Annotated in this window: 56 protein-coding genes, 3 tRNA genes and 2 riboswitches (1 of these 61 running past the window's edge); of the genes, 15 read left to right on the top strand and 44 right to left on the bottom strand. The window is 54.1% G+C overall.

From position 1 onward, the window contains the following. The 6 genes from NWF31_RS11220 to NWF31_RS15025 form a co-directional block, all read right to left on the bottom strand. Positions 1-1,336, bottom strand: partial view of an ASKHA domain-containing protein gene (locus NWF31_RS11220; protein WP_258360593.1) — the 5' portion only. Its footprint begins 572 nt before the window's first position; 1,336 of the gene's 1,908 nt are visible here — the first part of the coding sequence; the start codon lies at positions 1,334-1,336; the stop codon falls past the left edge of the window. Then, on the bottom strand, positions 1,333-2,673 hold the full coding sequence (acsC, locus tag NWF31_RS11215; protein ID WP_258360592.1) for an acetyl-CoA decarbonylase/synthase complex subunit gamma: 1,341 nt from the start codon (positions 2,671-2,673) through the stop codon (positions 1,333-1,335). Before acsC ends, NWF31_RS11220 begins: the two co-directional genes overlap by 4 nt. Before the next feature lie 94 nt (positions 2,674-2,767). Continuing rightward, positions 2,768-4,957, bottom strand: coding sequence for an acetyl-CoA decarbonylase/synthase complex subunit alpha/beta (gene acsB / locus NWF31_RS11210; protein WP_258360591.1), 2,190 nt, complete (start codon positions 4,955-4,957; stop codon positions 2,768-2,770). 14 nt (positions 4,958-4,971) lie between these two features. Continuing rightward, on the bottom strand, positions 4,972-6,996 hold the full coding sequence (gene cooS, locus NWF31_RS11205) for an anaerobic carbon-monoxide dehydrogenase catalytic subunit (RefSeq protein WP_258360590.1): 2,025 nt from the start codon (positions 6,994-6,996) through the stop codon (positions 4,972-4,974). Positions 6,997-7,066: 70 nt separating this feature from the next. Then, positions 7,067-7,822, bottom strand: coding sequence for an ATP-binding protein (locus NWF31_RS11200; RefSeq protein WP_258360589.1), 756 nt, complete (start codon positions 7,820-7,822; stop codon positions 7,067-7,069). Positions 7,823-8,250: 428 nt separating this feature from the next. Then, positions 8,251-8,370 carry an RCKP-type rubredoxin-like domain-containing protein gene (locus tag NWF31_RS15025; protein WP_422880280.1) on the bottom strand — a complete coding sequence of 40 codons (120 nt, stop codon included), beginning with the start codon at positions 8,368-8,370 and terminating at the stop codon, positions 8,251-8,253. Between the two features lie 231 nt (positions 8,371-8,601). Between NWF31_RS15025 and NWF31_RS11195 the strand changes: the two genes are divergently transcribed. Then, a tRNA-Pro gene (locus tag NWF31_RS11195) sits at positions 8,602-8,679 on the top strand. Positions 8,680-8,686: 7 nt separating this feature from the next. Beyond that, positions 8,687-8,762: transfer RNA gene (locus NWF31_RS11190), tRNA-Thr, on the top strand. Positions 8,763-8,828: 66 nt separating this feature from the next. Here NWF31_RS11190 and NWF31_RS11185 read toward each other — a convergent pair. The 5 genes from NWF31_RS11185 to NWF31_RS11165 form a co-directional block, all read right to left on the bottom strand. Further along, positions 8,829-10,352: a DNA methyltransferase gene (locus NWF31_RS11185; protein ID WP_258360588.1), complete on the bottom strand. Its 1,524-nt coding sequence runs from the start codon at positions 10,350-10,352 to the stop codon at positions 8,829-8,831. Between the two features lie 51 nt (positions 10,353-10,403). Next, positions 10,404-11,228, bottom strand: coding sequence for an ABC transporter ATP-binding protein (locus NWF31_RS11180; protein WP_258360587.1), 825 nt, complete (start codon positions 11,226-11,228; stop codon positions 10,404-10,406). 2 nt (positions 11,229-11,230) lie between these two features. Then, positions 11,231-12,019, bottom strand: coding sequence for an ABC transporter permease (locus NWF31_RS11175; protein WP_258360586.1), 789 nt, complete (start codon positions 12,017-12,019; stop codon positions 11,231-11,233). A 22-nt stretch (positions 12,020-12,041) separates the two neighbouring features. Further along, positions 12,042-13,088, bottom strand: coding sequence for an ABC transporter substrate-binding protein (locus NWF31_RS11170; RefSeq protein WP_258360585.1), 1,047 nt, complete (start codon positions 13,086-13,088; stop codon positions 12,042-12,044). A 97-nt stretch (positions 13,089-13,185) separates the two neighbouring features. Further along, positions 13,186-14,274 (bottom strand): iron-containing alcohol dehydrogenase family protein, encoded by a 1,089-nt coding sequence (locus NWF31_RS11165; RefSeq protein ID WP_258360584.1) that lies wholly within the window; start codon positions 14,272-14,274, stop codon positions 13,186-13,188. Between the two features lie 225 nt (positions 14,275-14,499). On the opposite strand from NWF31_RS11165, the gene NWF31_RS11160 reads away from it, so the two are divergent. Continuing rightward, entirely contained in the window at positions 14,500-15,714 is a 1,215-nt protein-coding gene (locus NWF31_RS11160; protein ID WP_258360583.1) for an amidohydrolase family protein, read from the top strand. 66 nt (positions 15,715-15,780) lie between these two features. After that, positions 15,781-16,062, top strand: a complete 282-nt coding sequence (locus tag NWF31_RS11155; RefSeq protein ID WP_258360582.1) for an acylphosphatase — start codon at positions 15,781-15,783, stop codon at positions 16,060-16,062. Between the two features lie 8 nt (positions 16,063-16,070). On the opposite strand, the gene NWF31_RS11150 is transcribed toward NWF31_RS11155, so the two are convergent. After that, positions 16,071-16,637, bottom strand: a complete 567-nt coding sequence (locus NWF31_RS11150; RefSeq protein WP_258360581.1) for a glycerol-3-phosphate acyltransferase — start codon at positions 16,635-16,637, stop codon at positions 16,071-16,073. 86 nt (positions 16,638-16,723) lie between these two features. Here NWF31_RS11150 and NWF31_RS11145 point away from each other — a divergent pair, with 86 nt between their 5' ends. After that, positions 16,724-17,206, top strand: a complete 483-nt coding sequence (locus tag NWF31_RS11145; protein ID WP_258360580.1) for a hypothetical protein — start codon at positions 16,724-16,726, stop codon at positions 17,204-17,206. Here NWF31_RS11145 and NWF31_RS11140 read toward each other — a convergent pair. The 9 genes from NWF31_RS11140 to NWF31_RS11100 all read right to left on the bottom strand — a co-directional run bounded on the left by NWF31_RS11140 (position 17,176) and on the right by NWF31_RS11100 (position 26,370). Next, the gene (locus NWF31_RS11140) at positions 17,176-18,030 is read right to left on the bottom strand and encodes an energy-coupling factor ABC transporter ATP-binding protein (protein ID WP_258360579.1); all 855 of its coding nucleotides are present in this window, start codon (positions 18,028-18,030) and stop codon (positions 17,176-17,178) included. The two genes, NWF31_RS11145 and NWF31_RS11140, sit on opposite strands and share 31 nt — an antisense overlap. Positions 18,031-18,076: 46 nt before the next feature. Beyond that, positions 18,077-18,844, bottom strand: a complete 768-nt coding sequence (gene cbiQ / locus NWF31_RS11135; protein WP_258360578.1) for a cobalt ECF transporter T component CbiQ — start codon at positions 18,842-18,844, stop codon at positions 18,077-18,079. Continuing rightward, the gene (locus NWF31_RS11130) at positions 18,845-19,132 is read right to left on the bottom strand and encodes an energy-coupling factor ABC transporter substrate-binding protein (protein ID WP_258360577.1); all 288 of its coding nucleotides are present in this window, start codon (positions 19,130-19,132) and stop codon (positions 18,845-18,847) included. It lies immediately after the preceding gene. Continuing rightward, entirely contained in the window at positions 19,132-19,866 is a 735-nt protein-coding gene (locus tag NWF31_RS11125; protein ID WP_422880281.1) for an energy-coupling factor ABC transporter permease, read from the bottom strand. Before NWF31_RS11125 ends, NWF31_RS11130 begins: the two co-directional genes overlap by 1 nt. Positions 19,867-19,932: 66 nt before the next feature. Further along, on the bottom strand, positions 19,933-20,706 hold the full coding sequence (cobK, locus tag NWF31_RS11120) for a precorrin-6A reductase (RefSeq protein WP_258360576.1): 774 nt from the start codon (positions 20,704-20,706) through the stop codon (positions 19,933-19,935). A 342-nt stretch (positions 20,707-21,048) separates the two neighbouring features. Beyond that, a riboswitch (cobalamin riboswitch) is annotated at positions 21,049-21,238 on the bottom strand. A gap of 38 nt (positions 21,239-21,276) precedes the next feature. Further along, on the bottom strand, positions 21,277-22,602 hold the full coding sequence (locus NWF31_RS11115) for a 5'-deoxyadenosine deaminase (RefSeq protein WP_258360575.1): 1,326 nt from the start codon (positions 22,600-22,602) through the stop codon (positions 21,277-21,279). Next, positions 22,599-23,603 carry a xanthine dehydrogenase family protein molybdopterin-binding subunit gene (locus tag NWF31_RS11110; protein WP_258360574.1) on the bottom strand — a complete coding sequence of 335 codons (1,005 nt, stop codon included), beginning with the start codon at positions 23,601-23,603 and terminating at the stop codon, positions 22,599-22,601. The genes NWF31_RS11115 and NWF31_RS11110 overlap by 4 nt, the downstream gene beginning before the upstream one ends. Then, positions 23,596-24,879 (bottom strand): xanthine dehydrogenase family protein molybdopterin-binding subunit, encoded by a 1,284-nt coding sequence (locus NWF31_RS11105; RefSeq protein ID WP_258360573.1) that lies wholly within the window; start codon positions 24,877-24,879, stop codon positions 23,596-23,598. The genes NWF31_RS11110 and NWF31_RS11105 overlap by 8 nt, the downstream gene beginning before the upstream one ends. A 50-nt stretch (positions 24,880-24,929) precedes the next feature. Beyond that, positions 24,930-25,031: riboswitch (purine riboswitch) on the bottom strand. Positions 25,032-25,167: 136 nt separating this feature from the next. Then, positions 25,168-26,370: a LysM peptidoglycan-binding domain-containing protein gene (locus tag NWF31_RS11100; protein WP_258360572.1), complete on the bottom strand. Its 1,203-nt coding sequence runs from the start codon at positions 26,368-26,370 to the stop codon at positions 25,168-25,170. 214 nt (positions 26,371-26,584) lie between these two features. Between NWF31_RS11100 and dinB the strand changes: the two genes are divergently transcribed. Then, entirely contained in the window at positions 26,585-27,784 is a 1,200-nt protein-coding gene (dinB, locus tag NWF31_RS11095) for a DNA polymerase IV (protein WP_258360571.1), read from the top strand. Continuing rightward, on the top strand, positions 27,771-28,067 hold the full coding sequence (locus tag NWF31_RS11090) for a hypothetical protein (protein WP_258360570.1): 297 nt from the start codon (positions 27,771-27,773) through the stop codon (positions 28,065-28,067). The genes dinB and NWF31_RS11090 overlap by 14 nt, the downstream gene beginning before the upstream one ends. A gap of 106 nt (positions 28,068-28,173) precedes the next feature. Here the strand turns inward: NWF31_RS11090 and NWF31_RS11085 are convergent, their stop codons facing one another. The 3 genes from NWF31_RS11085 to NWF31_RS11075 form a co-directional block, all read right to left on the bottom strand. After that, positions 28,174-29,430: a M48 family metallopeptidase gene (locus NWF31_RS11085; RefSeq protein ID WP_258360569.1), complete on the bottom strand. Its 1,257-nt coding sequence runs from the start codon at positions 29,428-29,430 to the stop codon at positions 28,174-28,176. A 170-nt stretch (positions 29,431-29,600) separates the two neighbouring features. Next, on the bottom strand, positions 29,601-30,053 hold the full coding sequence (locus NWF31_RS11080) for a QueT transporter family protein (RefSeq protein WP_258360568.1): 453 nt from the start codon (positions 30,051-30,053) through the stop codon (positions 29,601-29,603). Between the two features lie 48 nt (positions 30,054-30,101). Continuing rightward, on the bottom strand, positions 30,102-31,313 hold the full coding sequence (locus NWF31_RS11075) for a 6-phosphofructokinase (protein WP_258360567.1): 1,212 nt from the start codon (positions 31,311-31,313) through the stop codon (positions 30,102-30,104). Positions 31,314-31,452: 139 nt separating this feature from the next. Between NWF31_RS11075 and NWF31_RS11070 the strand changes: the two genes are divergently transcribed. Beyond that, entirely contained in the window at positions 31,453-31,590 is a 138-nt protein-coding gene (locus NWF31_RS11070; protein ID WP_258360566.1) for a hypothetical protein, read from the top strand. Between the two features lie 72 nt (positions 31,591-31,662). On the opposite strand, the gene NWF31_RS11065 is transcribed toward NWF31_RS11070, so the two are convergent. Together NWF31_RS11065 and NWF31_RS11060 are read right to left on the bottom strand one after the other, a co-directional pair. After that, positions 31,663-33,024 carry a DUF512 domain-containing protein gene (locus NWF31_RS11065; protein WP_258360565.1) on the bottom strand — a complete coding sequence of 454 codons (1,362 nt, stop codon included), beginning with the start codon at positions 33,022-33,024 and terminating at the stop codon, positions 31,663-31,665. Between the two features lie 28 nt (positions 33,025-33,052). Then, positions 33,053-33,601, bottom strand: coding sequence for a chromate transporter (locus NWF31_RS11060; protein WP_258360564.1), 549 nt, complete (start codon positions 33,599-33,601; stop codon positions 33,053-33,055). A 339-nt stretch (positions 33,602-33,940) separates the two neighbouring features. Between NWF31_RS11060 and NWF31_RS11055 the strand changes: the two genes are divergently transcribed. Further along, the gene (locus tag NWF31_RS11055; protein ID WP_258360563.1) at positions 33,941-34,642 is read left to right on the top strand and encodes a DNA methyltransferase; all 702 of its coding nucleotides are present in this window, start codon (positions 33,941-33,943) and stop codon (positions 34,640-34,642) included. Positions 34,643-34,710: 68 nt separating this feature from the next. On the opposite strand, the gene NWF31_RS11050 is transcribed toward NWF31_RS11055, so the two are convergent. From NWF31_RS11050 to NWF31_RS11035, 4 genes are all read right to left on the bottom strand, one after another. Next, a tRNA-Leu gene (locus NWF31_RS11050) sits at positions 34,711-34,798 on the bottom strand. A 55-nt stretch (positions 34,799-34,853) separates the two neighbouring features. Further along, positions 34,854-36,800 (bottom strand): cell division FtsA domain-containing protein, encoded by a 1,947-nt coding sequence (locus NWF31_RS11045; protein ID WP_258360562.1) that lies wholly within the window; start codon positions 36,798-36,800, stop codon positions 34,854-34,856. Between the two features lie 145 nt (positions 36,801-36,945). Next, complete coding sequence (locus NWF31_RS11040) at positions 36,946-37,176, bottom strand: hypothetical protein (protein WP_258360561.1); 231 nt, start codon at positions 37,174-37,176, stop codon at positions 36,946-36,948. Between the two features lie 19 nt (positions 37,177-37,195). Next, positions 37,196-37,486 carry a hypothetical protein gene (locus tag NWF31_RS11035; RefSeq protein WP_211292910.1) on the bottom strand — a complete coding sequence of 97 codons (291 nt, stop codon included), beginning with the start codon at positions 37,484-37,486 and terminating at the stop codon, positions 37,196-37,198. Between the two features lie 142 nt (positions 37,487-37,628). On the opposite strand from NWF31_RS11035, the gene NWF31_RS11030 reads away from it, so the two are divergent. The 4 genes from NWF31_RS11030 to NWF31_RS11015 all read left to right on the top strand — a co-directional run bounded on the left by NWF31_RS11030 (position 37,629) and on the right by NWF31_RS11015 (position 40,608). After that, a complete protein-coding gene (locus NWF31_RS11030; RefSeq protein WP_258360560.1) occupies positions 37,629-38,351 on the top strand; it encodes an AzlC family ABC transporter permease in 723 nt (240 codons plus the stop codon). Next, a complete protein-coding gene (locus NWF31_RS11025) occupies positions 38,333-38,644 on the top strand; it encodes an AzlD domain-containing protein (protein WP_258360559.1) in 312 nt (103 codons plus the stop codon). The genes NWF31_RS11030 and NWF31_RS11025 overlap by 19 nt, the downstream gene beginning before the upstream one ends. 131 nt (positions 38,645-38,775) lie before the next feature. Then, a complete protein-coding gene (locus tag NWF31_RS11020) occupies positions 38,776-39,189 on the top strand; it encodes a c-type cytochrome (protein WP_258360558.1) in 414 nt (137 codons plus the stop codon). 3 nt (positions 39,190-39,192) lie between these two features. After that, complete coding sequence (locus NWF31_RS11015; RefSeq protein WP_258360557.1) at positions 39,193-40,608, top strand: cbb3-type cytochrome c oxidase subunit I; 1,416 nt, start codon at positions 39,193-39,195, stop codon at positions 40,606-40,608. 141 nt (positions 40,609-40,749) lie between these two features. On the opposite strand, the gene hemL is transcribed toward NWF31_RS11015, so the two are convergent. The 12 genes from hemL to NWF31_RS10955 form a co-directional block, all read right to left on the bottom strand. Next, on the bottom strand, positions 40,750-42,084 hold the full coding sequence (hemL, locus tag NWF31_RS11010) for a glutamate-1-semialdehyde 2,1-aminomutase (RefSeq protein WP_258360556.1): 1,335 nt from the start codon (positions 42,082-42,084) through the stop codon (positions 40,750-40,752). Between the two features lie 22 nt (positions 42,085-42,106). Beyond that, entirely contained in the window at positions 42,107-42,613 is a 507-nt protein-coding gene (gene ahbB, locus NWF31_RS11005) for a siroheme decarboxylase subunit beta (RefSeq protein ID WP_258360555.1), read from the bottom strand. A 2-nt stretch (positions 42,614-42,615) separates the two neighbouring features. After that, positions 42,616-43,074, bottom strand: coding sequence for a siroheme decarboxylase subunit alpha (gene ahbA / locus NWF31_RS11000; protein WP_258360554.1), 459 nt, complete (start codon positions 43,072-43,074; stop codon positions 42,616-42,618). Continuing rightward, positions 43,067-44,068: a putative heme d1 biosynthesis radical SAM protein NirJ2 gene (gene nirJ2, locus NWF31_RS10995; RefSeq protein ID WP_258360553.1), complete on the bottom strand. Its 1,002-nt coding sequence runs from the start codon at positions 44,066-44,068 to the stop codon at positions 43,067-43,069. Before nirJ2 ends, ahbA begins: the two co-directional genes overlap by 8 nt. Beyond that, positions 44,068-45,042, bottom strand: coding sequence for a porphobilinogen synthase (gene hemB / locus NWF31_RS10990; protein ID WP_258360552.1), 975 nt, complete (start codon positions 45,040-45,042; stop codon positions 44,068-44,070). Before hemB ends, nirJ2 begins: the two co-directional genes overlap by 1 nt. 28 nt (positions 45,043-45,070) lie before the next feature. After that, positions 45,071-46,249, bottom strand: a complete 1,179-nt coding sequence (locus NWF31_RS10985) for a radical SAM/SPASM domain-containing protein (protein ID WP_258360551.1) — start codon at positions 46,247-46,249, stop codon at positions 45,071-45,073. After that, complete coding sequence (gene cobA, locus NWF31_RS14830) at positions 46,246-47,787, bottom strand: uroporphyrinogen-III C-methyltransferase (protein WP_258360550.1); 1,542 nt, start codon at positions 47,785-47,787, stop codon at positions 46,246-46,248. The genes NWF31_RS10985 and cobA overlap by 4 nt, the downstream gene beginning before the upstream one ends. Next, on the bottom strand, positions 47,768-48,709 hold the full coding sequence (hemC, locus tag NWF31_RS10975; protein WP_258360549.1) for a hydroxymethylbilane synthase: 942 nt from the start codon (positions 48,707-48,709) through the stop codon (positions 47,768-47,770). Before hemC ends, cobA begins: the two co-directional genes overlap by 20 nt. 4 nt (positions 48,710-48,713) lie before the next feature. Beyond that, the gene (hemA, locus tag NWF31_RS10970; RefSeq protein ID WP_258360548.1) at positions 48,714-50,036 is read right to left on the bottom strand and encodes a glutamyl-tRNA reductase; all 1,323 of its coding nucleotides are present in this window, start codon (positions 50,034-50,036) and stop codon (positions 48,714-48,716) included. After that, positions 50,012-50,656 carry a precorrin-2 dehydrogenase/sirohydrochlorin ferrochelatase family protein gene (locus NWF31_RS10965; protein WP_258360547.1) on the bottom strand — a complete coding sequence of 215 codons (645 nt, stop codon included), beginning with the start codon at positions 50,654-50,656 and terminating at the stop codon, positions 50,012-50,014. Before NWF31_RS10965 ends, hemA begins: the two co-directional genes overlap by 25 nt. Then, positions 50,656-51,624 carry a polyprenyl synthetase family protein gene (locus NWF31_RS10960; RefSeq protein ID WP_258360546.1) on the bottom strand — a complete coding sequence of 323 codons (969 nt, stop codon included), beginning with the start codon at positions 51,622-51,624 and terminating at the stop codon, positions 50,656-50,658. Before NWF31_RS10960 ends, NWF31_RS10965 begins: the two co-directional genes overlap by 1 nt. Before the next feature lie 81 nt (positions 51,625-51,705). After that, positions 51,706-54,249, bottom strand: coding sequence for a tetratricopeptide repeat protein (locus NWF31_RS10955; RefSeq protein ID WP_258360545.1), 2,544 nt, complete (start codon positions 54,247-54,249; stop codon positions 51,706-51,708). A gap of 227 nt (positions 54,250-54,476) precedes the next feature. On the opposite strand from NWF31_RS10955, the gene NWF31_RS10950 reads away from it, so the two are divergent. Next, positions 54,477-55,430, top strand: coding sequence for a ComEC/Rec2 family competence protein (locus NWF31_RS10950; RefSeq protein WP_258360544.1), 954 nt, complete (start codon positions 54,477-54,479; stop codon positions 55,428-55,430). Between the two features lie 48 nt (positions 55,431-55,478). After that, positions 55,479-55,694, top strand: a complete 216-nt coding sequence (locus NWF31_RS10945; RefSeq protein WP_258360543.1) for a DUF3006 domain-containing protein — start codon at positions 55,479-55,481, stop codon at positions 55,692-55,694. 11 nt (positions 55,695-55,705) lie between these two features. On the opposite strand, the gene NWF31_RS10940 is transcribed toward NWF31_RS10945, so the two are convergent. Both NWF31_RS10940 and NWF31_RS10935 read right to left on the bottom strand, forming a co-directional pair. Then, on the bottom strand, positions 55,706-56,098 hold the full coding sequence (locus NWF31_RS10940; RefSeq protein ID WP_258360542.1) for a DUF302 domain-containing protein: 393 nt from the start codon (positions 56,096-56,098) through the stop codon (positions 55,706-55,708). Positions 56,099-56,177: 79 nt separating this feature from the next. Beyond that, positions 56,178-56,471: M55 family metallopeptidase (locus tag NWF31_RS10935; protein ID WP_258360541.1), on the bottom strand; the 294-nt coding region annotated here is incomplete at its 5' end.

Genomic DNA, 56,471 nt, shown 5'->3' with positions numbered 1-56,471 from the left:
CAATTAAACCGCTGCCACATAGACCGGCCGGGCGGCCGCCGCCTATTACTTCCAGCTCGACTTCACAGGTTTCCGGGTCGATGGTTACTCCTTCAACTGCTCCCTCCATGGCCCGCATACCGCAAGTGATGCCGCTGCCTTCAAAGGCCGGCCCCGCCGAACAGGCACAGGATATGAGCCAGTCCTTATTCCCCAGGACCATTTCCCCGTTGGTGCCAATGTCAATGAAGAGGGTTAGTTCTTCTCCACTGGCAATGCGGGTAAAGAGGGCACCCGAGACAATATCGCCGCCCACATAGCTGGCTACGCTGGGGAAGACCTGGACGGTAGCCAGGGGATTAATGGCCAGCCCGATTTCCCCGGCAGTGAGGGCCGGCCACTCGGTAGCAGCAGGGATATAGGGTTGCAGGCGGATATACTTGGGATTTACGCCCAGCAGCAGGTGGCTCATGGTAGTGTTGCCGGCAATGACTGCTGCCGTCACCTCCGCCGGGTCAATCCCGTGGTTGGCCAGTAAAGAATTACTTATCTCATTAATGGTGGCCAGGGCCGCCTGGCGCAGCTCCTCCAGGCCACCATGGTTACTGGTGGCATGGATGATGCGGGAAATGACATCATCTCCATATGCCGCCTGGCGGTTATAACTACCGCCCTGGCCAATCCTCCGGCCGTTACGCAGGTCCAAGAGGGAGACTACTACCGTCGTGGTACCCAGGTCGATGGCCAGGCCAAAGTTCCTGCCTGACCCGGCAGGGGTAACCCGTAAGAGGCGGTTATCAGCCCTGGCAAGGGTGACATCAACCTGCCAGCCGGCCTGGCGCAAGCTCTCCGGCAAATCCTGGAGAAGGGCTAAGCTCACCTGCCCCTCCACCCCTTTTTCCTTGCGCAGGGCCGTCAGCAGGCGGCTGGTATCACTGGTGTTTTCCGTCAGGGTAGGCTCGGCGAGATGCAAGGTTACTACTTCACAGGCAGCTTCCAGGGGATAGGAACCCAGTAAATCAGTCAGGCCGTCCTGCAGGCGCCCCTTGTCCTGGAGGAGCACCTGGTGTTTGCTGAGGAGGGATTCTGCCGGGATCTCGATGGCCACATCGCCCTGGATGATGGTCTGGCAGGCCAGGGTATAACCCTCTTCCTTCAATTTGGCCGGCAGGTGTCCTCCTTTAACCTGAACCTCTCCCCGGCGAACTTTAATGATACAGCGGCCGCAGGTACCGGCACCACCGCAGGTACTTTTCAGGGGCAGGCCGGCCTTTTGGGCCGCCTCCAGGACGGTGGTACCTGCCGTTACCTGGACCTGGATATTATCAGGCATGAAGGTGACAGTAAAGTGCTTCATGACGCCAGGTTGGCCCGGGCAAAGGCCACGATACCGCTGGCTTCCCGGGGTCCTACCAGTACCTCCCAGCCTGTCAGGTCTTCCAGCTTGCCCTTCAGGACGGCCACTGCTCCGGGGATAATAATCCGGCGGTGCTTGACCTTATTTTCGAGACCCACTTTTTTCATGACGCCGGCAATCTTTTCAGCCTCAAACTTGCCATCGGCATAGGCCGTTAGCACGGACAGGCCATCGGTATCGACGGAAAGCAGGTAGCTGGGGATCTTGGTGCTTTCAATTTCTCCTTCTACCGAGTAATAGGTCAGGGAGAAGTTGGTGGTCACATAAACCGGTGAATTCTCATTAACGGCTCCTATTTCATTGAGTTTCTCTTCTACCCGGATGGGTACCTGCGGGTCGGTATAGAGATTCTGGCGCCAGGACAGCAGGGGTAACAGGTGTTCTTTGGCGGCGGTACGCAAAACTACCAGGCTGGCGTACTTGCTGATATAGTTCGTTGCCTGGAGAATTTCCGCCAGGGGATCGCCGGCCGTCGTCAGGGCAATAATGGGATAGCCGAAGGAACGGAAGCGTTTTTTAATGGCCAGGCGGCGGATCTGGGTAAAGTCGGCAACGGCACGGGAAGTTTCCCGGGCCCCGGGGTCAAGGACCAGCTGCTTGCAGCCCAGGGCGACAATTTTGTCCACCAGGCCGGCCAGTTCTTCCAGGCCGTTACCATATACCGCCAGGGGACAATTAAACTCTTTAGCCAGGGCAGTCATGGCCTCGTAATTGGCAGCAGTGGCCGCATATAACAGGGGCTTGCGGTCGGCTACTCCCGCCACGGCAGTTTTTAACACGGCGGCATCGTCAGCCATGAGGATAAGGTTTAGCCGGGTAGCGGCAGCAACCGCAGCTACAGCTGCCTGGAAGGCATTGGGGTCATCGGCGTCGTGGCGGATGGCAATGGCCTGGATGGTATAATGCTGTCCCACCCGGTCAAATTGCAGTTCGTTGATGGCAGCAACTTTAGCCATTAACTCTTCGTTACTGAGGTTATCGCTTACCTGGATGGCAATGGCTGTTTCGTGGTAGAAGCGCTTGTCGTGGCGGAAGAGTTCGGTCTCATCCCCCATCTCCACTGCTGCCGTACCTGTACCCAGGACCACCTTGGCAATGGGCGGGGCCGCGGCAGCATTAAGGGCCTCCCGGGCGGCATCGGAAACGTAGGGGCAAGAGTCCAGGCTGGCTTTACCGGCCGCCAGGTTCATGGCAAAAGCCAGGCAGGTGGGCGTACCACATTCGCCACAATTCTTTTTGGGCAGCTGTTTATAAATTTCCAGTCCCGTTAAAGCCATAACTTTTAACTCCTTTCCTTTAAGGTCAAATATACCGGGCCGGGTGTATGCGGGAGAGGCATATACCCGGCCTTGCTAGCTGCAGGAGTAGAGCTTACATAATGGGATCCATGGTTAGGGCCGGGTGGCCCACTTCTTCCAGGTAGGGCAAGATTTCATCAACGGTGGTGCCTATGGTTTCATCGGCAATTTTATCGATAAAGTCCTCGCCAAGGCCTTCTTCGATACTGCGCTGGATCAGGTCCTCCCGGAGGAAGTCTTTTAAAGCCTTCGGCATCCAGACAATGCGGGCGATGCCGCCGTCGGCTTTAATGAATTTTTTACTGACAATATAGGTGCGGCCGATGCCCATGAAGCCAGGAGTCTGGACGCCGCCGCCGATCATACCGGCCAGGGTGGAGAAGGTCATCCCGGAAGGTGTCATACCGGGGTGGTCACGCGTAGTGATCATAATACCGTTACATTCCGGGACAATAGCCATAATGGCTTCAAAGCAACCGCAGGAGGTCATGGGGTTCTCCATGAGGGTATACAGGCATACCTGCTCCAGGTTACGATTGGAGGCAGTATAGAGGTAGTCGTTGACGTTCTTCCAGATACCCTTAATGGGATCGATCTCTCCCTGTTTTGGTATCGGCTGGTTAGGGCCGGCGTGGTTAATTTCATAAGATGCCTTGGCGTCCAGCCAGCTGACGGCACCGCACAGGCCTACCCGCTCGGGGGTGACAATACATACATGGTTAGGAGCAAAGGACTGGCACAGGACGCAGGAATAGAAAGTATCCACCGACTCGTCGGTCAGGCCGCGCATGCGGTCGTCACGCTCTTTGTATTTCTCCAGGGCAAGGGACAGGTACTCTTTTACTTTTGCTTCTTCGGTAAAAATGGTTACCTGGACCCGGTCGACGATGGCCGGGAATTCTTCTTTCATCTTAGCTACTAGTATTTCCCCATAGTGTTTGAAACGGAACCCTTTGGCCACGGCATCCTTACTTACACGCAGCCAGTTGATATTCCGCTGGCCGGTGTGCCACAGGCCTTCACCGTAGTTGAGGAAATCATGAATGCGCCGTTCCAGGACCCCTTCAAAATCGGATTGCATTTTGCGGCCGTAAATATCCACCAGGATGCCCAGGGGTAAAACGCTACCCTCCGGTACCTGGTCAATGTCCGGTCCAATAACCTCGATCTTCCCGTCGGTAATTTCCGCCTCAGAAACGGTACGGACCAGTTCAAAGGCCGGACTACGGTTGCCGCCCATTTCGACATACATATCGTTTTTACGGATACTCTCCCCTTCAAATGCCGGGCCGAAGTTGATGGGCAGGTCGAGCTTGATCTTGGTCAGCTTGATACCCCTCGTCTCCATGGCGATCTGGACTATTTTATCATAGTCTTCGACGCTGAAGAACCAGTCGGGGATTTGCTTGTCTTCCGGCAAAGGTTGGTCGGTAATTACCGGGAAACCGGTAAAGATGGCACCGAAGGCTGCGGCTGTCTTGACCATATCATGCTCGCCCAGGTAAAGGACAAAGGCACGGATGCGGCGCCGCTGGTAGTCGCGCTGCTCCTCGCGCAAGCCCGGTGTTACGCCTCCGAACATCATCCCGGCCCGGAGGGCGTAGTTGGCGGCATGGACGACCTGGGTGAAATTACCCAGGGGGTAGGCGATGTAGTCAATGCCCAGTTTGACGTTTTCCTCCAGTAGTTGTTCTACCGCCTCATCGCAGATGAAGAGCATAAAGCCCATACCCATGAGGTCCTTGACTATCTTCGCCAGGGCCTTGGAGTCCCTGGCCCGGCCCATGATAACGGCTTCCCCGGGGATGGTCCAGTCTACCATTTTGATACCAAAACGGCGGACGACCGGGTCGCCGATAAAGCCCGTCCAGGGCTCCGGTAAGAGGGGTTCTTCTGGCTTATATTTCAGGTAACGGAGGGCCTCGATAATTTCGGCCGCATACCAGGTGGCTTCTCCTGCCAGGCGGGCGTTTTCAAAATTAAGCACCGGGCTTATCTGGGCCCGCTTGCGGTTGAGGATGGGCGGTAGGTCGCCGAGTTTCTTTACCTCTTCCCCGCTATAACAACGAATAACAGGCAAAAAATAGGCAGTGTCAGGGTAACCGACGGGATGGTCGGGGCCATAGGTACGGATGGCGCGATTTAATAGGATCTCCGCATAACTGGTGGCCGTGATGGCTCCGTGATAAACTTCGCGGAACAAGGCTACAGGTTCTTTGCCTTCTGAAATGGCTCCTTCAAAGATTTTATCAAAATCAGTCATGGCCTGGCCCTCCTTTAATAACCCTGGCAGAGTTTGGTTTCGTAACGTTCGGCAACATTTTTGTGCACGCCCAGCTTCCAGGTGCGATACTCCAGGGCGTCGAGGATCTTGCGGGCAGCCACAAGGGGATCCATTTCGAACATGAAGTAACCGCCGTAGACATCGCTAGCAATTTGGGTGAGAATACTATAAATCAGGTCGCTGCCTTCCACGGGCGGCATGGTACCGACGTGGGTGGGTACGCCAAGGGATACCCACCAGGTACCGATGGCTACCGCTTTACCGCTCATGGCTTCCGGGGCCGAGGCAACAAAGGGAACTTTCGGGGTATCAACACCCAAGTCATCGGCCATGGCCATTAAGAGATCGGCAGCACGGGTGTTGTCCACACAGGAGCCCATGTGGAAAACTGGCGGCAGGCCGATATCAATATTGGCCCCCTGGCTGAGGCGGTTAAGGAAAGCTTTAAGGCCATCGCCACAGTAGGTTGCTACATTGGCCGGGTCCATGAAACCGGCTTTGGCGGCTCCTTGGGCAGAACAGCCGGTAGCGATGACAAAGACGTTATTTTTCAGCAACTCTTTCATAACAACCAGGTGCGAATTATCCTGGAACCCTTTCAGGTTATTACAACCGCAGATCAACGCCACACCGGCAAGCTCTCCGTTAAGGATGGCTTTATTGAGCACCCCGATAGGATTTTCAGAATCCTGGGTAGCCAAAAGCTGTTGCAGGGCCTCCAGGCTCCAGCCTGCAACCACCCTGTTTTTAACCTGCGGGATAAAGACCGGGCGATTACTTTCTTTACGCTCTTTGAAGGCTTCAATAGCCATGCGGATGGCTGTCCTGGCATTATCCATTGCCGTAGCCGTCTGGTAATCGAGGTGATAGGCGCCCGGAATCTTGGCGTTATCGGCAGTAGTAATGATCCGAGTATGGTAACATTCGGCGACAGCGCTGATGGACGGCATAATGCACTGGACGTCGACGCACATGGCGTCAATGGCTCCGGTGCATATGGCCAGTTCCTGGGATGCAAAGGAGGTTACCAGAGGTATACCCTGGCGCATCAAAACTTCATTGCCGGTACAGCAGATGCCCAGCAGGTTGATTCCTTTGGCCCCGGCGGCCCTGGCTTCTCCTTCCATCTCCCCGGCCGCCTGGACGATGATTTCGCTGAGCAAGGGGTTATGACCGTGGAGGACAAAGTTAACCTGGTCCGGGTCCAGGACGCCCATGTTGGCTTCACTGACCACCGGCTGGGGGGTACCGAAAAGGATGTCGGAAAAATCTGTGGCAATATGTTCACCGGTGTAATCGGCCAGGGCTACGCGGACGGCGCTGAAAATAAGGTTAACGGGATCATTATCCATACCCATGTGAGCCTGGTTGACCAGTTCGGAAATGGTGGCATGGATACCATAGGGCACAACATTGTGGGTGCGGAATTTTTCCCGCCGGCCTTCGGTAATAGTGGTCATCAACCACGCCGCCTCGCCCTCACCCTTCAGGCGGCGGAAGTCTTCCAGAGCTTTTTCCCCTACTTCCTGGGCCAGTTCCAAAACGCTTTTGCCTTCTACTTCGATGCCTACGCGCCGACAGACTTCCTTTAGTTTAGCTTCATCTTTAACACCATAATCCGGCGCCTTCCCTTGTGCCATTTCCACCAAAGCATGGGCTATATGATTGCCGTGCTCGCTGTGGGCCGCAGTCCCTGTAAGGAGCATTAGACCAACGTTACGGGCAACGATAGTCCAGGCAGAGGCGCCGCAAATACCGCGGCTGCCGGGTCCATCGGCGGCCTTGATGCGACAGGGACCGGCCAGGCAAAAACGGCAGCAAATACCTTCATAACCGATTTTACACTGGGGTTGCTGGGCGACAAAGCGATCAAAGGCAGTTATAACCCTGTCGTCCCTGCTCTTGGCGAGCATTTCCAGGACTGCCGGGTCGACCGTACGGTCCCTGCTTTTGGGTTCCATGACCCGCGGGGCCCCTGAGGGCCTGGAAGTGTGAGTGAGATCGCGGAACCTGGGCATATTCTTTACCTCCTTGGCTTTATTCTTTTACATAACGGAGAACTCCGGTTCTCCTGTATATGCCCTCTGGTTAGCTCGGCTGGCCATGCAATTTAGCTGCAAGTTCAACTATTCCTGTAGTGGCCGGAGATTCATCACCGGTAAAACCGGCAGCTTGATCTAAGATTTCCACCTGGAAGGGTATCAGGGCAATAACATCCTCAGGGGGCAGGTGGCTGAGGATAAAATCTTTATCCCTGGGTTGACGCAGCTTGTTGCCCACAAACTTTATTTGCTCAATACCGAGTTCGGCGGCCAGTTTTTGTACAACCTGGGCGGTACGGATACTGACCAGGGTTGGCTCGGTAACAATCAACATTATATCTACCCCGCGGGCCGTGCCCCGGGTCAAATGCTCAATGCCGGCCCCCATATCCAGGATGACCATTTCCTTTTTTTTAAGGAGAAGAGAATTAACCATGGCATTTAAAATAGTGTTTTCCCGGCAGTAACAGGTTGAACCTCCTGGCTTGATGGCCCCCATTTTTAAAAAAAGGATATTACCCCTCTTTATGGTGTAATCTTTGAGCAGGCTGTCAACTTCCGGGTTTATTGAAAAGAAGGCGCCGCTGCCACCGGTGCGCTCGGCAATCAATTCCCGCATCTCTACTATAGGTTTAATAGTTCCAAGCCTTTCCTCGGGGAGCCCCAGGACCATGCCCAGGCTGGTGTCGGGATCGGCATCAACGGCATAGACCTGGTAATCATGACGGGCAAAATAATTAATTAACCCGGCAGCTATAGTAGTTTTGCCGACACCACCTTTACCGGAAATAGCCAGCTTCAATTGAAGCCCCCCTTTATTATTCAAAAAAATGGATATTCATTTTTCCGGTTATATTAGTGAACTTCTACACAAAGTCCGTTTTTCCTGCTATTTTTTTCTCAGGCCAATCGTTAAATTTTGCTTTTATTTCCCCCTCCGGACAACAAATTATTCAACCCTTTTTACCTTTCAACCTTTTGTTTTTTCCGTTTGGCCAATATTATAAACCATTTGGCTTAAAAATGGAATAATTTTTGTTAATTAAGAATGTGCTCACAATAATAATCCCGCTATTACCCTTTAATGAATAATAGCGGGATTCTTTATAAGCTTATTAAAGGCAATAATAATTGTTTACACGCGCGATTATTTATTATGCAATGCTAAATGTACCGGTCCATTTGGCCGGTCAATCTTTAAGAACTCAGTATAAAGCTCCTGTAAGGTTCTTAAGAAGTAGCGGTATCTTTTTTAATAAAGGAATCCTTGGCACCACATTCGGGGCATTTGCGAGGTTTGCAACGGGCGTCCTTTTCATAGCCGCACTGGGTGCATTGCCAAATTGCCATGCTTTCCATCTGCCTTTCTAATAATAATTATTGATATTAGTATAAGTCATGCTTTCTTTATTTGTCAAGAGGCATCGGTTCTGGCGTCCTGGCTACGTGCAAACGCGTTTGTATGTTTCCAGGCTGCCGCCGGCGCCCCGGTTCCCTGGCCAGGGAACGCTATAATTTAACTTCAAAGAAAGGCCGGGGTATTGCCTGGCGGTCGCAAGCATGCTAAAATATGAGTGCTGGCGGGATGTAGCTCAGTTTGGCTAGAGCACCTGCTTTGGGAGCAGGGGGTCGCAGGTTCAAATCCTGTCATCCCGACCACTTTAATGCCAACGTAGCTCAGCCGGTAGAGCAACTGACTTGTAATCAGTAGGTCAGGGGTTCGAGTCCCCTCGTTGGCTCCAGAAAGGTTATAAACGCCGGCTTTCTACTCAGGATAAGCCGGCGTTTTTAGTTTGCAAGATAGTCTACTACAATTTGGATAAATAAACCCTCGTAGCAACGGGATTTCCCTTTTCGCTAATGGTAAAAATTTCATTTCCCATAATATCTACTACCTGGACTGCTATAGCTCTTTTGTTTTTCGCTTTTAGGGTAGCACGGAACATGAGAGGTACAGGTGGCTCATTTTCACCGTAATTCCGCCAAGCCTGCCAGCGACTCTTAAAAACCCGGTAGTCGTAATCCCAGTCAACGGCCCAGTAATCAATAAGATGGGCAAAGTTCTCCCCGGAAGCATTATTTATTGCCTCCTGCCATATTTTGTCTCTATCATGGAAATCCTCTGGTAATAAAGCCGGAAGGGAATATCTTTCTAAAACGATATTTATCTCTTCGTAACCGCCGGCCAGTGGGGTTATTATTGTTCGGGTGATTAAAGGTGTTTCTTTCTTTATATCCTGATAAGACAAGTTGGGGCCGGCTTGGAGGTCCGCAGGATATACATAATCAATTGTAAAGGGATTGCTACCTGCCGCAACCAGCCGCTTGCGGGATACCTGCACACCTGTCCTGCCTGCCTCACACCCCAACCAGCGCCTGTGCATTTCTGCAGCTACTACCAGTGTAGTACCGGACCCACAAAAAAAATCTGCTACCAAATCCCCTGGGTTCGATGATGCTTTAATAATGCGCCGCAGGAGGCTTTTATTTTTTTGGGTCGCAAAGCCGGTCTTTTCCCTGGAGAAACTTTTAATCTGGATGGAATCCAGGCTCTCTTCTCCTTTTAGATCGAATTCCATTGGGTTGGCGTTCCATACATCTTCTAAGGGATACCCTTTTCCCGTAACTTCCTGGCCGCCACGGCGCCGGTAACCCGGGGGGTAGGGCAGGTATTCTTTGTTAAAGGTAAACTTTCCGGGATTTTTGACATAGAAAAGCAGGGTTTCATGATTGCGGACCCAGTTGCGCACAGCGCTCTTATAACCAGATATCCAGCCAATCCGCCAGATAATCTCCCTCTGGAAGGATTCCGGTCCAAAAATCTCGTCCATTATTACCTTAATATAATGACTGATGCTGGCATCCAGGTGCACATAGATACTGCCGTCCGGGGCTAGTAGTTTTTTCATGAGCTGGAGGCGGGGATAGAGCATGTTTAGATAAGCCTCTATACCCCCGTCCCAGGTATCCTGGTATGCCGGACGTTCGATTACCGGTGTTTTTTGGCCATCCGCCACGTTGTTTAGAGAGACCCTGTAATTGTAATTGGCCTGGCTGAAAAAAGGTGGGTCAATATAGATTAAGTTGATTTTACCTTCATAACCTGCAGCCAGGAGGGCGAGCATGGCCTGGAGGTTGTCACCGTAAAGAAGGCGGTTAGAAACTGGATATCCTGCCGTAATTTCCTGTTGAGGTATTCTTTCCCCGTCTGATTGCGGGATAACTATTTCCTCTGTGTCGATCTTAAATTCACCCGCCCGCGGTTCTCCTGCCGGTTTTGTTTTCCACACCAGCCGGACGGGATTTTGCCGGGACAGGCTCCTGCTAGCCATAGCAACCTCCAGTTATATATTTTGTCCTTTCACCGGGTAGCCCTCAAAAATTTAATCACATCCCGCCGGCATCATGGTGGCGGCCTTCAGGCTCTCTTCCCGGATCTGTTCCAGGATGCTGGTCTTTAGTTCCAGGAAAACCCGGGAGTTTTTGATTTCAAAGCTCCTTGGTCTGGAAAGGGGTACGGGGATGCGTGCCTTGAGACGCCCGGGCCGGGCTGTCATGATGTAAACGGTATCCCCTAAAAAGATGGCTTCTTCCACGTCATGGGTGACAAAAAGGATTGTTTTACGGGTTTCTTCCCAGATCTTGAGGAGGAGTTCCTGCATGACCAGTCGGGTCTGGGCATCCAGGGCACCGAAGGGTTCGTCCATCAGGAGGATATCGGGATCGTTGGCCAGGGCCCGGGCAATGGCAACCCGCTGCTTCATACCTCCGGAAAGGCTTTTAGGGAAAGCATCGGCAAAGGCTGTTAAGCCTATTATATCCAGGTAGTGGTTAACAATTTCATGGCGCCGGTCGGCTTCTACTCGTTTCAAATTGAGGCCAAACTCGATATTCTGTCGTACCGTAAGCCAGGGGAAGAGGGTATAGCTCTGGAAAACCATACCCCGGTCCCTTCCCGGCCCCTGGATCAGGCGGCCGTCCTTATATACCTGACCGCTGCTGGCTTCCGTAAGGCCGGCTATGATGCGGAGCAAGGTGGATTTACCGCATCCCGAAGGCCCCAGGATGGTTACGAACTCTCCTTCCTTTACTTCCAGGGAAATGCCCTGGATGGCAGTAATTTTCCGGTGCTTAAAGTTGAATTCCCTGGTCAGGTTGACAACAGCCAGCTTGTTTCCTGATATCCCCGGTTCTGCTGCCAGGGCCATGGCTATACCTCCCTCTCCAACCACGGGAACAACAGGCGATTGAGTGCTTTAAATGCCATATCGCAGATTATCCCCAGAACACCAATGGTTAGAATGCCTACGAACATATCCGGTGTGCTGAGCTGCCGGCCGGCGTTCATAATGAGGAAACCCAGGCCGGAATTGGCGGCCACCAGTTCAGCAACGATGACGTAAGTCCAGGCCCAACCCAGGGTAACCCGCAGGGTATCCATTATCCCGGGCAAAGCTGCCGGCAATAAGACCCTCCGGAAGACTTCCAGGGGGCGCGCCCCCAGGGTATAAGCGGTATCAATAAGATCCTGGGGGACGTTCTGGGTGACGTCCATAATCATCAGTACAAGTTGGAAAAATATACCTATAAAGACAACCCCTATCTTCTGGGCTTCAAAAATGCTCAACCAGATTATGGTTAGGGGAATAAAAGCCGAGGCCGGCATATAACGAAAAAAGGCCAGCAAGGGTTCAAAAAATGCTTCGGCTACCTTCAGGCTACCCATAAGTATCCCCAGGGGCACACCGATAGCCGCTGCCAGGAGAAAGCCCGTGGTAACCCGGAAAAAGCTGATACCGATATCCCCTATTAAACCGTCGGTCGCCAGGGCGACGGCCGCCCGGGCGACAGCACCGGGCGGCGGCAGGTGGGAAGGCGGTAAGTGACCAACAGTTACACCAAGTTGCCACAATAATAACAGGAGGGCAAAGGCAGATACGCTCAGGATGAAATAAAGTTTTCCCGGAATGGGAGCATTAAGTTTAAGATACTTACGCATTTAAGCACACCATATTCCCGGTTTAAATTTTGGCTTTGTTAACGAAGGTTGGATCCAGCATGGCTTTAGCATCAGGTTTAGACTTAATTACCTTGTTGTTAAACCCGAAATCAACGGCCTGTTGCAGTGTGGTATAGAGGGTTCCCGGATTTTCGGGCGTGCCGAACATTTCTTTATTCTGGTCCAGGTTAAAGAGGCGCAGGGTTTCCAGATTGCTTTCAAACTCTTCTTCTTTAATTCCTAACCCCTTGGCCATAATAGCGTTAGCTTCGGCTTTATTATTTTCCCAGTACTGCATAGCTTCAGCCAGGGCATTGACCATACCCTGTAGAGCTTCGGGGTGTTTCTCGGCCCAATCGGTTCGCAGGGCCACTGTATCCATAATTAGCCCAGGTGTCTCCTTAGAAGTTGCCAGAAGGTGGCCTTTGTTTTCCTTAACGGCCTTGCTCAGCCAGGGTTCCCAGGTGACGGCAGCATCAACTTTGCCGGCTACAAAAGTGGACCCGGCATCGCTGGCAGACATCTGGATATGGTTGATGTCTTTTTCCGTCATATCGTTTTTAGCCAGGATGGCCAGGAGCAGGATATGGCTGGCAGTACCAAAGTCATAGGCTACGTTTTTACCTTTAAGATCTTTAATAGTCTTGATCTCTGGTTTGGCCAGGATGCCGTCGCCGCCATAAGAATCATCAAGGGCCCAGATCTGTTTCAGGGGAATGCCGGCGTCTACAATCTGGGTAACGATATCAAGGGTGGTAGCAATGCCGTCAACCTGGTTGCCGGCCAGGGCCTGCTTGCGTTCACCCAGGCCCTGGATGACGATAAGCTGCACGTCCAGGCCATATTTTTTAAAGAAACCTTTATCCCGGGCCAGGAAAAGGGGGCCATATCCTGACCAGGTGGTCATGGTTAGCTTGACGGGTGTAAGCTGTTGTTCCTGCGCGCCGCCTGCATCCTGTTTGCCGGCATCCTGTTGCTTGCTGTCACTGCCGCCGCAACCGCCCAGGGTTAAGGTGAACAGGGCCAGCACCAGAAAAATAATAATGCTTCTACTCAATCTTTTAATCATGATAAAATCCTCTCCTTTTTGCTTACTCCCTTATGGGGTTTATCTTTTCAAGTTCCTTGTTGTCAGTTGGGCTGTTTAGTGCCTGTGCTTTAAAACTTCAAGCCTCATTTCTGCCCAGGCGGTCGGTCGCCAGGAGGGCTTCCCTGATCATAGCTGCCGTTACCCGGAAAGGCATGTTGGCCATATCCGGGCTTTCCGCCGCCGCGCGACTTACCAGTTCCAGGGAAGGGCCATCCTCCGGCAATAATCCCACTTCTTCCAGGGATACCGGCAACCCGACCTGGCGATTAAAGCCAGCCAATTGTTTGATGGCTTCCATTTCCCTCCCTTCAAGGAATAGCTGGACCAGGTTGCCGAAGGCTACCAGCTCCCCGTGACAGCAGTCCCGCGTCGAGGGTGAGGCAGTTAATCCCTCATAAACTCCATGGGCACCGGCCGTACGCCCGTCGTCGCCGCCCAGGCCGCTGACCAAACCACTGATGAGGATTATAGCGTCAATTACCCTTTCTAAGTCTGGAGTGACCACCTGGTTTTCTACCGCCGTCCTGGCACCAGGGCCGGCAGATAGGATACTGTCATAGCAGAGGCGGGCTAAAGCCAGAGCTCCTTCTAAGGCCAGGTGAGGTGACGCTACTGCAGTGGCCCTGAGCTCTATATACTTGGCCAGGGTGTCCCCCATACCGGCGGCCAGGTAGCGCCAGGGGGCGGCGGTAATTATCTCGCTGTCTACCAGGACCAGGGCAGGGTTCGCAGCTTCGTGGGATATGGCCAGGAATTGTCCTTCCCTGTTATAAATAATGGCGATAGATGTAAAGGCGGCACAGGTAGCTGCAATCGTTGGTACCGTTACCAGGGGCACCCCTACCTGCCAGGCAGCCCCCTTGGCGGTATCCAGGGCTTTGCCACCACCAACACCAACCACGAAATCGGCACCCTTTTCTTTAATTGCTGCCGCTACCATGGCGATATTCTCCGGGCAGCATTCTCCCCCGTACCAGACCTGACCCGCGAGATCTACCCGGGCTGAAGCCATGGCATCCCGCAGTGCCGGTGTTGCCGCTGCCAGGGCCCGGTGGCCTCCTACCAGGCAGGCCCTTTTGCCCAGGCTCTTCAGGTCCTGTCCGGCAGGCCTGATCACGCCGGCACCCCGGCGATAGCAACCGGGGGCAATAATCCTTTCGAGCATCCTGTTCCTCCTGCAGATGTTCTTTTTCTCAGGTTAATGTTTTTCTCTAACACTCTATCACTTTACCATAACAAAGTTATATTCGTCGCTAAAGACAAGATTCCTGCCGGCACTTTATGTCGAAATATTTGAGAGGTAATTTATCCATCCGGCACATGTTTTTCAATACGGCCTTGCCTCCTACCCTTTTATGGGTGTAGGATATTTATGTTTAGGGGGAAGGCTATGAAGCTTGTCTACATTACCCCGGAAACAGGCCTTGATCTCCTGGCAGACAGCCTGTGGGACGGCCAGGATGAGGAATGCCGCCATCAGGTAATCATTAGCATTCGCCGGGGACGCATCGCCGCCGTACGGTTCCAGGAAATGGCCTTTACAGAAAAAAATGTCCGGCAGTTCAACCTTTCCGGACTGACGGTTTTACCCGGATTAATCGATGCCCACGTCCACCTGGCCCTGGACGGCATCGATTTTCAGGCCTCCCTGGCCCGTTGGCAGGACCCCCCGGCCCGGGAAGCGGCCATGGCCCGGGCCCTGCGGGCCTCCTTAGAGAGTGGCCTGGTAGCAATCAGGGACGGTGGTGACCGGGAGGGGCTCAACCTCCAGGCGCGGGAATGGGTGCGGGCAGGTCAATATCCCGGTCCACGGGTAGTAGCCACCGGGATGGCCGTTACGAAAAAAGGGAAATACGGCTCTTTCCTTGGTCCCGGCACCACCGGCCCTGCCTCCATCAGGGAGTTGATTGCCGGCCTTGTAAACCTTAATGTCGACCAGGTGAAAATTGTATTGTCCGGGTTAGTTACCTTCCAACGTTACGGTGAGGTAGGCAGCCTGGAATTCGACGCTGCCGAACTGGCTACCGCCGTAGAGGCGGCCCATACTTCCGGGAGGCCGGTAATGGCCCATGTCAACTCGGCCCCCGGTGTGGACCTGGCCCTGGCCGCCGGGGTGGACAGTATTGAACACGGCTATTTTCTTACAACGGCCCAGCTGGAAACCATGGCGGCCAGGGGGACATACTGGGTACCGACTGTCGCCGCAATAGCAAACCGTCTTTCTGACACCGTGAAAAGGTTCTACCTGGAGAGGGAAAAGGAAATCATTGAGCGGACCCGGGAAGCCCAGCAGGAAATGATTGCCCGGGCTTACCGGCTCGGGGTGAAGCTGGTCGTAGGTACCGATGCCGGCGCTCCCGGGGTCTATCACGGCGCATCTTATCTCGACGAACTATTGTACTGGCACCAGGCCGGCGTCCCGGCGGCTGCTATCTTACGAGCGGCTACGGTTATCGCGGCAGCTGCCCTGGGACTGGATGGAGAACTGGGTATGGTAAAACCCGGCTACCGGCCCTGCCTGATTGCCGTCCGGGGTAACCCCCTGGAGGATTTAAAGGTACTGGCCAGGCCGGAAATAGTTTTTATCGATACTCTTCTTCCCTGAGAATCGCTTGTCCTTTTCCAGGTCTTATGCTATCTTTTTCCTAAGATTTTACAAGGGGGGATTACTTTGTCCCTTGTCCGTGCACATTTCCGGGTGACGGGTTTTGTCCAGGGAGTGGGTTTTCGCTATTTTATCCTGCGGCAGGCGTTTGATTTGCAGCTTAACGGGTGGGTGCGCAATCGCTATAACGGCAGCGTTGAAGGGGTAGTTGAAGGTCCGCCCGAAAAGGTTAAAGAGTTCCTGGACTTTTGCCGCCGGGGACCGGCCATGGCCGATGTTCAGGAACTTGAGGTCCAGTATGAAAAACCTCAAGGTGAGACCTCCTTCCGGATCCGGGAGACAATATAAACAGGATTTCATGTAGATCTTGCTAATAAAGGCAGGTGGCGCAGCCAGGCGATCACCGCCAGGCCCAGGCCCAGGACTAAATACCAGCCCACTCCTTCACGCAGCCAGAAATAAAAAGGCAGGCCGCTGAAGACCAGGACGGTTGCTAGGTCGCTGTTGCGGGTTAGGAAAAAAAGCAGGCCAAGGGTAATCGCCGCCGGAGGGACTACAGGAGGATAAATGGCCATGGCTGCACCCAGGCTGGTGGCCAGGCCTTTCCCACCTTGAAAATGCCAGTAAAGGGGCCAGTTGTGCCCGGCCACTGCAGCCAGGGACATCAGGACGGCAAGTTCTATCCCGCCCAACTTCCACCCCAGGACCGCCAGTAGGTAACCTTTAGCCGCATCCCAGAGGAAGGTCATTATACCGGCCCTCACGCTTAAGTTGCGGAGGACGTTCATGGTACCGGCGTTACCGCTTCCTACCTGTCTTACGTCCACCCGGTGCCAGAGACGGCCGGCTATATGCCCGCCGGTCAGGGAGCCGGCCAGGTAGGATAGGATAATACCTGCCAAAGCTTTCAACAAGGATAACAAATCTTATCCCCTCTCTCCTCCTTTAGCATCCGGCAGGCATCATGCATAGGATATGATAAACGGCCGGGCTGAAGGAGGTGAAATAATTGGAAGATCTCAGCCGTTTTCTCACCATTATGGGGGCGGTCTTTGCCGCAGCTACAGGAATTGCCGATCAGATTAAGGCCCGCTGGCCCTGGCTGGGGGAACCGCGGGAAGATCCTCGGGAAGAAAAAAGACGGGAGCTATGGGTAATTATTATTAACGCCGTTATCGCCGCCCTCCTGGCCGGCATGGCCTCGATTGATGTTTTTGCCCTTTTGGGGCTGAATGCTTTTAACGGCCTGAAGGCTGCTTATCCCGGACTTTATTTATTCATTAATATGGTAGCCGTAGGCCTTATGTCTACCTTTGGCGGGCCTTTCCTCCATGAGATTTTGGAAATCCTTCTTGAATTCAAGAAAAATATTCGCCTGCGCAATCGGATGGGAACCTTACAGTTCCTGCTGGCGAAAAAAGTTGAAATGTCACCGGGTGAAAAAGAAGGCCGGGAACCGGCTCAAATGGCCAGAATGGATCTGGAACGATAAGGAATTAAGCCCAACAGCTCTTCTTTTTTTTGGGGCACTGGCGCCGTTGCCGGCAGCCAGCCTTTATTTTTTAGATCCTCATAAACTTCCAGCAACCACGGCCGGGCCAGATCGGCAGTTTCCAGGAGGGCGGCATCACAAAAGATCTCCGCCGGCGTCCCGGCGCCGATCACCCGGCCGCGGGCCATTATGTAAATATAGTCCGCCCACGTATAGGCTATATCTACATCATGGGTAGATAAAATAATCGTCTTTCCCTGGCGACTGATATCTGCCAGCAAGGCCATAACCTCCCGGGTTGAGCGGGGATCAAGGTATGCCGTCGGTTCATCAAAGATGATAACCCTGGGCTCCATGGCCAGGACGCTGGCAATGGCCACTCGCTTTTTCTGGCCATAACTGAGGAAATGGGTCGGCTTGTCCCGGAGGTCGGCGATGCCCGTTGCCACCAGGGCGGCTTCAACCCTCTGCGCCACCTCGTCCCTGGCCAGGCCCAGGTTTAATGGCCCGAAGGAGATTTCCTGGCGCACGCTGGCCGAAAAAAGCATGCTGTCCGGGTCCTGGAAGACGATACCAACCTGCCGGCGTAAATTTATCAGCGCCTTATGACTGTAATCGATCCGGTTTCCGGCAAAGTAGATACATCCCTCCTGGGGCCTCAAGATACCGTTAAAGTGAAGGAAAAGGGTGGATTTGCCGGCGCCATTGGGACCCAGGACGGCTATTTTCTTCCCAGGGGGAATGCTCAAGGTGACATTTTGCAGGGCCCGGGTGCCGTCAGGATAAGTAAAACTAAGCTTCACTGCTTCTAAAAGGGGGGCCATGGGGTCCACCTCCGCTAGCCGGAATTGATAAAAGGACTGACCGTTTTCATGTTAGCAGCATTAAAAAAAAGAGGAATAGGTCAAAAAGAGCGCCCAGACACAAAAAGGTCCACGAGAAAGGATAAACAGTTTCCAGGACAACTAGCTCTTCCTGGTAGCCCCGGGCCGTCAGGGCAGTAAATAATTCCTGGGAACGGCGGTAGGTCTTGATAAAAAGGCTGGCTGCAAGCTGTCCCAGGGAACGGTAGGAACTGCACAGGGAAGCATAGCCCAGGCGGGAAACCTGGGCGGTATAAGTGTCGTTGACGGTCGCCAGCAACACAAAAATAAAGCGGTAGGTCAGGGTAATTAAATCCAGCAGCAAGGCCGGGACACGGGCTCGCCTGAGGACGGCCAGGATATCCACCACAGGGGTCGTTAGGGACAGAAAATAAAGACAGGCGGTGGCCCCCAGGGATTTAAGCAAAACCCTGGCGGCGAGATACAGACCTTCGGGGGTAACCCCCAGTGTCCAGCCCCAGATGGTAACGCCCCTGAGGCCGGCCTGGGGCTGGTGGGAAATGGTGAGGGCGATCATGGTTGCGCTGGCCGCCAAAAAGGAAAAGGGCACCAGCATTAGCTTCAGGTAGAACCTGAACGGGATACCGGCGATTACTGTGGCGGCCCCGGCCATCATGACAATGACAAGGGCCGCAATTAACGGCCGTGGTGCCGCCAGGACGATCAGCAGGGTTACCAGGGCGAAGGCTACTTTTTCGCCCGGGTGGACCTTTTGCAGCCGGTTGTTGTAGGCATACTGGTCAAGCCTGAACATTTACTTTTGCTCCTGCTGTTTCTTACCTTTGCTGTAACCCAGGTAATAGCAGACAATACCGCTGCCAATGGCGGCCTGGGCGGCAAAAAGAAAGGATTCTACTTCCCCGCTAGGGGGTTCCCAGACAGGTTTAAACCAGGGTTCATAATCGGGCCGGATCTGGCTAATGGCCTCTTCCGCTTGATCGTCAGCACCGGCAAACTCCCCGCTGCGGTGCATGAAAAGGGGTGCTGCTGCCAGGAGCATAACGATAAGGAGCAAGAAAAGATTTTTCTGGGCGTTGCTCACTATTTGCACACCTCCAGTTTACGGTCGCCCATCGCCAGGGATTTGTTGTCTAAAATCGACAGTTCCTGCAGTTCGTTTTTATTGTAAGCGGCCAGCAAGTTAAAAACGATGACCGTTAAGATACCTTCGCTGACGGCCAGGGGTAGCTGGGTAACGGCAAAAATGCCTATAAATTTTAGCATGGAAGCCAGTACCCCTCCGGGTTGGGCCGGAAAGGCCAGGGCCAACTGCAGGGAAGTGGTGACATAGGTCATCAGGTCACCCAGGGTGGCGGCCAGGAAAACGGCTACGGGCATTGAGCCATTGAGCCTCCGTACCAGGCGGTAAAGGCTGTAGGCCACAAAAGGACCCACCACGGCCATGGAAAAGGTATTGGCTCCCAGGGTGCTCAAGCCCCCATGGGCCAGCAGGAGGGCCTGGAAAAGGAGGACGATACCACCCAGGATACTCATGGCTGCCGGGCCAAAGAGGATGGCCCCCAGGCCCACCCCAGTGGGATGGGAACAGCTGCCGGTTACTGAAGGAATCTTCAGGGCCGAAAGGACAAAGGCATAGGCACCGGCCAGGCCTAGAAGCATTTTCAGGCCGGGATTGCTTTTAACAGTCTGCCGGATGGACCGCAGGCCCCAGAACCAGAAGGGCAACACGACGATAAACCAGGCGGCGGCCCAGTTAAAAGGAAGGAATCCTTCGGCGATGTGCATGGCATATGCCGGCCGGTTCAGCATGACCATGGCCAGCAGGAAAAATATAAATATTATGGATGTACGACGAAACACTCTATGTACCCCCTCAGGATGCTATTTTTTGGGTAACATCTTTTTTAGCAGGGCAATAGCTTCCTCAACTGTGTCAACAGGATGAAGGTACTGGATAGAAGGCCGCTTAATTAACACTACCGGAATCCTCAGGGCCAGGGCGGCGGCAATTTTGGCTTCAGTACCGCCGGCCGGGCCGGCATCCCGGGTGACGATAACACCGGCCTTATAGGTCTTAAACATGATCTTGTTCATTTCTTTGGAAAAAGGCCCCTGCATGGCGATGATGTCGCGGGGCGTCAAGCCCAGATCCTGGCACTTTTTAATTACCCGGTGTTCAGGCAACACCCTTACCACGATACGTTTACCTTTAAGCAGGGGGTTGTTAATAAATACTTCCAGGTTGTTAGTACCTGTAGTTAAAAAGATTGTCTCTCCAAGCCTGGCGGCAGCCCGGGCGGCTTCTTCCCAGGTTGCCACCTGGGAAATAAGGCGGTCGTGGGGCAATTTTGTTTCTGGCCGTAAAAAACGCAGGTAAAGTAAAGATTTTTGCCGGCACCAGGCCTCCAGGATCCGGGAAAGCTGGCTGGGATAGGGAAGGGTAGCGTCTATCACTGCTTCCAGCTGCCGGCCACCTTCCAGGGAGGCTAAATTACCTTCCGTTAAAGGAGCTGTTAAAATTAACGTCGCCCCATCCTGCCGGGCCAGCTGTTTGCCGTAGGCGCTGTCGGTCCAGGTGGCAACCTCGTAGCCTTCCTGCCGCAGGTTACGTATTAACTGCCTTCCCTCGCCGGTACTCCCCACTACTAAAATCAAAAGGCAGTATCCTCCCCATAGAAATTTAAATCCCCGGCTGTTTTGCCGGGGACGCCGGTGGTGCCGCTAAAACAGGCATGCCTAAGTAAACCACCTCCCCGGGGTTTTGACCCTGGTGGGCTCAAGACAGGCTGGCCTGTTGGCCGGGCATCATCGGTTGCGGCAAGTTACCGTTTCCAGGCGGCGTTTTGCCCAACCTCTCCCCTGCCGGCGGCGAAATTTAAGCCCGGTCTTCTCGAGACCGCGCACCCATCGCTATGCAATTTAAAACCCCCTGCTCCTACATCAGCAGAGGGTATGCTTGCCATAATTCTGGCCAACCACCCCCTATCCATCGTAGGGGTAAAGGTTTCCCCGGCAACCGGTATCCTGACTCGGGATCATAGCTATCGCACCGCCTTCCCAGGTGTTACCCAGTGGCATGATGGTGCCTCGCTCCTCCTTACAGTGGCGGGACCGTGTCAGCTTTGCACTGACTTCCCGGATTTGCCTGGAACATATTCATTTTAGGATTATTTTAGCATAACCCGCAGGTTATGTCCATGGGTTTTTGATGCTCTTTACGGCATGCTATGCCAGCCCGGCCCTGCGGGCGACGCGCCGGACGGCTTCACTGGCCTTTTTCCGGACTTCGTTGGCATCAATGGTTTGCAATTGCCTATTCTCCATGACAATTCTACCGTCGACCATGGTCAAAGTAACATCCGTACCCCTGGCCTGGTAGACCAGCTGGGTGTAGATGTCGATGCCGTCCGCCGGCTGGGTATGGAGGCCCTCCAGGGAAACCAGGGCCAGGTCGGCCTTCTTCCCCACCTCCAGGCTACCAATTTCCTTTTCCATGCCTACGGCCCGGGCCCCGCCTAGGGTGGCCATTTCAAAGACCAGAGGTGCCGGCATGGCGGTAGGTCCGTGGAGGGGTTTCTGGATTAAGGCCGCCAGTCGCATTTCCATAAAGGCGTCCAGGTTGTTATTGCAGGGGGCGCCGTCGGCGGCCAAGGACACTACCGTCCCCCGCCTCAAAAGATCCGGCACCGGGCAGATACCGGAAGCCATTTTTAAATTGGACGAAGGGCAGTGAACCACTTTCGTCCCGGTGCGCGCCAGGATATCCTTCTCCTCTTCACTTAGCCAGATACAGTGGACCAGGATGAGGCCGGGGCCGGTGAGGCCGATATCATCCAGGTAAAGGACGTTGCGCCGCTTGTGGAGTTTTTCCACCAGGGCGCATTCCCCCCGGTTTTCGGAAGCGTGGGTGTGGATTTTAACGCCGTAATGGCGGGCGAGATCCCGGACTTCTAATAATAAGTCTTCGGTGCAGGAGACTACAAAGCGGGGCGCAAAGGAGTACTGGATGCGGCCGTTATCGTAGCCGTGCCATTTCTCCAGCAGTTCGACGCTTTCTTTAAGGGAAGCCGCCGTTGTTTCTTTAAGGCTGTCCGGGACGTCCTCGCCAAAGTCCATCATTACCTTGCCGGTAAGGGCCCGGATGCCGCTTGCGGCAATAGCTTCAATGGCCGCCCCGGTATGATGGACGGTCTCCATGTCAACGATTGTCGTGGTGCCGCTTAAAAAAAGTTCGCCGATACCCAGAAGGGCAGAATAATAAAGGGAATCGGCATCGTGGGCGCCCTCTAGGGGCCAGATGCGCAGGCGCAGCCAGTCCAGGAGTTCCATATCGTCGGCGCGACCGCGAAAAAGGGACTGGCAGAGGTGGATATGGGGCTGGATTAGACCGGGGATGACCAGCTGGCCCGCGGCGTCGATAACCCGGCAGGCGGTGGCCGGAGTATTGCCGATGGCGGCGATGCGGTCGCCTTCAATATAGATATCTCCCTGGAAAACTTCCCTCCGGGGATTCATAGTAACCAGGGTGCCGTTCTTGATTAAAATACTCATTTCTTTCCTCCTTCTTTTTCCCGCAGGGCGGCCAGGATTTTTTCCGGGGTAACCGGCAACTCCCTGATGCGAACTCCTACGGCATTGTATATGGCATTGATGATGGCGGGCACGGTGGGGATGGTGGCGGGCTCACCCACCCCTTTGGCGCCGTAGGGACCGGTGGGTTCATTGCTTTCTATAATCAGGGGCTGGATCTCGGGCATATCCAGGACGGTGGGAATGAGATACGTGGAAAAAGAGTTATTGACGATGCGGCCCTGCTGCAGGTGAACCTTTTCCAGGAGGGCCATGCCCAGTCCCTGGGCGATGCCGCCTTCAATCTGGCCTTCTACCCCGAGGCGATTCACGGCCCGGCCGACGTCATGGGCGGCTATCAGCTTTAAAACCCGTACTTCCCCTGTTTCCGTATCCACTTCTACCTCCGCAATCTGGGTGGCGAAGGCGTAGGGCCAGTAGGGTGCCCCCTGGCCGGTTTCCGGATCGACGGCCGTGGTATGGGTGACGAAGGTTCCCTGACCTACCAGGCGGCAACCGGCCAGGCGCGCCCGGGCGGCTGCTTCCGAATAGGATATCTGCTTCCGGGGATAACCCCTGACGTAAATTATCCCTTCCCGGGCCGCCAGGCCGGCAATGGTATTGACACCTAAGAGGGTGCGGGTATGTTCAAACAGGACGTCCCTGGCCTGGCGGCAGGCTATTTTAACGGCGTTACCCGAGGCATAGGTCTGGCGCGTGGCCGCCGTCGTACCGGCATCGGGAGTGGTATCGGTATCGGCGGTGATCACCGTTACCCATTCATAGGGTATCCCCAGCTCCTCGGCGGCAATCTGGGCCAGGATGGTACTGGAACCCTGGCCGCAGTCCACAGCACCGCTGTGCACCGTGGCCGTGCCGTCATCGTGAATCTCAACAGTGGCCGTAGAAACATCGGGAAAACCGTTGCCATAGCCCGTTCCATAGAAAATACAGGCCATGCCGGTACCGCGTTTTTTACTCATCCTCCATCCCTCCCGGTATTAATTCTGCCAGGGACCAGCCGGCGGCCCGGGCTGCCTGGAGCATGGTTGCGGTCAAACCGACGCTGCTTTCCAGGACCTGGCCCGTGGCGGTTACATCCCCCTGGCGGAAGGCATTGAGCCAGCGGATGGTAAAAGGATGGATGCCCAGGCGGCCGGCCAGTTCGTCCATCTGGCTCTCATAAGCCAGGGGCGGCTGGGTGGCGCCGAAGCCGCGCATGGCGCCGGTAAAGGGATTGTTGGTGTAGACGGCGTAGGCATCAATTTTGACATTGGGTATAACGTAAGGGCCGGTGGCATGGATGGCGGCCTTGCGCAGGATGTTAGGGGCCCAGGAGGCGTAGGCGCCGCTGTCGCCGATTATTGCCACTTCCAGGGCCGTCAGCTTTCCCTCCCTGGTGGCACCAGTCTTATAGCGCATGATCATGGGGTGGCGCTTGCTGTGGGCCAGGAAAGATTCTTCCCTGGTAAGGACCATCTTTGCCGGCCGCCGAGTATGCACGGCCAGCAGGGCCACCAGGGTCTGCAGGGTCATGTCTTCCCGGCCGCCGAAGGCACCGCCTACCGCCGGGGCCACAATGCGGATGCGGTCCTGGTTCCAGCCCAGCACCCGGGCTACTTCCGTCCGGTCCCAGTGGACGTACTGGGTGGCCACATAAATTACCAGGTGACCGCGCTCGTCCAGCCGGGCCACGGCGGCCTCCGGCTGGAGGAAGGCGTGGTCCAGGAGCTGGGTGCGATAGGTATTTTCCACTACAACGTCGGCAGCGGCAAAGCCGGCTTCCACGTTTCCTTTACGGATGGGCAGGTGGTAAATAATATTGTCCCGGTCGGGATGAACCCGGGGCGCTCCCGGCTTAATAGCTTCCAGGGGGTCCAGAAGGGCCGGCAGTTCTTCGTAGGTTATCTTTACTTTTGCCGCTCCGGCCCGGGCGGCGGCCGGGGTGGTGGCGCCCACCAGGGCTACGACGTCATTCACCGAGCGCACCTCTTCACCGGCCAGGACTGGCATGTCCTGGTAGATTACGCCCTGGCCGTTATGGCCGGGAATGTCCCGGGCAGTCAGGACGCAGAGGACCCCCGGCACCTCCAGGGCGGCTGAGGTGTCAATACTGACGATCCGGGCATGGGCGTAGGGGCTGCGGACGGCCCGGCCGTAAATCATCCCCGGGAAATTAAGGTCGGCAGGGTAAATGGCCTGGCCGGTGACTTTGGACCGGGCATCTACCCTGGGCGGGGATGTACCGATAACTGCCATAGGAAATCACTCCTCGCGCCGGTTATAAAAGTTAAGGCAACCGTTGCCCGGCAACGAAGGATTAACTTCGTAGCCGGGCAATTTGCGGTTGCCTGGTAGAAACCCTCAGTCCGTATTGCTGAGGATATACGAAGTAAGGTTCATAACTATAATGGTCTAATATTTATAATTCGCCCTCTTTAGGTTAATTCCTGCCGATGTTTAAAAGTACCTGGAAAAACCGTAGGGCTGAGCTGGCGTAAAAAAGCCGGTTGCGCCGATACTCAGCCAGCTTGCTCGCTCATATTCTCAAGGAGCCTGCTCCAGTCCGGCGGCACGCAGGACATTGGCCTGGTGCCGGGGCTGGATCTCATTGGTATTGTGACTGCGGCTATTCCAGAAATAGACGTCAAAATGGCCGGGGAAATCATTGTCCGGGATCGTTTCCACACCGTGGGGCTGGCCTGCCATGGAGGCTGCCAGGATGCGACCTCCCACTTTAAGTAAAATGGCCCGGGCGTCCCACGACCAGCGACCGTTAAAAATTTGCTTCATAGTGGTTGTGTCGGCAGCTGTCAGGGGTTCTGAATCAGCATGATTGGAGCCGCCCAGGTGGCGTACACGGAAAGACAGGCCGCTTTCCAGGTCGGTAATAGTAGCCACCGTACCGACGTTATATATCCAGCGCGACCAGTCCCAGGCCAAAAATTCACCGTAGCCCGGTTTTTGCTCGCCCCGGGGACCAGCTACCGGCACCGGTTCCGTCCTTCCAGCCGGTATGTACAGGGGCTGGCCGGGCATGAGGACGTCCGAGTTAAGCCTGTTAGTTTCGTAGATGGCCCTCACGGTAGTATTAAACCTCCGGGCAATGGTGGAAAGGGTATCCCCGGGCTGCACCCGGTAAACTGGAAGTTCTGGTTCCACCGCGGGAGAGGGCGGTTCAGGTTCTGGTTGAGGTTTGGGTACGGGTGGTATTTCCAGTACCTGGCCTGCCAGGATTATATCCGCCGGCAGGTTGTTGTATCGCTGGAGCTCGCTTACAGTAATGTTAAAGCGTTTGGCAATGAGGTAGAGGCTATCTCCTGGCTGTACCTGGTAGATGCCGGTTCCACTGCGGGCCAGGGGTATAAACAGCACCTGGCCGGGGTAAAGGTTGTCCCCTTTAAGGTTACTGGCTATTTTGATGGCTTCTACAGAGCGACCGGTGCGCAGGGCAATCAGGTAAAGGGTGTCACCCTTTTGGACGGTGTACTTGTAGTTGCTTTCCTGCAGGTTTACCGGCAGATAGAGGGCCTGGTCTGACATCAAAGCAACGCCGGATAAATTATTCAGTTGTTGGATGGCAGAAACTGAAGTAGAGTAACGCTGCGAAAGAAGCCAGAGGGTGTCACCCTGCTGGACCTTGTAGAGAATGATTCCCGTATTAGTCCCGGCCTGAGCAGTCCGCAGGGTTCCAGATAACAGTACCACTGCAAGGAAAAAAACTGCTCCCAGGAAACGCCCTGCCCGCATAATATACCCCCTGTTATTTGTCAGGAAAGAACTTTATTGGTCCTGACGACATGTTTTGACAAATTATTCTACACAGGCAAGGCTTTTCCCTTTATGTAAATTATGCCAGGGACCAGCCGGGACTTGCCAACATTTGTTCGTAGCTCCCACTTGTTATTTTGTCAAAGCGGGTTATAATATAAATGAAAACAAATGTTCGTAGAGGTGAAGCTCGTTGTCCCTCACCTGCTCCATTCTTCTGTGCGACGCCAACAGCTTCTTTGCTTCCGTCCACCAGGCCCTGGACCCGGGTTTGCGCGGCCGCCCGGTCATCGTCGCCGGCCGGGAAAGCACCCGCCACGGCATCGTCCTGGCGGCGAGCTACGAAGCCAAAAGGGGTTACGGCATCAAAACCGGGATGACCGTCCGGGAAGCGAAAAGCCTCTGCCCGGACGGCGTCTTCATCCCTCCCCACCACGACCTGTACATCGAGTTTTCCACCCGCATTTTACGTATCATGCGGGATTTTACTCCCCTGGTGGAGCCCTTCTCCATCGATGAAGCCTGGCTGGATGTGCGGGGTTGCCAGGGAATTTACGGCTCGCCATTAACCATCGCCCGGCGGCTGAAGGAAAGGATTAAAACCGAGGTGGGCATTACCACCAGCGTCGGCCTGGGGCCGACCAAGCTGCTGGCCAAGATGGCGGCCGAAATGGAGAAGCCCGACGGCCTGACTGTCCTCGATTTCCCGGACGTCCCTAAAAAGATGTGGCCCCTGCCGGTGAAGGAGCTTTTCGGCGTCGGTCCCCGCATGGAGGCGCACCTGGCTAAGTTCGGCATCCACACCATCGGCGACCTGGCCCGTTTTCCCGTCGAGGTGCTGGTCCGGCGCTTCGGTGTCGTCGGCCGGATCTTGCACCAGTGCGCCCATGGCCTCGACTACAGCCCGGTGGACCCCCACTCCCTGGATAGAGTTAAATCCGTCGGCCACCAGATCACCCTTCCACGGGACTACTACAGGTATGAAGATATGGAAGTAGTTTTACTGGAGCTTTCCGAGCTGGTGGCCCGGAGGGTGCGCCTGGGAAATTACCTGGGCCGCACGGTGAGTATAAGCCTGAAAGACGCCGATTTTAACTGGTTGGGACGTTCTTACACCCTGCCCTATTACACCGATACGGCCGCCGATATTTATGCGGCGGCCCGGCAGCTCCTGCGCCGCCACTGGCCGCCCGGCCGCCCGGTGCGGCTGGTGGGGGTCAGCCTGGCCAGCCTGGTACCGGCGACAACGCGCCAGGAAGACCTCTTCGGCCGGGTGGAAAGACAGGCCCGCCTGGACCGGGCCTGCGACCGCTTGAAGAACCGCTACGGGGAAAGGGCCGTCTACCGGGCCGTATCCCTAACCCGGGCAGGTGTCCTCTATGGGCGGGGCTAACGCTTTATACGAGGGCCATCGTTTAATATTGCCCGGCATTAGAGACCGGGCGCGAGCCACCTGCCAGGAGTGTCGCTACTGTGTACCAATCGTGGGGCGGGAAGAGACGCGCCTGGCCTGTCTGGCCACCCTGGATATATATTTAACAGGGGTAAAGCGAGTACCGGGAGAACTGAAGGCCGTAGACTTCATCTGGCTGGCCGGCAGGGAAAAGCTGGTTGAGGCGGTAAATAAAATACATGCCGGAAGACAGGCGTGCGGCTTATTCTGTCCTAATATTTAACGCTTTTATCTAGAAAAACGTGGGCCCATGTCTTCAATCATTGCAGCTAAAGGTTTACCGTTTCCATTCCCCAGCCCTGTTAAGCGGAACACGATTTTAAGGCAAACTAATCCATGTTCTTAGTATTGTATTTTCGCCAACTCTCCACATTGATGATTCTCTCCAGGGGTGAGGGATGGGATGCTGCAAGCCACGTTATAAAAGCCGGCGGGGCTATATCGCCCAGGTTCTTTTGGGCCAGATCCACATGGAGCCTGATCATGGCCCCGGGGTTAGCAGTAAGCTCCAGGGCCACCCAGTCGGCTTCCGTTTCATAGCGGCGGGAGATTGCGTTTTGTGCCGGCTGGCCCAGGAAAGACACCAGCTGGAGGAAAAGGAGCATGGCAACCAGGAGGTGGGGCGGGTACGGACCCGGCCGGGCTATATCGTAGGTAAAGGTTATTCTCAGGACAGCATATAACAATCCCAGTAGCAGGAAATTAGCCAGAACGCCCCACAGCAATCCCCGGAAGATATGGCCGCGCTGCCAGTGGGCCATTTCGTGGGCGATTACGGCTTCTACTTCGTCAAGGGGGTAATCCTCCAGCAGGTTGTCATAAAGGACAATCCGCTTGCTGGTCCCCAGGCCGGTAAAATAGGCATTGGCTTTGGTGGTGCGCCTGCTGGCATCCATTACCAGTACTTCCTCAATCCTTAGCCCGGCGCGTCCGGCTAGTTGCGCAACCATAGTTTTAACCGGGCCTTCCGTGATTGGCTGGAAACGGTTAAAAAGGGGAGCGACAAGGAGAGGCCATAGAAAGGTTGATATAAAGAGCCAGCCGGACAGGAAAAGGGCGGCGACGGCCCACCAGGTATGGGGCCAGCGCCCGGTAGCCCAGAAAAGGAGGAGCACCCCGGTTCCTGAAAGGACCAGCTCCAGGATGCCGCCCTTTAAGTAATCCAGCCACCAGGAAGCAAGGTTCTGGGTGGAGAAACCCCACTGGTGCTGGACGATAAAGCTACTGTAAAAATTAAAGGGTAAAGCTACAACCTTTAACAGCAGCCAGATAAGAACGAAATAGATTACCAGGGCCATATAATAGCGAACGCCGGTGATGTGTAAAGCCGCATCCGACCAGGCGGTTGCCCGGGTACTGGTGACCAACCCGACCAGAACAGCCACCTGGGCCAGAAAGGCCAGGATACCTGCCAGGCGCATTGCCTGCTGGTATTGCCGTGCCCTTTCCGCATTGTCCGGGCTGAAATACTGCCAGGCTACGTCTGGAACCTTACCCGGAAAGAGGCTGAAAAAAATAAAGGCAAGGCTCATAAGGCCCGCCGTTATTATTAGTAAAGTCCAAACTATGCCGGCTTTTGCCGTCATAAATATTCCCCCTTTTTACCACGGAGCCCGATGCGATTATATTATATATATATATACGGGTGGCTCTATTCCCGCGGGGTATTATGATGTTCCGGCCTTATATAGTTCAAATTGCTTCTGGTTCTCCATCGAAACCGGAGTTATAGTATGATTTCTCGCGGGAGTTAAAGTTAGTGTAGATTTAATTTCCGCAGTTGTTTTAACAGGGGTACTCCAAGGACCAGGACGGCAATAGCTTCCCCAAGGGCAACGGTACTTATGGCAAGAAGAATATTAACATGCAACAAATATGACAGGTAAGCCCCGACTACAAGGCCATTCAATAAAATAGGCGGCAAATAAGCGAGGCGGCTTTGTCGCCAGGTATAGGTCAACCAGGCGGCTGCCAGGGTGGTCAGGCTGCCCAGGAAAATGTCTATGGGGCCAAGGCCGCCGTAAATATTGCTTATCAGGCAGCCGATAAAAAGCCCCGGTATCGCTTCCGGGAAAAGAACAGGTAAAAGGGTTAAAGCTTCTGCGATACGAACCTGGAGATAACCAAAACTGATTGGTTTCAAAATAATCGTTACTACTGCGTACAGAGCGGCAATTATGGCCCCGCGGGCAATTCTCCTAGCAGGCATTGGTATCACTCCACTTCACTATCCATTTATACGCTGGTGACCTGGATATCATGCAGGGATTAGATCTAGATAATCAGGAATCCCGTTATGATAAGGTATTGCAACTTCACCATGGATCAAGGGACGGGCGTACTTAATAAAATCCAAAGTAACGTCGTTTCCTGCCTCATTTATCCAGTTCCTCGGTACCTTTTTCTCGCGATTGGCTACTTCTTCAAGTTTGACCATTTCATACGTACAACGATATTCTTCCCCATCCAGGCGCTTGATAGCCACCATGCGCCCGCTCGTCCCCTTTAATGCCTCCTCAACCGCCACTTTTCCTACGTTATAGGCTTCTTCAGCATCGGTCCGCGAGGCCAAATGCATGGCACTGCGCTGGCTGGCGGCCGGAAGGAAAATACGTCCCTTGATCTTTAATTCAGTTTCAATTTTATTAAGCAGGAACTGGCCTACTCCCCCCAGGCGCTGGTGGCCAAAAACGTCTACTGTAGCGGCATCATTAAATATATAATTCCCATTTTTATCAACCAGTCCTTCAGAAACAACTACCACGACTGTACCATACTGGCGGTAGGCTTTTTCTACATCAGCCAGAAAAGCCTCAAGATTAAAGGCTGCCTCCGGCAAGTAGATTAAATGGGGTGCATCCCCTGGACGGCGCCGGGCCAGGGACGCAGCTGCCGCCAGCCAGCCCGTATTGCGTCCCATTGTCTCTACAATGGCTACTTTAGTAGATGTGACAATACTTTTAATATCAATTCCCATCTCCAGGACAGCAGTGGCCAGGTATTTAGCAGCGCTACCGTAACCCGGGCAGTGATCCGTCAGGGGCAAGTCATTGTCAATGGTTTTAGGAATGCCGATAACCCGGAGCTCATACCCTTCTTGCTGTGCCAGCAGGTTAACTTTATGGGCCGTATCCATAGAGTCATTGCCGCCAATGTAGAAAAAATAACGGATATTAAATTTGTGAAAGACAGCCAGGAGCTGTTTATAGTCTTCCTTTTTCTTTAACTGGTACCGGCAGGACCCAAGGGCTGCACCCGGCGTGAAACGCAGGGCCTGGATGATAGACTTGTCTTCCCGGCGCAGGTCAATAAAATTCTCGGCCAGAATACCCATAATACCATTGCGGGCGCCATAAATTTCGCCAATAGCTTCACTGTGAAAAGCTGCTTCGATAGCTCCGGCCAGGCTGTTATTGATCACAGCGGTAGGGCCACCTGATTGAGCTATAACACAATTCCCTTTGAGCAAAAGGGCTTTCCTCCTCTCCCGGATATAGGGTTACTTTTTATATTATAATCCCTGACTGCTGTTCTGGCCATATGGAGTGACATCTTTAAGTTTTGAGGAATAAGCTAAATTAGACTACGGACATTTGGAGGTGTAATCAATGGCTGAAGAAGGCGGCAGCATGTTTGGTCCAAAAAAAGGTGTACAGGATGGAAGCCAGGGATTAAATTTTCCCGGTGGAAACTTTGCCTTTTTCCTGTTCTTGATTTTGATTCTTCTCTTTTTTGGAGATAAATAGGTTTCAAGGGAAACCCCGCTGCCTGCGGGGAGTTTTTATATAGAGCAACTAGTATTTATAAATAGCGAGCAGTTAATTTCCGGCCACTTCTACTGGCACACCGGCAGTTACAGCCAGGTCAAAATAATGTTGCCCCCTCAGGTCGAAACCCCGGTAGTCAAAAGGAAGGGAAGGCAAAACAATAAGATCAACCGGCTTGTAATTTTTCCGGGACCACTCCTGCCATGCTATCTTAAAATCATCAAAGGTTAATAAACCGGCGCAGGCGATCGTGCCACCAAAAAAGTTACTGGCTACAGTAACTACCTCTATATCCCATGGAAGCCACTCCATTGCTTTCTTTATCACATTACCGGCCAGTTCGGAAGTCATCACGAGCACCCGCCGGGCTCGGTGGCGGCGACAGGCCAGATCAACTTCCTGGAGAAGGTCAGGGTCAAAATCACAGCTAAAAACAAGCCCGCTGCCATTTCTTTCCACTAACAATTCCAAAGTTAAATTCTGGCAGGTAACGGGACCCGGTTCGTGTTTTTCCTGCCTCCGGACCTCTAAATACCGTTTCCCGCGTTGAGAAATCAAACGAAAAGCTTCAACCCGTGTCCGCGGTTTTCGTCCATCTACTGCCAGGATAATATCGCCCCTTTTTATACCTGCCCGGTAAGCCGGCGTACCGGGAATAACCCCCTCTACAACCGGTGTCAAATCATCCAGGCAGGGTGGTTCCAGGAGCAATGGGATTTCCGTTTGCCGGCGGAGAGAAGCTAGTTCTACTTCTACCTGCTGCCGTAAATCTTCCGGGTAACGTAACTCCGGTGGTGCCAGCCGCGTGTAACCGGGTAAAAGGATACGAATGGTCCTGGCCCCGGAACTGGCCAGGTAAAGGATAGTATCCCGTACGTCCGGCCAGCCGGTAATCCACGGGAGGACAACTAGGCTGCCGTGATAGGTAATGCCGGCCTGCTTTAAAGTTAGAGGAGCTTTTATAGCCGTGTCTGGTTGTTCGTCACCCATGAGCTTGAACCGCCCTGCCGGGCTGGCGCTATTGAGGGAAAGATTAATTTCCAGGGGCTTCAGGCTGGTGAGGGCCGCGGCCATTTCCCTGCTTAAATAGGTTCCATTGGTAGTAATTTGTAGGACGGCCGCGGGAAAACGTTTCCGTACCCGGGCCAGGATGGCCAGGAAGGCAGGATGGGTCATTGGTTCCCCCTCAATAAGCCGGGTTGCCGATTCACCAATGACAATTTTATTGCTGCCGTCCAGATAGTCCAGGATAATGTCAACCTGCTCCGGATCTAAAGGAGGCAGGTACCTGGCTTCTACTCCCGGAGGATTCTGGCGGTGACTGCAAAAGAGACAGTGTAGATTGCATCTCGAAGTCAAAGGTAAAATATTATACCGGGCCGCCGTCAGTAAGGCCAGCTGAAAACTATCCATAGATGGGCGGTGCAGTTATAATCTCTCCTCATCTCAGGAAAATCCCTCCGAGGATTAAAGAAGCAAGTACACCGAGGAGGGGGTTCACATTAAGATAGTGGACCAGGATAAAATAAGCGGCCGCGATGCCAAAGGGTAGCCAGCTAAGGGGGCCTGTGTTCTTCGGTGCAAAGGCATATTTGGCAAAGTCGAAAGCCAGCATGGCCAGCATGACGAAAACTACCGGCCGGATACCGCTAACCATACCTTTTAAGAAGGGGCTATCCTTAAATTTCTCCAGAAAGGCAAAGAAGCCGATTAAGATGATAAATACGGGAATGGTTACGGCTATTAAAGCAACGGCAGCACCCAACCAGCCGGCCACTTTGTAACCTATGTACATAGTAAGCTTTGTGGCAATAGGACCAGGCAGGGCGTTGCCAAAAGCCAGGGCCTGCCCGAACTCTTCCTGGGTAACCCAGCGGTAGACTTCAACTGCCTCATGTTCATATAAGGGAACAATCGCCGGCCCGCCCCCGTAACCCAGCAGGGTCGCCCGGCCAAAACCTATAAAAAGGTCCAGTAATGTTTTTAACATTTGGGTCTTCTATCATCCTTTCGCCTGTAATTTTAATGTCCATTACAATGTCAATCTATATTCTCCTTTTAATAAAAAACTCCTTTAAAGGGGGATCCCTTTATTTTGTTAAAGTTCCGTGGTCTACGCCGCGGGTGATTTTACTTTGATTGCCTGCCTGGCTATTAGCAGTTCACGAAAAATGTGCTACCATAAATGGTAGATGGCGGGACAGGGATACCGTACCGGGCCGGCTTTTGCCGGGAATAAGTTTGGCAAGGAACTTTGTGGCAGCCGGTGGATTTGCTAAAGGCATACTACCCCGCCGGCTATACCCGAAGTAGGAGGAAATAATAACGGATGGAAGTATTCTCAAAAGTAAGGCTTGTTGAAGGTGCCTGCAATTGCCTAGCAGATAGCAGGTTTAAATATAACTACCGCAATAAGTGCGACGGCCGGGACCTCCTGGTAGCTATCTTCGATAATTGCGTTCCTTGCGTTTTTTTTGACCCCCAGTATAGAGGTGTTCTGGATAAGCTTTCATACGGTAACGAAGGTGTAAGCAGGGGGATGCAAAGATCAATGCTTCCCCAGATGACTGAGAATATTATAAGAGAGTTCATTTCCGGAATAAGTCGCATCCTCATTCCAAGCGGGCATTTATTCCTGTGGGTGGATAAATTTCACCTCTGCGAAGGGGTATCAAACTGGCTGCCCGAAAACATGCAAATCGTTGATATGGTAGTCTGGAACAAACAGAGAATGGGTATGGGGTACCGTACGCGCAGGCAGTGCGAGTACCTGCTTGTCGTGCAGAAAAAACCTATTCGTGCCAAGGGCGTATGGGCTGTGCATGATATCCCGGATATCTGGGAAGAACAAATAAGCGGCGATCATCCCCATGCCAAACCGGTCCTCCTGCAGGCACGTCTCATCGAAGCCGTAACAAACCGGGACGATGTGGTAGTAGATCCAGCGGCAGGCAGTTATTCTGTTTTGGCAGCTTGCCAAATGACGGGACGGACTTTCCTGGGAGGTGATCTGGTTTATGGTGCTGACTAGAAAACATTGTGGGTTAAAAAAACAGCGGGCTGATGTTTATTACCAGCCCGCTGAATTTTGATTGTTACTGGTGCGGCAGAAGGGATTTGAACCCCCACCCTGTAGATCAGGACTAGAACCTGAATCTAGCGCGTCTGCCAATTCCGCCACTGCCGCTCGTAATCGCTCCCTTACGGAGCAAGATTAATTATAGCAACTTGCCGCCTACCTGTCAAGGGTCCCAACGTAATGTTACATGGTTTCCTGCAGCCAGGGGGGTAGTAAATTCGGCCGGTTGACCGTTAACTTCCATAACTAGCCTTTTTCGACCCGGTGGCGGTGTTGAAGGGAAATCCAGGTAGTTAAAAACATCTGTAAATAACACTTCGGCTGCCTGGACTTTAAGGGTGACCGGTTGGCCGTTCAAAATAATAGTTACAAACCGGTCGCCGGCTTTTTCACCCGTTATCAAGTCGTCACCATCTTTGATGGGGGCTTCGGGCCGGACCGGCTGCCCGTTTAAAAGGATGGGGCCTTCCAGGGGCTCACCCAACCTGGCAAGTATCTGGGCTACCGTAGAAAGGGGTTCGTAGTTTATACGGGCTTGATCTTCCAGCGGGGTGTTAAAATCCACCTGGTTGCCGTTCATTGTTATCATGGGTTCAAGGGTGACCTGCTGCCCGTTGAAGTTAATAGTTAATGGAGTGATTTCCGGTACTACGTCGCCTACAGTCCCGCGGGCGTCGGCGCCGTCCCGGCCTGGGAGCACCTGGATTTCATCCCCCGCCTTTACGGTAATATCCAGGGTCGCAGGAGTATTATTTACGAGGACGGTTCCCGGCTGGCCGGGTTGACCGCGGAGAAAGGTCAGCCGCCCGTTGACCTCGACTCCAAGGCCCTTACCCGGGCGTCCATAAAGGGTACGGGCCGGGATGCCGGCCGCCAGGAGCACCTGGGTAACGGTTAACTGCTGACCGGCAAGGATATGTACCGGACGGCCATTAACAATCACCCGGGCCAGTCCCAGTCCTTGTTGCTTTAATGCCGTAACGGCAATCCCTATGGGGGTAATGGCCTGGGGACCCTGTAAATTTTTGGCCCCGCTGATGTCGTTTAAAACTTCCCGCCCCCGTACGGCCACCCTGTCCGGCGGAATTTCCAGCTGTCCGGCCAGGGCCTCAGGGAGTCCCGGGGTGAGGCTGCCTCCTCCTACAAGGAGGACTGCCTGGGGAGCGCGCCCGTTCAGGAGAATAATCTGGCTGGCAATTTGCCGGGCCAGTTCGTTTACCGCCGGTTTAATTATATCTATAATGGCAGTTGCGGCCATGGTGCGGTTTTGCCCGACAATGTCGGTAAAGGTTATACTGGCATTTTTTAACAACTGGCGTTTGACTGTTTCGGCGGTATGAAAATCCAAAAGGAGGGCCTCTGCCAGGGCTTCGGTAATTTCATCGCCGGCCGAGGGCACCATAGCATAGCCTGTAATGGTCCCCTGGCCGGTGATGGCTATATCGGAAGTGCCGGCACCGATATCTACCAGGACCAGGTTTAATCCCCGCATGGCCGCCGGCACGGCCACGGCGCTGGCGGCAATGGGTTCCAGGGTAAGGGAAGCCATGGAGAGGCCAGCCCTTTGCAGGGAGGCTACCAGGGAATCCACCACTACCCTGGGCAAAAAAGTAGCTATAACTTCCGTGGCTATGCGCCGGCCTCGCTGGCCAACCAGGTTGCCGATGGGATGGCCGTCGAGACTGTAACCCACCACACTGTAACCGACACAATGGTAAGCCGCCTGGTTTTCGCCCGCCGTCAGGAGACGTTTTTCGGCTTCCTGGACGGCTGCGGCCTCCAGGGCCAGCACATCCTGGCTGCTGATTTCCGTAGCCGGCGATATTTCTTCCCCGGCGGTGGCCCGCTCGGTTTTTAACGCCCGGCCGGCAGCGGCTACCGCTGCTTCTTTTAAAGGCATATGTAACTTTTTTTCCAGTTGCTCTTTCACCGCCTGGATGGCCAGGGCTACCTGGGGAATATCATGGATCTGGCCGTCCAGCATGGCGCGCTGCTGGTGTTCAACTATTGCTGCCGCCCGGATGTGGTAACCCTTTTTCCCGGGAACCAGCACCAGGCCCGCGACTTTACGAGTCCCCACGTCCAGGGCAAAAACCGGACTTTCAGCCATGGCAGCACCTCCTCCCCAAAAATTCGCCCTGTCCGGATAAAATCCTCCTTTTCACCGGCAAAAGTCGCCTTTTCCTGTCGCAATCAGCCATGCCGGGAAACAGCAAAAATTTACCCGGATGTTTAACCCGGGTCACTGTCACTCTCTATTTATTTTCTTTTTCGGCAAAGCTGCTATAAGGGTCAGGATAACCTGGCGTACCGCAGTACATCTGTAGTATCTTTCTGATATCATCCATTTCTTTCTTTTCTCGCTCCAGCATACTGTTAATTATTTGCTTGACTCCGTCCGGAGCTGTGGCGGCTATTTCCGGCCAGAGGCTAAACTCTTCCTCATCAAGGCGCAGGACCTGGCGCAGTTTATCCAGCCAGTGCATAGTTCCTTCTCCTTTCCGATTACTTTTTTTCCTCAGGTTTTTCATTGTAAGGGACAGGGTCATCGTAGTAAGGCGGCCGGGGCGGTTTATAGGGTGGCGGGTAAGGTGGTTGATAGGGCGGTTCGTAGGCCATGACATGGGCCAGGTGATGGTTCCAGAACATGGCTTCCTCTACTTCACCAAGGATGTGATTTAACAGGGTATGCCGGATACCAAAGGAAGGCGCCGCCGCTGCTGCTTCAGCCATGAGCCTGATTTCTTCCAGGTCGATTTCCAGGGCTCTCCTGGTTTTATGATGAGAACCGTTCATGATATTACTCCTTCCATAAAAGGGATTTTCCTGTAATAGACTATGACGGCTATTACCGGGATGTTATTGGTAACAGCAGGTTTTTTCTCATTGCGCTAGCGGGAGAAGTGTTATAAAATCATTGCCGAGAGGAGATTTGTCGATGCAACCTCAGGATGAAATTGTGCCCCGCAATGTGACGGTTGCCCCCCTTATGTGGCAGGGTGTCCGGGCGGCCCTGCCCATCGTCCTCGGCTATTTACCCCTGGGCTTTGCCTACGGTGTCCTGGCCAGGGAAGCAGGCTTTAACCTGGTGGAAACGGTACTCATGTCGGTGCTGCTCTATGCCGGCTCCGGCCAGTTTATTGCCGTGAGCATGTTTAGTAGCGGCGTGGCAGCGGCCGCCATTATTTTCACTGTCTTCCTGGTAAACTTACGCCACCTGCTTTTCAGCGCCTCCCTGGTACCCTATTTACGGCGTTCCCGGCCTGGAGCCCTTGCCCTCCTGGCGGCGGAAATTACCGACGAAACCTTTGCCGTGGCCATAAATCATTACCGTGACCATGAGGCCCAACTGCCCTACCATTTCGCCCTTAACCTGGCGGCCCATTCGTCCTGGGTTTTGGCCTCACTGCTGGGCGCCCTGGCAGGCAACTTCATGGGCGATCCAGCCCGGTTCGGCTTTAACTTTGCTCTACCGGCGATGTTTATTATCCTGCTCGTCATGCAGTTAAAGGACAAGAAGACCCTCATTGTCGCTACCTTTGCAGCCCTTTTTTCGGTGGTTATTGCCCTTCTCTGGCCCGGTAGCTGGAACATCATCCTGGCAACGATTATCGCCGCCACCCTGGGAGTGATTTTAGAGCCATGGACAGGCAAATTTTAATTATTATCCTCAGCACCGCCGTGGTAACCTACTTGCCAAGGATGCTGCCGCTGGTAATTTTAAGCCGGATGCGGTTGCCGGAAGTTTTTCTACGCTGGCTTGGTTATGTTCCGGCGGCGGTCCTGGCTGCATTGCTGGCCCCGGGACTTCTTTTACCTGAGGGTAAAATATCTCTAACTGGTAACCCCTATTTGCTGGCAGCCGTTCCCACCTGGATAGTAGCCCTGAAGACCCGCAGCATGGCCCTGACCATTTTAACCGGCATGGTAGCTATGATCCTTTGCCAACACTGAAGGGAAGTTTTAAGGACAGCTGCCATAAACAAAACCCGGTTTATTTTAAGCCGGGCTTTTTTATATTTACCCTTCCCGTCAATTTTAATTACCCGCTGGGAATAATATGCCCGGGGAGGTATTTAACCTTTATGCGGGCAGCATGGCTTTACCTTGCAGCCATAGTGATCTTCCTGGCGATTTTTACTGGCGCTATCTATTTTTCCATCCGCTCGGTCCTGGAAGAAACCTGGCCCCGGGAAGCCGTTGCCGGGAAGAAAATCTGGCAGGAAAATGGTTGCGTCGAATGTCATACCCTTCTCGGTAACGGGGGTTATGCCGCTGTTGACCTTACCAGGATTACCGCTACTACCGGTCGCGAAGAATTGGTGACTTTTCTGACCCAGCCCCCGGTAATGCGCCCGGCCAGGCGGCAGCGTCATCCAGCCCTGGACCGGGAGGAAGCAGAAAGGTTACTTGACTACCTGGAGCAGGTTAGTAAAATTGACACCCGTGGCTGGCCGCCCCCTCCCTTTACCCGCACTAATCCTGCCCAAGGGGAGTAGACTTTGCTGGTACTCCTTAAAATGATAAAAAAATTATTTTTTCCTCGCCGGTACCAGGAAAAAACAACCGGGCAGGACACACCCTCCCAAAAAGCCGCTTATCCCTATGCCCTGGCCACCTTTCTTTTTTTGGGCTTGCAGGGTATCCTGGCTACCGCCGGGTCCCTGCACCTCATCTTTCCTGATTTACCGGCCCCCCTTACCTTTGCCAGCGGGCGGGCCATGCACCTCAACTTAAGCATTTTCTGGCCCCTGCTGGGTGTCATAGGCGGAGCTTATTACTTCCTGGTTGAGGCAACTGACCGGGAGCTTTACAGTATCAGGCTGGCCGGCTGGGGCTTCTGGTATCTCCTAGGCACCGGCCTGGCCATCCTGGGGTTCCTGGCCCTTGGTAAAACCGATGGCCGGGAATATCTTGAGGCACCTTTTTTTCTAAAAATTGCTGTTTTAATCGGCTTGCTGGTTTTTGCCTTTAACCTACTGGCTACGGCCATCCAGAACCGCGTCGTTGTACAGCCGGAAGTTGTAGTTATTTTAAGTGCTGCCCTCCTTTCTCCTTTGCTCTACCTGCCCACAATATTCTTTGTCAGCCACCCTACCGTTGATGACGTTTTGCGTTTCCTGGTCGTACACCTGTGGGAAGAAGGGAGCCTGGAGTTGCTAGCCACGACCATAGGTGCCGCCCTCCTGGCTTCCCTCAAAGTTGCCGGCAGGCAAAAAGTAAAGCGCCTGCTCCTCTGGGAAGCAGGACTGGTCCTTACTTCCGGTTTTATAGCCACCGGGCATCATTACTACTGGATCGGCACTCCGGATTTCTGGAAAGTAATTGGCAGTGTTGCTAGCGGCCTGCAGGTAGTGCCCGTAGTGCTCCTGGCCCTGACAGCCTGGCAGACTACGGCTAACCGTCCCCGTAACTTCACCCCCAACCTGGCCCTTTATTTCTTTTATGCCAGCGTATTCTGGAATGTCGTTGGAGCCGGACTTTTGGGTTTCCTTCTGGCCATCCCGACCTTTAATCGCTATGCCCATGGTACTTACTTCACCTCAGCCCATGCCCACATGGCCCTATTTGGCTTTTTTGGCTTCCTGGTACTGGCCAGTAGCTATTTTATCTTGACCCGCCGGCGTAGGCTAAGCCCCACCCATGTCAGGCGTATCAAGTTAAGCCTTGTCATGCTCAATTCAGGTCTGGCCCTGATGGTTGCCTGTCTGATAATCGCCGGCTTTCTCCAAAGCTATCTCTGGCGGGGACTGGGTATGGATTTCACCCAGGTTCATCTCCTGCTAACGCCCTACCTTTTACTCCGGACCGTTGGAGGTGCCATCTTTGCTGCTGGCGGTTTTTTACTGGCCTGGGAGATGGTTTCCTTAGTACTTAAACCCTGGCTGGCTTTATTACTGTCTTCCGGAGAACCTTAAAAAACCGGCAGGGCCTTGAACGTCGTTGCTCAAGGCCCTGCCGGCTCAAGGAGGTCTTTGAAGAAGTGAGTGTGTATTCCTATTATAACCTTCCAGGCTAATATTATACATGTTATCCAAAAATTAATGGTAATCACGTCACTACCATGAGTAATTGGTGGCTCTGGTTACATTATTTTCGGCCGCGATCTCACTAAAGGCCTCCCGCGCGGCTTCGACAGTCCGGTCAATATCGGCTTCCGTGTGGGCCAGGGACATGAAGGCAGCTTCAAACTGGGAAGGTGCCAGGTATATGCCCCGGCGCAACATGGCCTGGAAGTAAGCAGCAAAGAGTTTTGTGTCGCTGGCCGTGGCCGTAGTATAATCGGTTACCGGGCCCGGGGTAAAAAAGGCTGTGAACATGGCTCCCACCCGGTTAAAGGTTACGGGTAAACCGGCCTCGCTAGCAGCTTCTTTGAGGCCCTTTTCCAGGCGGGAAGAGAGGCTTTCCAGGCGCTCATAAACACCGGGCTCCTTTAAGCCCTTTAAAGTTGCCAGGCCGGCGCTGACTGCCAGGGGGTTGCCGGAAAGTGTTCCCGCCTGGTATACCGGCCCCACTGGGGCCACCCTGGCCATAATCTCCCACCGGCCACCGTAGGCTCCTACCGGCAGGCCACCACCGATGATTTTACCCAGGCAGGTAAGATCCGGCTTTACGCCAAAGAGGTCCTGGGCACCGCCATAGGCTACCCGGAAACCGGTCATAACTTCATCAAAAATTAAAAGGCTGCCATAATGTTTTGTTATGGCCCGCAGGCCCTCCAGGAACCCGGGCTGTGGCGGTATGCACCCCATATTGCCGGCCACAGGTTCAACAATGACGGCGGCAATCTCTTCACCAGCCTGTTTAAAAACAGCCTCTACGGCATCCAGGTTGTTATACGGGGCAACGATGGTATTGGCGGCCGTGGCGGCTGGGACGCCGGGGCTGTCGGGGACGCCAAAGGTCAGGGCTCCGGAGCCGGCCTGGATCAAAAAGTAATCGGCATGGCCATGGTAACAACCGGCAAATTTAACTACTTTCTCTCGTCCGGTATAGCCGCGGGCCAGGCGGACGGCACTCATGGTCGCCTCCGTGCCCGAATTAACCAAACGCACCATCTCGATAGAAGGGACGGCGGCGATGATTTCCCTTGCCAGTTCATTTTCTAGTTCGGTAGGCGCACCAAAGCTGGTTCCCATATTATGTAAGGTATTTTCCAGGGCGGCCACAACCTCCGGGTGGCGGTGTCCCAGGATCAGGGGGCCCCAGGAGGCCACATAGTCGATATAGCGATTGCCGTCAATATCATAAAGATAAGCCCCTTCACCCCGCTGTATAAAGGGCGGCGTCAGGCCGACGGCTTTAAAAGCCCGGACAGGGCTGTTCACCCCCCCGGGCATAAGCTTGACAGCCTCGGCGTAGGCGGCTGCCGATTTGGGCCACGCTTCGATCAACGATACTTCCCCCTTAAATTTTTTAGGTTTTTTCCTGGCACTCAGGACTCGCGTAGATAAAATACTGCATACTCTCTTTTTTCAGCTCTTCCGTGCTGAATACGAGATGGTAATTATTATGGCCAATGGCCGCCGCCAGGCGAGCCGCCAGTTTTTCGCAGGCCTCCCTGGTACGGCAGTGAATGACTGCATACAGGTTATAGGGCCAATCGGGATGTTGACGGCGCTGGTAACAATGGGTTACTTCCGGAAAAGTTGCCAGTTTTTCTCCGGCCCTTTTTAGTTCTTCCGGCGGCAGCTGCCAGACGACCATAGCGTTGGCAGTTATACCGGCTTCCCGGTGGCGCAGGGCGGCACCAAAGCGGCGTATTATACCCTCGGCCCGGAGGTGGCGGATGTGCTCCAGGACTTCAGCTTCGCTGATCCCCAGCTTTTCGGCCACCGGTAAAAAAGGACGGGAAACCAGGGGAATATCGCCCTGGAGCTGGCGTACCAATTCCTTTTCCAGGTCGGTTAAAGGGCGTGGCAATTTTACGGGCTCCCTTCTTCCAGGTTAAAGTTTACCCGGATTTTATAAGATTTTTCCGCCGGGAGTTCCAATACCGGCAGGCCGGTCATGGTTTCGATGTTGGCTATGACCTTTTCCAGGTGGCGACGGCAGGGGCCAATCAGGGTAAACCACATATTATAAGCATCTTCTCGCAGGTAATTATGGGTAACCCCTGGAAAGCTATTAACTACTGCCGCCACTTCGGAAAGGCGCCCCTCGGGGACCTTCATGGCACAGAGGGTGCCGGTATATCCCAACCGCCGCAGGTCAAATACGGCGCCGATACGGCGAATGATCCCCTTTTCTTTCAATTTTGCCAGGCGTTCCAGGATTTCAGCTTCCTTCAGGCCAAGACGCCGGCCAAGTTCAGCGTAGGGTTCTTCCGTCAGGGGGAAATCTTCCTGGATCATGTTTAATAAACGGCGGTCAAGGCTATCCAACTTGCATCCCCTTCCGGCCCTGGAAGAGGCACCAGGGCTCTTCGGCGAGATAGTCGCCGTGGTAATACCAGGCCCGGGCGCGGCAGCCCCCGCAGATCTTCTTGTAACCGCAGCGGCCGCAACCACCACTATAATTCTCAGACCGTAAAGCAAGGAAAATCTCACTTTCTTCCCAGATACGGTTGAAGGGCTTTTCCCGGACATTGCCCACAGGCAGGTTAAGGTAAGCGCAGGGCTGGACGTCGCCCCGGGGACTGATGATACAATAGGCAATCCCGGCCAGGCAACCGCGGCTATAGCGGACGGGAAGCCCCATTTCCCTGGCAATACGCATAAACTGGGGAGCACAGGTGGGTTTTAACTCAATGTTTACCTGCTGCTGTTTTTGCAAGATGCGTTTTAGAGTAGTTTCATATGCTTCGGCCCGCAGGGATTCCATTTCAATGCTAGCCGCCCGGCCGGTGGGCACCAGGAAAAAGAAGTGATGGGCCGCGGCGCCAAGTTCTACCGCCAGGTCGGTAATCCTTTCCAATTCATCCTGGTTCCACTCAAAGACGGTGGTATGCACCTGGAAAGGCAAGCCGGCCTCACGACAGGCCTCCATACCGGCTAAAGCTTCTTTCCAGGCACCGGCCTTCTGCCGCAGGCGGTCATGGCGTCCTGGATCGCAGCTGTCGAGGGAGATGCCTATGGCCCGTGCCCCGGCCCTTTTAAGGTCCCTGGCCAGGTCCGTGGTGATCAAGGTACCGTTGCTCCCAAGTACTGGTCTCAGGCCGTGTGCCGCAGCATACGCTACTAATTCTAGCAGGTCGGGCCTTAAAAGGGGTTCGCCACCACTGAAGATCATAATCCGGAAACCGGCTTTAACGACCTCGTTGATTAATTTTTTCGCTTCCGCCGTATTCAATTCATCTTCTATCCTGGCACCGGCATCCCGGTAGCAGTGGTCACAGTAGAGGTTGCACTGGTTGGTCGTGTTCCATGATAAGAGCATTATTTTAGCCACCTTGCTGCATCCAGGGCATAATAGGTGATAATAAGATCGGCACCGGCCCTTTTGATGGCCGTCAGGCTTTCCAGCACCGTTTTTTCCTCGTCCAGCCAGCCGCTGGCAGCGGCGGCTTTGAGCATGGCATATTCGCCGCTGACCTGGTAGGCTACTAGGGGGGCGTTGAAGGTATCTTTGACCCGGCGGATGATATCAAGGTAAGGCAGGGCCGGTTTGACCATGATCATATCGGCCCCTTCCTGGAGGTCCAGTTCTACTTCCCGCAGGGCCTCATCGCTGTTGGCCGGGTCCATCTGGTAGCTGCGGCGGTCGCCAAACTGCGGTGCCGAAGCGGCGGCTTCCCGAAAGGGTCCGTAGAAGGCCGAAGCATACTTGGCCGCGTAGGCGAGGATTGGGGTATGGGTGAAACCTTCTTTATCCAGGAGACGGCGGATGGTCCCCACCCGGCCGTCCATCATATCCGAAGGAGCGACGATGTCGGCCCCGGCCTCTACATGGGAGAGAGCCGTTCTGGCGATCAGCTCTAAGGTGGGATCGTTTAAAACCCGGCCGTCATCCACCAACCCGCAGTGGCCGTGGCTGGTATACTCGCACAGGCAGACGTCGGTGATGATCAGGAGTTCCGGGTAAGCACCCTTTAAAGCCCGTACGGCTTCCTGGACAATGCCCCGGGGGTCATAGGCCCCGGAGGCCACTTCATCTTTTACTGCCGGGATGCCAAAAAGGAGGACGGCAGGGATGCCGGCGGTAACTACCTCTGCCGCTTCTTTAACCAGGTTGTCGATGGACAGCTGGTAAACGCCGGGCATGGAAGGCACCGGGTTTTTTATCCCCTGGCCGTGGATGACGAAAAAGGGATAAATGAGATCACGGACGTTGATTTCCGTTTCCCGGATCATGGCCCGCAAGTTTTCATTCTGCCGCAGGCGCCGTGGCCGGCGCACAGGAAAACCTGACATGACAACTCACCTCCGAATGTCGGGAACATTAATATTTTCCTGCGATTTCTGCATCAGTCAGATAGCAGGCGGGATCAGATTCCCAGAAATCGCCGGTGACGCTTTCCGCCCGCGCCCGGCAGTTGCCGTTGCACATGTCTAACCATGCGCATGTACGGCAGCGACCTTTAAGGAGGGGCTTGCGGTCCCGGAGGCCCCTTAACAGGTGATTGCTTAAATCCGTCCAGATTTCACCAAAAGGCCTTTCCCGGACATTGCCCAGGGTATGATGCAGGGTAAACTGATCGGGATGGACGTTTCCGGCCCAATCAACGGCACCAATGGCGATGCCGCTACGGTTACCACCGTTCAATCGCAAGAGCTCCAGGACGGCAGCAGCCCGCTCCGGGTCCCGGCGGCGCAGCTGCAAATAAAGGTAAATACCGTCGGCATGGTTATCGACGGTTAAAATTTCTACCTCCCGTCCCTGTTCTTTCAAGCGCCTGGTAGCGTCGATAAGCCGGTCCATCGTGGCGCGGCTTTCTTCTTGGCTCAAGTCTTCTGCCACCAGTTCGCTACCCCGGCCACTGTAAACCAGGTGATAAAAACAGGCCCTGGGGATGCCCTCTTCCTTCATAAGATAAAATATTTCTCCCAGCTGGTCAACATTGGCCCGGTTGATGGTAAAGCGCAGGCCAACGCGCTGGCCGATAGCCAGACAGTTGCGAATGCCTTCCAGGGCTGCAGCAAAGGCTCCCTTTTGCCCCCGGAAGGTATCGTGCCTTTCCTCCACGCCGTCCAGGCTGACGCCTACATAACTAACTCCAATTTTCTTCAGTTCCCTGGCAGTGTTGCGGTCAATTAGGGTGCCGTTGGTGGAGAGGGTAACCCGCAATCCTTTTTGCACCGCACCTGCTATAAGGTCAAAGATATCGGGGCGTGCCAGGGGTTCGCCACCGGACAGGAGCAGGACCGGTACCCGGAAAGCCGCCAGTTGTTCTAAAAATTCCCGGGCGGCCCCGTTGTCCATTTCCTCGTTATCAGGCATGGGCCCGGCTGCGGCATAGCAATGGCGACATTTCAGGTTGCAGGCCCGGGTGCAGTTCCAAACAACAACCGGCCCGCAGTCCCGGCGCGCCCCGGCCTTTGCCCCGGCGGCTGCCTGGCTGTAGCGCAAGGTATCACCGAAATAGCTATCATCGAAAAGCAGTTTGGTAAGGCTGATCATTTTTCCTCACCTTCCCTACCGCCAGAATAATAAGCTACCATGGCCCGGATCAAGCCTTCCTTGGTATATTCTCCTGCCGTAGCCGTTACCATCAGTCCTGCTTCTCTGGCCGTGGCCGCCGTAACAGGACCAAGGCAAAAAACATCGACGCCCTGCATTAAAGGAACAGCATTATCTCCAATAAGTTCAAGAAATGATTTAACCGTTGAGGAACTGGTAAAAGTAACGGCCGTTATTTTTCCGGCAGCCAGCAGTTCCCGTACGGCATCAACATTACCTTCCCTTTTAACAGTCCGGTAAATTGCTATCTCCGTCACCTGAACCCCCTGGCGGCGCAGCTCTTCGGCAAGGAAGGGACGGGCAATATCGGCCCGCGGCAGGAGCACTCGCCGGCCCTTAATTTCCGGTCCTAACCCAGCGGCCACCGCTTCGGCAACATATTCCCCCGGCTGCCAATCGGGATTTAATCCCCGCTCCCTCAGGGCCGTGGCCGTAGCCGGGCCGATGGCGGCAATTTTTATCCCGGCCAGGGTACGGATGTCAATTTGTCTTTCCTGCAAACGCCGGCAGAAATAACGAACGCCGTTAACACTGGTAAAGATTAGCCAATCAAAATCTCCAATCCTGGCCAGGACATCATCTACAGGACCCCAGTCCTCAGGCGGGCGGATTTCTATGGCCGGGTAAACCAGTACTTCGGCTCCCAGTTCGGCCAGCTGCCTGGCCATTACTTCAGCCTGGTCCCGGGGACGGGTAATTACTACCCGCCGGCTAAAAAGGGGTTTCCCCTCCAGCCACGCTAGGGTAGAACGCAAGCTTACTACCTGACCAATGACGATAATGGCCGGGTTGCTGAAGCCGGCCTCCTGGGCTCTGGCCTCAATGTCGGCCAGGGTCCCCGTCAGGGTTTCCTGTTCGGCCCTGGTTCCCCAGCGAATGAGGGCAACCGGCGTGGAGGGATCACGACCACAGGCCAGCAAGCGGCTAACAATGGTGGCCAGGTTGGCCATTCCCATGAGGAATACCAGGGTATCGACGGCACCGGCAAGGCCATCCCAGTTTATGGTGCTATTTTCTTTTTCCGGATCCTCATTACCGGTAATGAAGGCCACCGTTGAAGCCAGGCCGCGGTGGGTGACGGGGATACCGGCATAGGCCGGGACGGCAATAGCAGCAGTGACGCCGGGCACTACTTCAAATGGTATGCCGGCCGCCTTAAGGGCCAGGGCTTCTTCCCCGCCGCGACCGAAGACAAAAGGATCCCCTCCTTTTAAACGCACTACCTGCCTCCCCCGGCTGGCAAGATCAACCAGAAGTTTATTGATTTCTTCCTGGGACAGGGCATGGTGGTGGGGGGCTTTACCTACATAAATTTTTGCAGCGCTTGCCGGTGCATAATCCAGGAGACTGGGGTTTACCAGGCGATCATAGACCACCACCTCGGCCTTTGCCAGGCATTCCTGCCCTTTAATAGTCAATAGACCCGCGTCACCGGGGCCGGCGCCGACTAAATATACCTTACCTGTGGTTGTTGCCACTCTTTAATCTTACCTCCTGTAAAAGGGCATCCGCGCCCCGGGCCAGTAATTTGCGGGCCAGTTCCCGGCCGGAAGCCTCGGGGTTGGCCGTGCTTCCCGAAATAAAATCTCTTAAAACCTTCCTGCCGTCCAGGCTGGCTACCATACCCATGAGAACAAGGGATTCACTTTCCACCACAGCCAGGGCGCCTATAGGAACCTGGCATCCTCCTTCCAGGGCACGTAGATATGCCCTTTCAGCTTGCACGGCAGCAGCCGTGGGTGGGTGGTTGACGGCAGCAACCAGGCGCGCGATCTTTTCGTCCCCGGCCCGGATCTCAACGCCGATAGCTCCCTGTCCTACGGCGGGCAGGCAGATATTGTAGGGCAGGACTTCTGCTATCAGGCGACCGTGATTTAATCTTTTTACCCCGGCAGCAGCAAGAACAATGGCCTCCAGCCCTTCCCGCTCCATTTTGGCCAGGCGGGTGGGGACATTACCCCGCAGGTCCACCAGCTCCAGGTCGGGACGCACATTGGCCAGTTGGGCCTTGCGTCGCAGGCTGCTTGTCCCTACCCGGGCCTTAACCGGTAACGTGGCCAGGGTATAACCCGCCGGGGAGATAAGAACATCAGCTGGTTCTTCTCGCGGCCCCACGGCACCGATAACCAGGCCTTCCGGCAAGCTGGTAGGCATATCCTTCATGCTGTGGACGGCCATATCGATAACCCCGTCCAGGAGGGCCACTTCTAGTTCTTTGGTAAAAAGGCCCTTATCGCCAATTCGCGCCAGGGCCACATCAAGAATTTTATCGCCCTTTGTTTTAAAGGTAACCAGGCGGCAGGTTAAATCCGGCCAGGCCTTTTCTAAGGCCTCTATTACCCAGCGGGCCTGCATGCGGGCAAGTTCACTGTCCCGGGAGCCCACTTTAATTTCCTGCATGTTATTAACTTCCTCCTTCTACTGCCGCCGTTTCTTCTTGGGAACTTGCTCCATCTACAGGCAAGTTAAAAAGTTCCTGCAGGGCTTCGGCATATAAATGTCCCCGCGGTGTAAGGGCAGCCTTTTTCAAGTTTACGACGGCATCGTGAAGAAACTGGTTGACGACAGTGTTGGCCAGGGAGCTAATTATTTTTTTCTGCCTGGGCGTCAGATCTCCCAGCCGGTTGCAGGCCCGCTCCAGTTCAGCCCTTTTAATGGTTTCAGCCTTTTCCTTTAAAGCAACAATAATCGGGACTACATATAGGGAACCCAGCCAGGAGAAAAATGCATCAACTTCCTCGCTGATGATACCTTCGGCCTGCCTGGCGGCCTGCTGCCGTTCCTCAAGATTGTTCAATACCACCTGTTGCAGGTCATCGATGTCATAAAGCTTTACCCCCGGCAGATCCCCGGCAGTAGGCTCAATATCCCTGGGTACGGCAATATCTATTAGCATCAGGGGGCTGCCCGGGTGCGCCGATTGCGCCCTCACCCTGGCTATCTGTTCCCGGTGGAGGATATAGTGACTGGCCGCCGTGCAGCTAATTACGATATCAGCCCGGGAAAGGTAATCTTCCAGGGCGTCCAGGCGCACAGCCTGCCCACCTATTTCAGCGGCCAGATCTATGGCTCGTTCATAGGAACGGTTGGATACCAGGACGGTGGTTACGCCCTTATCTTTCAAATAACGGGCGGCCAGGGTACTCATTTTACCCGCCCCGATTACCAGTACCGTACGTCCCCGGAGGTTGCCATGAAAGACCTGGCGGGCCAGCTCTACCGCAGCGTAACTAACGGATACTGTATTACGATCAATACGTGTTTCCGTCCTTATCCTTTTACCAACAGTAATGGCCTGCTGCCATAATGTATTCAGGATATTATTTGTTGTACCCGTTCTCCTGGCAATCTCATAAGCCTCAGCCACCTGGGCTAAAACCTGATCTTCACCAAGAATCATGGAGTCCAGCCCGCCTGCCACCCGGAACAGGTGGCGGACGGTATGGCGCGTATTCAGGGTGTAAAGATAGTTCTCCAGTTTTTTCGGGTCCATACGGCAGTGCTGGCCGAGTAATTTCTTTCCCGCCTTGACCCCTTTTTCTTCTTGCAGGCAAGCTATATATATTTCCGTCCGGTTACAGGTACTTAAAATCACACAACCCTCAACGTCTGCCACATCCTGCAGCTGCCTTAAGATCCCCGGCAAGTTGTGGCGGGCAAAAGCAAGTTGTTCCCGTATTTCTACCGGCGCCGTACGATGATTTAAACCGACGGCAACGACAAACACTGTTTTACCCGCTCCTTTGCTAGTTCTTCTTTGCCCCGGGCTACAAGGCGAAATAATATCTCGTCGCCGGCCAGTTGCCGCAACACTTCTTCCCGGCGCTTCTGATCATGGGGCCAGGCTTTTTTTAAAAAAGGCCGGAGTTCCCCTAAAAAATCCAACCAGGGGCCATATTCCGGTCCAATTTCGGCCTCCAGTTTTTGGCGTAACTGGCGGGCCAGGGCCGGGCTTTTGCCCGCTGTAGAGATGGCAATTTGCAAATCCCCGCGCCGGACAACAGAGGGCACCATGAAGGTACAATTACCTGGCGCATCGGCTACATTCACCCATATGCCTGCCTGACGACAGTCGGAAGCTACCTGGGCATTCAGGCCGGCGTCGGCGGTAACGGCAAAGACCAGGGTCATACCCGCAATATCGCCACTCTGGTATTCACGCCGTAACCATACCAGCTGCCTTGTCAAGGCCAGGTCGGCCAGGACATGAGTAGCATCCGGGCTTACCAGGGTAATCCTCGCCCCTGCTTCTAGTAAATTTAACACCTTGCGCTCACCGACCTTCCCCCCGCCGACTACCAGGCAAGGACGGCCAGTTAGTTCTATGGCTATTGAAAAAAAGCCCATTATAAACCACGCGTCCTCACAAAATACGTCAAACCCATTAAGGTGTCACGTGCCCGTCCTTCTGGCAGAAAAACGGCGTGTTGCCTGGCGCGGGCCAGGTAACGCTCGGCCAGGCCCAGGGCATAATCGATACCACCACATTTTTTAATGAGGTCAATGACCTCCTGGATTTCAGTGGCGGTTTTCTCCCTTTTAGCCAGCAGGCAAACCAGCTTTTGTTTTTTGGGCGAAAAGCGTGAAGCATAAATGGCCGGCAAGGTAATAACTCCCTGGCGCAAATCGCTACCTATGGGCTTACCAAGGCGTTCCGGTTCGGCCACCATATCCAGGACGTCATCGGTAATCTGGAAAGCCATGCCAAGGTTGCGGCCATAATGGTACAGGTGGCGGATAAAGTCCTCCCCGGCCCCGGCAGCTATAGCCCCCAGCTGGCAGCTGGCGGCAATAAGCAAGGCCGTCTTGCGGTAAATACGCTTCAGGTAGTCCCGTAGGGTAACTTCCACGTCAAAAGCGCCGGCCAGCTGGTGGAGTTCTCCCTGAACCATTTTGACGCTGGTAGAAGCCAGGATTGAAGGAATACGCGGATCATCATAGGCGGCCACCAGGAGAAGGGAACGGGCAAAAAGATAGTCTCCTGTATGCAAAGAAAGCTCCTGGCCCCAGCGTGCCCATACCGTCGGGCGTCCCCGCCGTACCGGCGAGGCATCAATAACATCGTCATGGACCAGACTGGCCATGTGAATCATTTCCAGGGCTACGGCAAGGGGGAGAACTCGCTGCAGTTCAGCACCGCAGCATTTTGCTGCCAGGATGGCAAAGGCCGGCCGCAATCTTTTCCCACCCGCCTGGACCAGGTGCCGTGCCGCCTGGCTCAAGACCGGATCGGGGGTATCCACCTGGCGCAATAATTCCGCCTCTACCCCTTGTAAATCAGCTTGTACCTCCTGCCAGAGGGACAACTCTTTCATATTTACATTATACCACCTGTTACTTTTCTTGCCGAGTTTTTTTCCTTAAAACCTGAGCCTTATCCTATAAAGAATATTGCCTTATTTGGATAGCACCGGCAGGTTTTTTAATTGATCAAATTGCTTGGCCAGAGCAGCATTGGTATTTTTTACCTGGTCCAGGAGTTGACCGGACCGGCCGGTATCTCCCTGGCGGTAAGCAAGTACTGCTTGCCACAGCTGGGCTTCCGGCTTTACTTGCGGGTCTTTGGCTGCTGCGCTAAGGCGGGATGCCGCTTCTTTCTCCTGTCCCAGGAAATAGTGACCAATGGCTCCCTGGAGCTGGATAACCGGGGTCAGGGCTACCCCGCCCGCCTGGTGCAGTTCTTTAAATTCTCCCAGGGAATTTACTTTTTCCTCAACGGCCGCAGGTAGAGACGCTGCCTGCTCGAACATCAACCGTGCCTCGTCTTCCCGGCCGATCTGCAGGTAGCTAATGCCGGCTGCAACATAAGCCTTGCCCAAATTCTCCCATCCAGAACCCACCCAAGGAGCAACCTGCCGTACCCTTTCCATGACCGCTAGTGCCTGCTCTACCTCACCATTCTGCCAGTAGGCTTCTGCAAGGCGGTTTAAGATCGTCAGGTTATAAGGCTCTTTATTGCTGGCAGCCAGGGCCAGTTCCAGGGCTTCTCTGGCTTTCCCCAGCTTCAGGTAAATACCGGCCAGGTCACTATCATAGGATGCTGTAAAGGGGTCGTAACGGCCAGCTTCTTCCAGGTAAGAGACCGTCGCCTGGAGGTTGTTTTGCTGCAGGGCGGCAGCCGCCCTGCGGGCGCTGGATACCCCGGCCAGGTAAGATATACAGAAAAGGACGATGACCAGGGTTGCCAGGGCCGCTCCTGTAATAAAGGCCCCCTGTTTATTTTTTAAAGTTGCCACCGCCAGGGCCGGTTCCGATCCCAGGCGTTGTCCTTCTATCCCCCTTGCCAGTCCAAAGTAAGCCCAGAGCATCATGGATACGGCCCCCAGGGCCAGATCAAAATCAATAGCTGCATGCAGGCCCAGGTTCAAGGCGGCCGTACCAATAGCCAGGGACTGCAAACGTTCTGTGCCGTGGTAAAAACGGTAATTTAAAGCAATGGTGTAGAAGAAAAAGAGCCAGATAATCCCGATTACAGCAAGGCCTGTCAAGCCATTTGCAACAGCTTCCTGGGCGTAATCGTTGTGTACCTGGGTAGAATTATAAAAATAACTCTGGTACTGGCGATAGGCCGCTTCCCATCCCCCGCCGCCAAAACCAAGGATGGGGCGATCGCGGATCATCTTCATGGCATCTCCGGTCCATATCAACCTTTCCCGGCTGCTTTTTGTTTCCAGGCTGAAATCCTTCAGGCGGTTCATTATCTGGGGCGGCAGGATTCGGGCCAGAAGAACACTTGATTGCCCATCCCCTCCTGCCGGCATTACCGCCGCCTGTTTAAAGGCGGAGAAGATCCCGCCCGCCGCCAGCAACACCAGGACGGCCACCACCGCAGCCATTCGCATACGGGCGGTAGGTAATTTTAAGGCGGCAACCTGGATAATAAGTTGGCCTGTAAGGGCGACCAGCAGGCCCGCGGCAAACCATGTCCAGGCCGGCGTGTAGGCTTTAGCTACGGCCAGGGGTATAAAACGGGCAATGCCTGTAAAAGCGGCCAGGGCGCTGGCCATTATGTGGGCCAGGGTATTCAGCCGGTACCCTTTAGGCGCCAGTAGCCAGTAGAGAAGTATCACCACCGGGAACACCAGGTATGCTCCCCGGGAACCCGTCCCCAGGAAGACCAGAAGCAACAGGTAATTGGCGGCCGCGTATAGATACCGCCGGCGGCTGTCGGACTGGGCCCAGAAATAAAACCCGATGATACTGGCGGCACCGACATAACTGGCCAGGGCATTGGGGTACTGTAAAGTAGAATAGAAACGACCGCCGACAAACCCATCTTTAATATAAACAATCCCGGTCGCACTGAGCAGGGCCGCCAGGGCGACTCCTGTTGCGGCCAGGTAAAGGGCATGAAGAAGGTAAAGGGTGCGACGCTGGCCAGCCAGCCTGGAGGTCAACCAGAAAGTTAAAAAATAGAGGAGTACCTTGGCTACTTCATTTACGGCCAGGCTGCGGCTGGCCGGTTTAATGGCAGCCAGGATATAGACTATTACCAGGGCAGCAGCGGCAAAATCCAGGGGCCGGTTGAGTAAGAACACCTCCCGGCGGGACAGTTTCCACAGGTATGTAAGGATAAAAAGGACGGCGGCTAAAAGCAGGGTCCAGCGCTGCTCTACCGGGAAAAAGAGGCCGCGAAAAAAAGGTGGGTAAAAGAGAAGTAGCAGCAGCCCGGCAAAAGCCACTGTAAATAAAGTCTGGTTACCCCCCACAGGCCAAAAGGATTCCCCATTGCTGCTTTTTACGCCGGTACGGCGCCAGGGAGTTACCCGCATACCGGCATCCGAATTAGTTCTTAACTTGCTATTACTAACCGCTCCCTTTCTCTCACCTTTTATGGCCCCTGTTAAGGGGATCACCTTCCCTTTTGCAGGTACTTCTTTTGTAGAAGTTTCCCCCTTTTTTCTCTTGCTCCGTGCCATGGCCAGACCCCTTTCTAACATCTCCTTCTAACATTTCATTCGCCGCTTCCCTATCCTTTTCCTGCTGCAAATTTTACCGGCAAGGGAAATGCAGCTTAGTATATTCCCGTACCGGCCCTGATGTGATCTTTTGACGATAAAGCTTTTAGGTGCTATCCTAATAAGGAATGGTAAGACCGGAAGATATTAAACGAGCGGTGAACATTATGATAACCTTGTTTTTGTTCCCAATATGTATGGGGTTGTTTATGCTACGCAAGACGGTAAGGAATACCAGGAGTTATATGCTTTTTACTATCCTCGCTTTTATTCTTTTTACAATAACTTCCTGCAGCTATACTAGCGGTGATCAGATTCCTCTTCGGGTTCAACATTCAGTTCCTGTTGCGGAAACGAACCCGGCATCTCCCGGAACCCCTCCTCCATCTTCAGCCCGGCCTGATGTAACCGGGGTACTGCATGTCCGTTACCTGGATGTGGGGCAGGGAGATGCCATCCTGGTGCAGCTGCCGGATGGCAAGAATATTTTAATTGACGGCGGTACCAGTGAAGCCGGCCCGGGAGTGGTCCGGAAATTAAAGGAGTATGGCGTCAAGAAACTGGATTTTGTCATCGGTACCCATCCCCATGAAGACCATATCGGCGGCCTGGACCTGGTAATAAATAGTTTCCAGGTTGGCAAGGTTTACCTGCCCAGGGTAACCCATTATACCGACGCCTACAGGGAACTTTTGCTGGCTGTAAAAGATAAAGGTCTTAAGGTAACAGAAGCAAAGGCCGGTGTGACCCTGCCCCTTGAAGGAGACGTTCACGCCCTTTTAATCAGCCCAATTAAAAGTAGTTATGAAGATCTAAACGATTACAGCGCCGTCCTGCATCTTACCTTCGGCCAAACGGCCTTTCTCTTTACCGGTGACGCCGGTACTGCCGCCGAGGAGGAAATGCTGGCCGGCGACGGGCCCATAAAGGCCGATGTTCTCAAAGTAGCCCACCACGGTTCCCGTTATTCTACTGGCACAGCTTTTCTCAAAGCTGTAGCTCCCAGCTATGCCGTAATTTCCGTCGGTAAGGGTAATGATTATGGCCATCCCCATACCCAGACCCTGCAACGCCTGCGAAAAGCCGGGGTTAAAATCTACCGTACCGACCGGGAGGGCACCATAACCGCCGTATCCGACGGCCGGGGACTGACTATACAGTAGCCCGAGCATCTTCAATTTAATAATAAAAATAAGGAAAGGAGTAAGATAATGCTCCGCCGGGAACTACTGGTTATTGATCGTTTTGAAGAGGATATGGCCGTAATTGAATACGGTCGTCGTACCTTTACCCTTCCCCGGTCATTGCTACCCCGGGCTGCCAGGGAGGGCGACGTAATTAAACTCGCCGTAGTCCTGGACCCGGAAGCTACTGCCCGGCGCAAAAAAGAAGTCCGCTCCCTGGCGGACGATGTATTTGAAGGATAAAGCCTTAATGCTTACCGGGCTGCATCCACAATGGCCCTGATTTTAGCGTCCACTTGGCTGGCTATTTCTTCCAAGCCAGCTTCAGGATAAAACTTTGCCAGCATGGTGGGTCGCAGGGCGCTGATATAAGTCTTGCCGTCCCGGGTGTAGACATTTATTTTACAAGGCATCATCAGGCTGATCAGTACATCTTTAGCCAGGACTTCGTAGGCGTAGCGGGCATTGCAGATCTCAATGATTTTCAAGGGTTCAATAGAATAGCCTTTACTTTGCAAGGTTGCCTGGACATCGTGGATATGCAGTACCTTCATACCTTGCGCGGTAGTAGCTTCTTCCACGGAAGCGACAGCAGCGGCAAAATCTTTATCAGTGGTCACCGTATAGCTCATCTCTTGCTGTACCAAGCTATATCCCTCCTGCCAATTCTATTGTTTTAATAATACTACTTTTAAATTTCGCCGTCAATATAATGGACGTTTGACATCAAGCGTTTTTTGCCAGGGCGATGAGGCATCTTGCCGCCTGGTAGGCTTCCAGGAAATCGGCGCCGGTGTAGGTTACGGTAATGGCATCAAGGCGCTGGCTACGGGGTAGTATTGCTGCTGCCGCCGCCCGGGCCGGGTCGTTAAATTTAATCTTTACTGTTGCCGGCGCCGGTGCCGTAAGGGGGTGACAGCTCTTTTTGTTGAGGGCCTTGATCAATCCCTGGCGGATTTTTTCCCTGGCCAGCCGTGGGGGGAGGGAGCGTGCGGCATGATAATTGACTGCTTCTTTAAC

Origin of the sequence: Neomoorella sulfitireducens, from assembly GCF_024733845.1 — a bacterium.
Classification (GTDB): Bacteria; Bacillota; DSM-521; order Neomoorellales; family Neomoorellaceae; genus Neomoorella; species Neomoorella sulfitireducens.
The sequence above is the reverse complement of the archived record's forward strand: the minus strand, read 5'-3'. Positions and strand labels throughout refer to the sequence as shown.

What these genes read in the sequence shown, in the direction of transcription:
- hemC (WP_258360549.1), bottom strand. Translation starts at nt 48,709, where the DNA reads ATGCAGGAAATTAAAGTGGGCTCCCGGGACAGTGAACTTGCCCGCATG.
- NWF31_RS11175 (WP_258360586.1), bottom strand. Translation starts at nt 12,019, where the DNA reads ATGCGTAAGTATCTTAAACTTAATGCTCCCATTCCGGGAAAACTTTAT.
- acsB (WP_258360591.1), bottom strand. Translation starts at nt 4,957, where the DNA reads ATGACTGATTTTGATAAAATCTTTGAAGGAGCCATTTCAGAAGGCAAA.
- NWF31_RS11035 (WP_211292910.1), bottom strand. Translation starts at nt 37,486, where the DNA reads ATGAACGGTTCTCATCATAAAACCAGGAGAGCCCTGGAAATCGACCTG.
- NWF31_RS11055 (WP_258360563.1), top strand. Translation starts at nt 33,941, where the DNA reads ATGGAAGTATTCTCAAAAGTAAGGCTTGTTGAAGGTGCCTGCAATTGC.
- NWF31_RS11165 (WP_258360584.1), bottom strand. Translation starts at nt 14,274, where the DNA reads ATGCTCGAAAGGATTATTGCCCCCGGTTGCTATCGCCGGGGTGCCGGC.
- NWF31_RS11020 (WP_258360558.1), top strand. Translation starts at nt 38,776, where the DNA reads ATGCGGGCAGCATGGCTTTACCTTGCAGCCATAGTGATCTTCCTGGCG.
- NWF31_RS10985 (WP_258360551.1), bottom strand. Translation starts at nt 46,249, where the DNA reads ATGATCAGCCTTACCAAACTGCTTTTCGATGATAGCTATTTCGGTGAT.
- NWF31_RS11025 (WP_258360559.1), top strand. Translation starts at nt 38,333, where the DNA reads ATGGACAGGCAAATTTTAATTATTATCCTCAGCACCGCCGTGGTAACC.
- NWF31_RS11030 (WP_258360560.1), top strand. Translation starts at nt 37,629, where the DNA reads ATGCAACCTCAGGATGAAATTGTGCCCCGCAATGTGACGGTTGCCCCC.
- NWF31_RS11080 (WP_258360568.1), bottom strand. Translation starts at nt 30,053, where the DNA reads ATGCCTGCTAGGAGAATTGCCCGCGGGGCCATAATTGCCGCTCTGTAC.
- NWF31_RS11110 (WP_258360574.1), bottom strand. Translation starts at nt 23,603, where the DNA reads ATGAGTAAAAAACGCGGTACCGGCATGGCCTGTATTTTCTATGGAACG.
- NWF31_RS10955 (WP_258360545.1), bottom strand. Translation starts at nt 54,249, where the DNA reads ATGTTAGAAAGGGGTCTGGCCATGGCACGGAGCAAGAGAAAAAAGGGG.
- NWF31_RS10950 (WP_258360544.1), top strand. Translation starts at nt 54,477, where the DNA reads ATGCTACGCAAGACGGTAAGGAATACCAGGAGTTATATGCTTTTTACT.
- NWF31_RS11125 (WP_422880281.1), bottom strand. Translation starts at nt 19,866, where the DNA reads ATGGTCATGCTGAACCGGCCGGCATATGCCATGCACATCGCCGAAGGA.
- NWF31_RS11085 (WP_258360569.1), bottom strand. Translation starts at nt 29,430, where the DNA reads ATGACGGCAAAAGCCGGCATAGTTTGGACTTTACTAATAATAACGGCG.
- NWF31_RS11105 (WP_258360573.1), bottom strand. Translation starts at nt 24,879, where the DNA reads ATGGCAGTTATCGGTACATCCCCGCCCAGGGTAGATGCCCGGTCCAAA.
- NWF31_RS10960 (WP_258360546.1), bottom strand. Translation starts at nt 51,624, where the DNA reads ATGAAAGAGTTGTCCCTCTGGCAGGAGGTACAAGCTGATTTACAAGGG.
- NWF31_RS11060 (WP_258360564.1), bottom strand. Translation starts at nt 33,601, where the DNA reads ATGTTAAAAACATTACTGGACCTTTTTATAGGTTTTGGCCGGGCGACC.
- NWF31_RS11090 (WP_258360570.1), top strand. Translation starts at nt 27,771, where the DNA reads ATGGGCGGGGCTAACGCTTTATACGAGGGCCATCGTTTAATATTGCCC.
- cbiQ (WP_258360578.1), bottom strand. Translation starts at nt 18,844, where the DNA reads ATGTTCAGGCTTGACCAGTATGCCTACAACAACCGGCTGCAAAAGGTC.
- hemB (WP_258360552.1), bottom strand. Translation starts at nt 45,042, where the DNA reads ATGTCAGGTTTTCCTGTGCGCCGGCCACGGCGCCTGCGGCAGAATGAA.
- NWF31_RS11140 (WP_258360579.1), bottom strand. Translation starts at nt 18,030, where the DNA reads ATGGCCCCCCTTTTAGAAGCAGTGAAGCTTAGTTTTACTTATCCTGAC.
- NWF31_RS11160 (WP_258360583.1), top strand. Translation starts at nt 14,500, where the DNA reads ATGAAGCTTGTCTACATTACCCCGGAAACAGGCCTTGATCTCCTGGCA.
- NWF31_RS11040 (WP_258360561.1), bottom strand. Translation starts at nt 37,176, where the DNA reads ATGCACTGGCTGGATAAACTGCGCCAGGTCCTGCGCCTTGATGAGGAA.
- NWF31_RS11070 (WP_258360566.1), top strand. Translation starts at nt 31,453, where the DNA reads ATGGCTGAAGAAGGCGGCAGCATGTTTGGTCCAAAAAAAGGTGTACAG.
- nirJ2 (WP_258360553.1), bottom strand. Translation starts at nt 44,068, where the DNA reads ATGCTCTTATCATGGAACACGACCAACCAGTGCAACCTCTACTGTGAC.
- acsC (WP_258360592.1), bottom strand. Translation starts at nt 2,673, where the DNA reads ATGGCTTTAACGGGACTGGAAATTTATAAACAGCTGCCCAAAAAGAAT.
- NWF31_RS10965 (WP_258360547.1), bottom strand. Translation starts at nt 50,656, where the DNA reads ATGGGCTTTTTTTCAATAGCCATAGAACTAACTGGCCGTCCTTGCCTG.
- NWF31_RS11180 (WP_258360587.1), bottom strand. Translation starts at nt 11,228, where the DNA reads ATGGCCCTGGCAGCAGAACCGGGGATATCAGGAAACAAGCTGGCTGTT.
- NWF31_RS11115 (WP_258360575.1), bottom strand. Translation starts at nt 22,602, where the DNA reads ATGAGTATTTTAATCAAGAACGGCACCCTGGTTACTATGAATCCCCGG.
- NWF31_RS15025 (WP_422880280.1), bottom strand. Translation starts at nt 8,370, where the DNA reads ATGGCAATTTGGCAATGCACCCAGTGCGGCTATGAAAAGGACGCCCGT.
- cooS (WP_258360590.1), bottom strand. Translation starts at nt 6,996, where the DNA reads ATGCCCAGGTTCCGCGATCTCACTCACACTTCCAGGCCCTCAGGGGCC.
- NWF31_RS11185 (WP_258360588.1), bottom strand. Translation starts at nt 10,352, where the DNA reads ATGGCTAGCAGGAGCCTGTCCCGGCAAAATCCCGTCCGGCTGGTGTGG.
- NWF31_RS10945 (WP_258360543.1), top strand. Translation starts at nt 55,479, where the DNA reads ATGCTCCGCCGGGAACTACTGGTTATTGATCGTTTTGAAGAGGATATG.
- NWF31_RS11100 (WP_258360572.1), bottom strand. Translation starts at nt 26,370, where the DNA reads ATGCGGGCAGGGCGTTTCCTGGGAGCAGTTTTTTTCCTTGCAGTGGTA.
- NWF31_RS11065 (WP_258360565.1), bottom strand. Translation starts at nt 33,024, where the DNA reads ATGGATAGTTTTCAGCTGGCCTTACTGACGGCGGCCCGGTATAATATT.
- NWF31_RS11170 (WP_258360585.1), bottom strand. Translation starts at nt 13,088, where the DNA reads ATGATTAAAAGATTGAGTAGAAGCATTATTATTTTTCTGGTGCTGGCC.
- NWF31_RS11045 (WP_258360562.1), bottom strand. Translation starts at nt 36,800, where the DNA reads ATGGCTGAAAGTCCGGTTTTTGCCCTGGACGTGGGGACTCGTAAAGTC.